The organism is Sphingomonas sp. EU05-FHT14C10, assembly GCF_058790595.1.
In genome coordinates, this window is the sequence record NZ_JBYTEN010000018.1 from 2696 (window position 1) to 60366 (window position 57671).

The following is a 57671-nucleotide window of genomic DNA, read 5'->3' on the forward strand; positions in this document are numbered from 1 at the left end:
GCCAGCAGCCAGCAGCCAGCAGCCAGCAGCCAGCAGCCAGCAGCCAGCAGCCAGCAGCCAGCAGCCAGCAGCCAGCAGCCAGCAGGTTTCGATCCACAGCGGGAGATCGGACGAGACACAGGTCATCTTCGCCTATCGCAACGGTCGCGACCTCGCGGCGCGGCCACGCGGCGCATTCGTCATCGATCTATTCGGTCTATCCGAAGCGCAGGTGCGGGAGCGTCATCCCGCTATCTACCAGCACCTTCTCGCGACGGTAAAACCGCATCGCGATCATAACAATCGTGCCAGCTATCGCGATAATTGGTGGCTGTTCGGCGAGCAACGTTCGGAACTACGCAAGGCGTTAAGAGGCCTTACCCGATATATCGCGACCATCGAGACGGCGAAGCACCGTGTGTTCCAGTTCTTGCCGATAGCGATCGTCCCGGACAACAAGCTAGCCTGTGTCGCCCTCGACGACGCCTATAGTCTCGGCGTGCTGTCCAGCCGCATCCACGTCACATGGGCAACCACGAGCGGGGGCAGGCTCGGCGTCGGTGATGATCCAGTTTATGTGAAATCCCGCTGTTTCGACCCTTTCCCCTTCCCTGCCGACATATCTGAACCGCTCAAGCATCGCCTCCATGCCGAGGCCGAAGAACTCGACGCCCTGCGCAAGCGTGTCCTCGCTGAGCACGACGACCTCACGCTCACCAAGCTCTACAACGTACTCGAAGCGCTGCGGTCCGGCCATGCGCTCACGGCACCCGAGCGGGACTTACACGATCGCGGGCTCGTCACCCTGCTGCGCGAGCGGCACGACACAATCGATGCGCTGGTCGCCGAGGCCTATGGTTGGCCCGTCGATCTGACAGAGGAAGAAATCCTGCTCCGTCTTGTAGCGCTCAACGAGGCGCGAGCAGCGGAAGAGACGCGAGGTCTCATCCGCTGGCTGCGACCGTCCTTCCAGGCGCCCGATTATCAGGCACCAATCGCCGAGAGGCTCGATCTGGGCGAGGCGCCGATTGCTCTACTGGACAATGTTATCCCCTGGCCCGGCTCGCTGCCCGAACAGGTCAGCGCAGTCCAGTCCGTTCTGGCCACCGCCGCCGCACCGCTTACACCGCAGGACGTCGCCCGATCTTTCCACGGCAAACGCGCCGCATCGGTGCGGCCGGTGCTGGAGGCGCTCGCCGGAATCGGCATGGCACGACGCTTGGGCAACGGCCGCTATGCTGCATAGCGATCGCGAGGCCAACAAAAATGCTGTTCCTTCCGATCGATTTCAGATGCGCTTCGTCAGTCCCCCGTCACGCCGCCTCGCATTCCAATATCCAGTTGTCCTGGATAGAAGCGGCCTCCCCTGCCCCGTCGTCTGCCTGCACCGCGACCATCGCATTGTAGCGGGCGATCAGGCGACGCACATCCGGCACTGGATCCTGAAACATCTCTCGCAGGTCGGCTGATGACCGATGAGCAGAATCCGCGCCGCCTCCGCGAAGCTGGCGGAGCCACCCGAGCATAAGCTCGAACGGCCGGTGAAACGCGACGCTCAACTCCCCATTGGCCCAATGACATTCCGAAAGGGTAAGGCTGAGCATCTGTTGCTTGTCTTCTGTCGGCAGGCCAGCCAGCGTGCGATGGGCACGCCGCCCCATGTCGAGATAGGCAATGGCATTGCGCATCAGCGCACCAGGCGCGGGGAACAGTTGCCCCTTTTTGCGATAGCGGCGATCATGCTCGTTGGGGTTCGTGGCAGGTTGCCCCGCAAGGATGGTCTGCCGCACCAAATCGAATTCCGCGTCGCTGCATTGTAGTCGGCTCAGCACCGAGATGAGTTTCTCTTCCAATACCTCCTCGCGGACATAGCGCTCGGGGCATTTCCCGCGATAGCCGCTGCAATGATAGTAGATGTAGCGCTCCTTCTTGATCTGCGCGACCACGGCGCAACCGCAATGCCCGCACCTGATCAATCCGCTGAAGGGAAATTCCCGGGAATTGGCACGAATGTTGGTCATCGCCCGGCCGTCGAGGATCTCCTGCACCGCCTCCCAAAGCTCGACCGACACCAGCGGCTCGTGGACGCCGGCATAGGTGACACCGGCCCAGTCGAAGGACCCGCTGTAGAAACGGTTGCGAAGGATATTGAGGATCGTCGAACTACCGATCGGCTTTCGGCTCCGCCGCCCACGAAAGCCGGCCAAACGTGCCTTCTCCGTTATTGTGCTCAGCGTATAGCGACCGCTCGCGAACCATTCATACAAGAGGGTGGCGAGCGGACCGACCTCGGGATCGACCACCACGATCTTGCGTCCGCCCGGATCGAGGACGTTCGCATAGCCAAAGGGTGCCCCCGACGGCCAGAGCCCCTGACGCGCCTTCTCCGCCATGCCCTTGGTCGCTTCCTCGGATAGATTGTCGATATAGCTCTTGGCCATCAGCACCTTGATGCCGTGCATGAACTTCTCGGAGGAGCGGCACTCGTCGGAGAGGATGAAATTCTCCTTCACGAAATGCACCTCGATGCCAAGGTCGTCGATGATCGCCCAGTCCTTGATGTTGAGATAGAGCCGGTCGGTCTTCTCGACGAGCAGGATGCGGACATCGGGATGGCGGCGTAGATAACGCAGCATCTCGCCGAACGCGGTGCGCCCCACCTTGCGCGCGGTCTCCACATCGACATGGCTACTGGCGACAATCAGCCCGTTGAGAACGGCATAGTCTTCGAGCAGCTTGACCTGAGCAGGGATCGAATAGCCTTCCCGCTCCTGATCCCGCGTCGATACCCGGGCGTAGAGCACCGCCTTGCGTAGTCCGGTCGCATTCGCCTTCACCCCCTTCGATCCACTCTCCTTCCGTCTCGGTCTTGCCAATGTGTGCTCCAGCTTACGCGTTGAAAGCGTGGGCCTATAAGCGGCAAAGTTGGTTCATGTCCGAAACATTCTACCAGGCTTCGCGGACGACCTTCGCAGAATGTACATGGCCCCCTCTCCCGGGTTTCAGAACCTAAAAAGGGCACCGACGCGCAGAAACCGGCCTATTTATGCTGATTTCCGCCCAATCGGCATTTTAGTGCCCTGCCGATTGTAGCTGCCCGAAGACCCATGATATCCGTTCGGGCAGCAACGGCCCTCGGAATCCGTCTGTCGCTGGACGAACCCGCGAGTTGTTGTCATCGAGACCGACGATCAATCCGCGTGCGATTGAACCTGCCATAGAGGCGCTACACGCCGGTGAGGCGATGAACCCTTTATCGGCAGTGCCACGAAAGCATGTCGAATTTCGAAGGGCTCAACGTCCGCCTCAGGCTGCATTTTGGAATGCGGCCCGGTAGCGCTCGACCAATTTCCGGGATTTGACCGAAGAAAGCAGGAAAAAGTTCGAAACGCCGAGAAAGAGGGTCACCACCGTTTCCGGGATTAGCGCCGCCCATGATCCGGCACATCGCTCTCATCGCATCGCTGATCGCCGCCTCGTCCAACGGTGTCGCCGCGCCGCCGCAGGCTGTGCCCGCTTTCCTGCTGCCTGATTCCAACCAGCTCAGCGCGGAAGCCGTGCAGGTCCTCGATCGGATGAAGGCTGCGACCGCGCCCGCCGAAATCGGCGGCGACGTCCAGCGACAGCGTGCCTTTTACGGCCGGTGGAACGATGATCGGCTGGCCGAGATGCGCCGCCGCTTCCGCACCACCGCGCGCCGCGAGACGATCGGCGGCGTCCCCGTCGACATCGTCGATCCCGCCGCCGGCATCGCGCCGCAGGACCGCGCACGCGTGCTGATCAACGTCCATGGCGGCGCCTTCATGTGGGGGTCGGGCAGCGGCGCTCTCGTGGAGGCGATCCCCGTCGCCGCGACGATGGGCATCCGCGTCGTCACCGTCGACTATCGGCTGGCGCCCGAGCATCGCTATCCAGCAGCCTCGGAAGACGTGACCGCCGTCTATCGCGATCTGCTCAAGCGCTATCCCGCCGCCAATATCGGCATCTACGGTTGCTCGGCGGGCGGCATCATCACGGCGCAGGCGACGGCGTGGATCGCGCATCAGCACCTCCCCCGCCCCGGCGCGATCGGCACATTCTGCGGCACGGGGGCGCCCTATAGCGGCGACAGCCCCTATCTTGCGGCGGTCACGACCGGCGGGGCGCCGCTGATCGCACCCTCGCTGCCCGCCACGCTCCCCAGCGCCTATATGGCGGGCGTATCTGCGGCTGATCCCCTCGCCTATCCGCTGAACGATCCGGCGACGATCAAGTCGATGCCGCCCACCCTGCTTCTCGCCGGCAGCCGCGATTTCGCGGCGAGCACGCTGACCCTCGCCCACAGGAAGCTCGCCGCCGCCGGCGTCTCGAGCGAATTGCAGCTCTTCGACGGCCTGCCCCATGCCTTCTTCATGTGGCCCGACATGCCCGAATCGCAGGAAGCGTTCGATATCGTCGCGCGCTTCTTCGACCGACATCTCGGCCGCAAGCCGCGCTAGCCTTCGTCCGCAGCGCCGCCTTCCACCAGCCGCTTGAGCGGTCGCGGCAAGGCCTCCACCATCGGAATATCCTCGACGGACTTGGCGCCTCCCGCCACCTCCAGCGCCTCGAAGCGCCGCGCCTGCGACATCACCTGCGATTCGAGACTGCCGACAAAGGCGTTATATGCCCCCGTCGCCAGCTCCAGATTGCGCCCCAGCCGGCCAACATGCGCGCCCATCGTCGCAAGGCGGGCGTGCAGTTCCTTGCCCAGCGCCGCAATCGTCGCGGCTTCCTCGGCCAGCTTTTCCTGCCGCCACACTGCCGAGACGGTGCGCGCGATCGCAATCAGATTGGTCGGCGTCGCGAGCAGCACCCGGCGATCGAATGCCCATTGCCACAGCTCATTGTCCTGCTCGAGCGCGGCCGACAGGAAATGCTCGCCGGGGATGAACATCACCACATAGTCGGCCGCATCGCCGAACTGGCTCCAATAGGCTTTCTGCCCCAATTGGTTGGCATGGTTGCGCAGCGCCGTAGCGTGCATCGTCAGCAGCCGCGTCCGCTCACCCTCGTCGACCGTCTCCGACGCATCGAGATAAGCGTTGAGCGAACATTTGGCGTCGATGATCAACTGCTTGCCGCCGGGCAGGCGCACGATCACGTCGGGGCGCAGCCGCCCGTCGTCAGTGTTGACCGAGACTTCGGACTGGAAATCGGCATGTTCGGACAGCCCCGCCATCTCGAGCACGTTGCGCAGCTGCTGCTCGCCCCAGCGCCCGCGCGCCTTGGGGCTCGATCGCAGCGCATTGACCAGTCGCGCCGCCTCGTCCTTCACCGCCGTCTGCCCGAGACGGACCTGCTCGACTGCCTCGCGCAGCCCGGCATAGCTGTCCACCCGATCCTTCTCGACCTTGGCCAGCCCTTCCTCATAGCGCTTGAGCGTCGCCTCGACCGGCTGGAGCAGCGCCTTCAGATGCGCCTCGCTCTTTTCGCCCGCCTGATGGAAGCGTTCGTCGGCACGCTTCAGGAAATGCGCCTGCGCCTCGTTGAGCAGCTTGCCCGCCGTCTCGCTGAACTGGGCGGCGAGCTGATCCTTGGCTTCGCGCAGCTCGGTCAACCGCGCCTCGAATGCACGATCGCGCTCGATCCTTTCGGCCTCCAGCCGCGCCAGCGCCTGCTTCGCCTCGCCCTGCCCCTTTTCCGCCTCCGCCAGCGCCACGCGCAGCTCGCCCGCTGCCTTCGCGCGCTCCTCGGCACCGGCCAGATCGGTGATCGCGACGCGGAAATTCTCCAGATATTTGTCGCGCTCGCGTCGCAGCGTCACCGCGCTCCGCCCGAAGGCCAGCCAGCCGACGACGAGCCCGATCGCCAGGGCGACAATCAGCAACAGGGGAATCAGCGGGTCCATCAGGCGGCTTTCGGAAAGAACATTCAGGCAACATTGGCGGTTCGGCCGCCGCTTGGCAACAGCCGCTTGCAAGCCGCGCCGTGCTCGGCTCTAGAAACGCCATGAGAAGCGATATCGAGATTTCGCGCGCGGCGCGCCTTCAACCCATTGGCCAGGTCGCGGCAAAGCTCGACATCCCCGACGAAGCGATCGAGCCTTATGGCCGCCACAAGGCCAAGATCGATCTGGGCTGGATCGAAAGCCAGGGCAAGGGCCGCGAAGGCAAGCTGATCCTCGTCACCGCGATCAACCCGACGCCGGCCGGCGAAGGCAAGAGCACGACGTCGGTCGGACTGGCCGATGCCCTCAATCGCATCGGGCAGCGCACGGCGCTGTGCCTGCGCGAACCCTCGCTCGGTCCCTGCTTCGGCACCAAGGGCGGCGCGACCGGGGGCGGCATGGCGCAGGTCGTGCCGATGGAGGATATCAACCTCCACTTCACCGGCGATTTCCACGCCATCACCGCTGCGCACAATCTGCTCGCCGCGATGGTCGACAATCACGTCCATTGGGGCAACGAGCTGGGCATCGACGTGCGCCGCATCGTCTGGCGCCGGGTGCTCGACATGAACGACCGCGCGCTGCGCGACATCGTCCAGTCGATCGGCGGCGTCGCCAACGGATTCCCGCGCGAATCGGGCTTCGACATCACCGTCGCGTCGGAGGTCATGGCGATCCTCTGCCTCGCCGACGGGACGGAGGATCTGGAACGCCGCCTGGGCGACATCATCGTCGCCTACACGCGCGATCGGAAGCCGGTGACCGCGCGCGACCTGAAGGCAGACGGCGCAATGGCCGTGCTGCTCGCCGAAGCGATCAAGCCCAACCTCGTCCAGACGCTCGAAGGCAATCCGGCGATCATCCACGGCGGCCCCTTCGCCAATATCGCGCATGGCTGCAATTCGGTGATCGCCACGCGCGCCGGGCTCGCACTCGCCGATTATATCGTGACCGAGGCAGGTTTCGGCGCAGATCTGGGCGCTGAAAAATTCTTCGATATCAAGTGCCGTCAGGCCGGTCTCCGCCCCGATGCGGTGGTGCTGGTCGCGACCGTGCGCGCGCTCAAGATGAATGGCGGCGTCGCCAAGGCGGATCTGGGGGCGGAAAATGTCGCGGCGGTCCATGCCGGCGGCGTCAACCTTGCCCGGCATATCGAGAATATCCGTCAATATGGCCTGCCCGTCGTCGTCGCGATCAACCATTTCGCGAGCGATACCGATGCCGAGGTCGCCGAAGTCGAGCGCATCGCGACCAGCCACGGCGCGACGGCCATCCTCTGCCGCCACTGGGCCGAGGGCAGCGCTGGCGCCGAGGCGCTGGCGCATGAGGTTGTGCGCCTCACCAGCGGCCTCCCCGCACAGTTCGCGCCGCTCTATGATGATGAGCTATCGCTGTTCGACAAGATCAATACGGTGGCGACGCGCGTCTACCGGGCGGAGGAAGCGATCGCCGATCCAAGCGTCCACGCCCAGCTGAAGCGCTGGGAGGAAGCGGGCTTCGCCCACCTGCCCGTCTGCATGGCGAAGACGCAGTACAGCTTCTCGACCGATCCGACGCTGCTCGGTGCGCCGACCGGCCATGTCGTGCCGGTGCGTGAAGTCCGTCTGGCGGCTGGCGCGGGCTTCGTCGTCGCCATCTGCGGCGAAATCATGACCATGCCCGGCCTCCCCAGAAAGCCGGCGGCGGAGTCGATCCATATCGACTCCGCCGGGCACATCGAAGGTTTGTTCTAGGTCGCGTGCTCCGGCTTTCGCCGGAGCATCTCCACGAGCTCAGGCGTCGACGGCCTCGCGATAGCGCGGCGCGACCTCGCGCTTCGAAAGATGCGGCGCCAGCGCGATGCGGGCATTGTTCATCGTCTCGAACAAGCTCTCGTCGGCCAGCGGCGGGATGGTCACGTCCTCGCGGCGATCGAAGCCGAGCAGCGCGGCATCGACCAGATCGTCAACGTCCATCACCATTTCCTGCGGGAAGGCTTCGACATCCTTGCCCGAACGCTCCCAGATCTCGGTGCGCGTCGCGCCGGGGAGAACGGCCTGCGTATAGACGCCGGCGGCCTTGCCCTGCTGCGAGAGCGAGAGGCTGACGTTGAGCAGATAGGCCTTGGTGCCGCTATAGACGCCGTCGAACATCTCGGGTGCGAAAGCGAGGACCGACGCGATGTTGACGATCGCACCGGCCTTGCGCGCGACAAAGGCGCGGGCGGCCGCACCGGCCAGAACCGTCGGCGCCGTGATGTTGAGCGCGATGATCCGGCTGAGATTAGCGGCGTCGTTTTCGAGGATGCCGCCATTGAGGGACATGCCGGCATTGTTGACCAGCAGCGCGATCGCCGCGTCGCTGGCGAGGCGCGTCTCGACCTTGGTCAGATCGGCGCTGGCCGTCAGGTCGGCCTGCAGCACTTCGACGTTGCGTCCGGTTTCGGCCTTCAGCCGGTCGGCGAGCGCCGAGAGGCGGGCGGCGTCGCGCGCCACGAGGATCAGGTCATAGCCGCGCTTGGCGAGGCGGTCGGCATAGACGGCGCCGATGCCGCTGGATGCACCGGTGACGACAGCGGTTCCGAGGGGGGCATTGCTCATTGTCAGTCTCCATTCGACTCGACCGATCGAGTCACTTGCATTTTGATAGTTACTCGCCTATTTTTTTGCAATGGAGCATATCAAAGATTGTGACGGCATCTGCGTCGTCGCCCGCGGCATCGCCCGTGTCGGCGATGCATGGAGCATGCTGATCCTGCGTGACATCGGGCTTGGTCTTGGTCGCTTCGACCAGATTCGCCAGAGCCTCGGCATCGCGCCCAATATCCTGACGCGCCGCCTCGCCGCGCTCGTCGAGGACGGGCTGCTGGAAAAGCGCCGCTATTCCGAACGCCCCCCGCGCGACGAATATGTGCTGACCGAGGCCGGGCGCGACTTCCTGCCCGTCCTGCAGGCGATCGGTGCGTGGGGCCGCAAGCATCATGGCGGCGGCCCGACCAGCTATTTCGTCGATGAGGAGACGGGCGAGCAGATCCAGCCCGTGGTGGTCGACGCCGTTACCGGCGCGCCGATCGGCAGCAGGCCGCTGAGGTTCGTCTTGCCGGAATAGCCCGGGGCCGGACGGAGCCCGAAACGCTGTCCTACAGCCGCCGTGCGATGTTATGCTGATGCCGGCGCCGCGCGCGCCTGCTCTTTGACATCGCCCGAACCCGGAAGTTGAGAAGACCGCTCCAGCCTCTCAACTTTGTCAACTTCCGAAGACCAGAATCGCGCTTTTCCGCCATTCCCTACAGCGACCAGCGTGACGCTGCCTGCACCGTCATTGCGAGCGCAGCGAAGCAATCCAGTCCGGCACCGGCCCCACTGAATTGCTTCGCCATGCTCGCAATGACAGAAAAGCGGTCAGGCCGCCTTGGCACGTGCCTTGGCGAGCTTCTTCAGCAGCATGTCGCGCTTCAGCTTCGACAGATGGTCGATGAAGAGGATGCCCTCGAGATGATCCATCTCGTGCTGGAGGCAAACGGCGAGCAGCCCGTCGAGCGTTTCCTCATGCGCCTTGCCATGCTCGTCGAGCCACTTGGCACGGATCACCGCCGGGCGCAGTACCTCGGCATATTGATCGGGAACCGAGAGGCAACCCTCGCTATAGGGCTGGGTTTCCTCGGATTCCTCGAGAATCTCGGGATTGATGAAGACCATCGGCTTGCGGACGGCCTCGCCGCCTTCTTCCTCCGGCTCCTGCAGGTCGATGACCAGCAGCCGCTTGGGCACGCCGACCTGGATCGCCGCCAGACCGATGCCCGGCGCATCGTACATCGTCTCGAACATGTCGGCGACCAGCGCGCGCAGTTCGTCGTCGACCGTTTCGACGGGCTTGGAAATAACGCGCAGCCGCGGGTCCGGCGTCTCGATGATCGGAAGAATGGCCATGGCGTGAATGTAGGTTTCACGCCGATTTTGGTCAAGATCGGCGCCGGCTCAAACCACGGGCCGCCGCGCGCGCAGCGCCTGCGCCAACGTGCCTTCGTCGAGATAATCCAGCTCGCCGCCGACCGGCAAGCCATGGGCAAGCTGGGTCAGGCGCACCGGATAGGCCTCGATCCGCTCGGCGATATAGTGCGCCGTGGTCTGGCCCTCGAGCGTCGCGTTCATCGCCAGCACCACCTCGTCGATGCCCCCGGCGGCGATGCGCGAGACGAGGCTGTCGATCCGCAGATCCTCCGGCCGCACGCCTTCCAGCGCGGACAGCCGGCCGCCCAATACGTGGAAACGGCCCGGAAAAAGCCGGGAGCGCTCGAGCGCCCACAGGTCAGACACTTCCTCCACCACGCACAGCGCCCGCGCATCGCGGCGCGGATCGGCGCAGATCGCGCAAGGGTCGGTCGTATCGACATTGCCGCAGATGTGGCAGGTCGCCAGCCGGTCGCTTACCGCCTCGAGAGCGCGGAGCAGCGGATCGAGCGCGGTTTCGCGCTTCTTCATCAGATGCAGCACCGCGCGGCGCGCCGATCGCGGCCCCAATCCGGGCAGCCGGGCCAGCGCCTGCGTGAGCGCCTCTATTTCCTGTGAAGCCATGCGCGAACAAATAGGGGGTTGCGCTCGCCGCTGCCAAGCGTTTCAGCAAAATCATGCGTATCGCCTTCATGGGAACCCCGGCCTTCGCCGTGCCGACGCTCGACGCACTCGTCGCGGCCGGGCACGACATCGCCGCCGTCTACAGCCAGCCGCCGCGTCGCGCGGGGCGCGGCAAGGCGCTCACTCCCACCCCCGTCCACCAGCGCGCCGAGGCGCTGGGGATCGAGGTCCGCACCCCGCTCACGCTTCGCGACGGAGCCGAACAGGCGGCCTTCGCCGCACTCGGCCTCGATGTCGCGGTGGTCGCGGCCTATGGCCTGATCCTGCCGCGCCCGATCCTCGCCGCGCCGGTGCATGGCTGCCTCAACGTCCACGCCTCTCTCCTCCCCCGCTGGCGCGGCGCGGCGCCGATCCAGCGCGCGATCCTCGCGGGCGACGCGACGACCGGCGTCACCATCATGCAGATGGAGACCGGCCTCGATACCGGACCGATGCTCGCGACGGTCGAGACGCCTGTCGCCGCGAAGACCGCAGGCGAACTGACTGACGAACTGGCGACGAGCGGCGCGCGGCTGATGGCTGCGGTCCTGCGCGATCTGGCGGCATATCCGCCGGCGATCCAGCCCGGGGAGGGCGTGACCTATGCCTCCAAGATCGACAAGACCGAATCCCGCATCGACTGGAGCGCGGATGCCGCGCAGGTCGAACGGCATGTCCGCGCCTTCAATCCCGTGCCCGGCGCCTGGTTCGAACATGCGGGCGAGCGGATCAAGCTGCTACGCGCGTCGATCCTGAGCGGTCTTCACAATGCCGAACCCGGCACCGTCCTCGACGACCAGCTGGCGATCGCATGCGGCGAAGGCGCGATCAGGCCCGAAATCGTCCAGCGCGCCGGGCGCGGATCGATGACGGTTGCCGATCTGCTCCGCGGTTTCCCGATAGCCGCAGGAACCCGGCTTTGACCCGCTTCGCACTGACGATCGAATATGACGGGCGGCCGTTCATGGGCTGGCAGCGCCAGGACCATGGCCCGAGCGCGCAGGAAGCGATCGAAAGCGCCGCCTTTCGCATGCTGGGCGAAGAGGTTGCCGTGCACGCCGCAGGCCGCACCGATGCCGGCGTCCACGCAACCGCCATGCGTGCGCATCTCGATGTCGCGAAGTCCGTCACGCCCTTCCGGCTGATCGAAGGGCTGAACGCGCTGCTCCGCCCCGATCCCGTCGCGATACTCGACTGCGAGATCGTTGCGGACGACTGGCATGCCCGCTTCTCCTGCCTCGGCCGCGCCTATCAATATCGTATCGCCAATCGTCGCGCCCCGCTGACCTTCGAGGCCGGGCTCGCCTGGCGCATCCCCAAACCCCTCGACGCCGAAGCCATGCACGCAGCCGCGCAGTTGCTCGTCGGCCGCCACGATTTCACGACCTTCCGTTCGGCCCACTGCCAGGCCGACAGCCCGGTCCGCACGCTCGATCGACTCGACGTGACGCGCGCGGGCGACCGGATCACCGTCTTCGCCGAGGCACGGTCCTTCCTCCATCATCAGGTCCGATCGATGGTCGGCTGCCTCGGACTTGTCGGCGAAGGAAAATGGGAAGCGGCGGACCTGAAAGCCGCGCTCGACGCGCGCGACCGCGAGGCGCTGGGCTTCAACGCGCCGCCGGACGGGCTCTATTTCGTGGGCGCTCGTTACTGACGCCGAGCAGCCGCCCCAGCGCGCGTTCGAGCATTACGAGCTGCCAGAGCAGCCGGCCATGATCGCGCCGCCCCGAGAGATGCTCGGCAACCACCGCATCGATCGCCGCCGGATCGAACCAGCCGCCGCCGCCGAGCAACGGCGCACGTGCCAGCGCCCCGGCCTCGTCGGCTAGAGCGCCCCGGAACCATGCGCTCACGGGCGTGACGAACCCCATCTTTCGCCGGTAGAGGATGTCGCGCGGCAAAAAGGATTCCATTGCCTTCTTCATCAGCCACTTGCCTTCGCTTCTCCGTAATCTCAGCGAAGGCGAGAGACTGGCCTCGAACGCAACGAGCTGGTGATCGAGCAACGGCTCTCGCGCCTCGAGCCCCACCGCCATGCTTGTCCGGTCCACCTTGGTCAGGATGTCGCCGGGCAGCCAGATCTTGAGGTCGGCATATTGAGCACGATCGAGCGCGCTGTCTGCCGGCGCATAGCGCATGGCGCTGACATAACGATGCTCGGCGCGGTGCCCCTGAAGCTCGCGACGGAAGACGGGACTGAACAGCTTTGCGCGCAGTTCCGGCGACGTGATCCCGACCGCGCGGGCATAGGCCTCGCCTTCATCCATCCCGAGCGCGAGCAGGGTAGCCTTCGCGCGCAACGGACGCGGCAGGCCGTCGGCCTTCGGATAAAGATTGCCGAGCCCCCCGAACAGCGGGCGACGCAGCCGACCTGGCAGCAGCGCACGAACGCGCTCCTCGGCGACGTGGAAGCGGTAGCGACGATAACCCGCCATGGCCTCATCCGCGCCATCGCCCGAAAGCGCGACCTTCACATGATCACGTGCCAGCTGGCACAGGCGATAGGTGGCAAGCGCGGAAGCATCGGCGAAAGGCTCGTCGAACGTGGCGGCGAGCGTATCGATCAGCGCGAAATCGTCGGCCGCGACGATGCGGCTGTGGTGATCGGTGGCAAAACGCTCGGCGACCCGCGCGGCATAGGCGCTTTCGTCATGCCCGGCCTCGCCGAAGCCGATCGAGAAGCTATTGACCGCACGCGGGCTTGCCTCCGCCATCAGCGCGACGACCGAACTGCTGTCGACGCCGCCCGATAGAAATGCGCCGAGCGGCACATCGGCGACCATACGGGAACGAACGGCGCGGCGCATATGATCGCGCAGCTGATCGCCGAGCTTCGCCGCCGATCCGCCGGCACGCGCAGTGAAATCGACATCCCACCAGCGCGAAGGTTCGGGCAGGCCGCGCTTGCGCTCGACCAGCAGATGATGCCCGGCCGCAAGTTTACGCACGCCAGCAACGATGCAGGCGTCGTCGGGCACATAACCGAAGGCGAGATAATCCTCGATCGCGCGCGGATCGATTTCGCGACGTATAAGAGGATGCGCCAGCAACCCTTTTAACTCGGAAGAAAATATCAAACTTCCGTCGCCCAAAAGGGCATAATGCAGCGGCTTCACGCCCAGCCGGTCGCGTGCGAGGAACAGGCATTGCCGGCCGGCGTCGAACAGCGCGAAAGCGAACATGCCATCGAAGCGTTCGAGGCAATCAGGTCCCCATTCGCGCCAGCCGTGCACGACCACCTCGGTATCGCTGGCGGTCCGGAAAATATGGCCGCGCGCCTGCAGATCGGCGCGAACCTCGGCGAAATTATAGATCTCGCCATTATAGGTCACGACGATGCGATCATCCTCGCTGACCATCGGCTGCGCGCCGCCCTCAATATCGATGATCGACAGGCGGCGATGGCCGAGCCCGACACCGGACGCGGTCCAAACGCCCGAACCATCGGGGCCGCGATGCGCCTGCGCGTCGGCCATCGCCCGGACCCGCTCAGGATCGACGGGCTTGGCCGTCTGGATATGGAAGATTCCGGCGATGCCGCACATGGTGGGCTGCCTATTCCAGCCCGGCGGCTCTGTCGGCAAGAGCCGAGATGGGGCCGAGCGCGACGATGAACCGTTCCACCGCTGCGCGCGCGCCATCGCCTTCGGCCGACACGACGATCGCAACTGCACGCTGAGGGCCACCGAGAAGGCGCACCCTCATGGTTTCCAGCTTGGCCTCACCTTCGCTGCCGGTGACGAGATTGCCAACGCGGTAGAAGGTGACGACCTCGCGCTCAGCCCCGCCCGGTGCCGCGATGCGCTGGGACTTGCCGCCCGAGACCGGGGTGCCGTCGGCCAGCCATTGCCATTCGCCGTCAGGGTCGATCGCCCCCTGACCATATCCGATCATCTCCCGCCACCGCTGATCGGCGTAGACGGCGATCGCGAGATCGACGCTAACGGCGCTGGCGTCGCGATAGCGCGCCATGACAAGATGATCGGCACCGGCAAAGCGTGGACGCCACGGCGTGGCAGGCGGCGCCCCGACGCGCGTCCAGCCCGGAACGGCGGGTGATGCGGGGCGTGATGCCGGTGCAGCCGCGCCTGCTCCACTCCACAACAAGGGCGCGACGGCAAGCGCGAGACAGGCAAGCGCAACCGCAAGCGAGCTCGCGGAGCGGAAGCGGAGCCGCGCGAGGCGATCGACGTCGAACCAGGGATCGCCGGGACGACGATCGAAAAATGGCCACGCGCAGCCCATGACGAGCGCGATCACGAAGGCGAAGAAAAACCAGCCATAGATGACATGATCGACCCCGACGGCGAAATCGCTGCTGGTCCGATGGGCGATCCAGATCGTACCGAACGCGCGGACGCCGTTGGCGAGGATCGGCACGATGATACACGCAGCCATGAAGCCAAGACGCCGCGACCACGACCGGAAGCAGAGATTGGCGGCCAGCGCCCCGAGGGCAATCATCGCGACGAGGAACTTCACGCCCGAGCAGGCTTCGGCCACGCGGAATGCGCCGTTGGGAATGGTGATATACACCCCCTCGATCGCCGCAGGCACTCCGCTGATATGCAGCAGCGCCATGCACATGCGCGCCGTGAGCGTCTGGAGCGGCGGCACCAGCTCATCACCGAAGGGGACGAGAAAGAGCGCGTAGAAAATCGGGAAAGCGAGCGCACGCGACACTGCAGGGCCAAGCAACGCGATCGCGGTGCCCTGTATCATCAGGACGAGGCCGAGCTGACAGGCAAAATCGACGCCGGCCGCACCGCCCATCAGCCATCCGGCCGCGCCGGCCGCGACGAGAGTCAGCCCCGGCCACCATGCAGCAGGCGTGAGATGCCGCAGCGCCTGTGACCTGAGCCCGACAAGCCAGGCGACAATGAAGGGCACGAACAGGATATGGTTGAAGGTCGAGCTGTTCCACCAGATGTCCGCCATCGCGGCGGCATCGCGGTGGAAAAGGACAAGAAGCGCGAGCCAGATCGCGCCGAGCAAGGCCAGCTGGGTGCGCCAGCCCGTCGCGAGACGCGGCGAAGCGAGTGTAAGCGCCGGGTTCATGCAGGCACCACATCAAGGCCAAGCAAGGCCGGCAGCACTGCGAGCCGCGCCGGCCAACCATAGTCGCTGACCATTCGCGCGCGGGCCGCCACTCCGATCGCCTCGGCACGCATGGGATCGGCGAGGAGCGTGAGAATGGCCCCGGCTTCGGCTGGCGCGCCGTCGGCGATAAGGAGTTCACGGTCCGCGATGACGTCGAGCCCCTCGGCCGCAGCGGACGACGCCACCACCGGGCGCGCCATCGCCATCGCCTCGAGCAGCTTGTTCTGCACCCCGCGTGCCACCGCGAGCGGAGCGACGACGATGTCGGCGGCGGCGAGCCAGGGCCGGATATCCGGGACTTCACCGGTGACGATGACGCCGGCCTGGCGGGTCAGCGCCCTGACCTCGGCAGCGGGCGCGCGGCCGACGATAGCGAAGCGGGCGTCGCGCCGCCGCGCGCGGATCAACGGCAGCGTGTCACGAGCGAAACGGACGACGGCCTCGACATTGGGCCGATAGTCCATCTGGCCGGTGAAGGCGATGAGCGGCCCATGCTCTTTTGCCATCTCGGAGGGCGTCGAGGGATCGTAGCGATCGGGATCGATACCGTTGGCGAGCGTCCCGATGCGATCATCTTGCCCGCTGCGGGCACGGAACAGCGCGGCTTCGGCGTCGCTGACGAACAGGCTGCGATCAGCGCGCGCCGCAACTTCGGCTTCCCAGCGGGCGAGCAAGCGCGCTTCGCGGCGGTAGATACAGCCAAAGGGGCTGCGGCCATAGGCTTCGAACTTTGCCGAATCGACATCGACGAAATCCATGACGAAGCCTCGGTCGGCAGGAACGAACTGCGCCATCTGGCTGGAGAAGGCGTAGATGTGCGCGATGTCGCGCTCCGCCAGGAGGCCCTCGACATAGGCGGCGAGCACCGGGCTTTCGAAGGCGGCAAGCGAAACCGGACGTCTGCCGACAATCGCGCGGAGCGCCATCATGGCGCCGACTGGCGCGCGTGGTTCGACGCGATGGCTGGCGAGCAGCGGAAGGATCGGACCAAGCGCGTCCGCCTCGGCCTGTCTCTCGGCGAAACAGACGAGATGCGTGGGTGCCAGTTCGGCGAGCGTGCGAAGGATTGGCCAGGCCCGCATCCGATCGCCCCGATCGGGCGGGAAAGGCGCGCGATGCGCGAGAAAGAGTATCTCGCCCGCCATCAGCCGAGGCCGCGCGCGATCACCGGGCCGATACGATTGGCGATCGCAAGCGGCAATCGCTTCCAGAGTGCGATCTGGAGGCGGTAGCGCGGATCTAGCGGGTTGATCGCGCGCGCCGGACCCAGCGTGGCATAACGAAGCGGGGCGGGCTCGAAGCCCCAATTTTTCTTGAAGGCATAGGCGCCTGTCCCGACCTTCGATCGACCGAAGTCGAAGCGCGTGCAGCCGCGCTCGCGCGCATTGCGCATCAGCGCGAAATAGAGGAGGTCGTTGGCGCGCCATTCCCGCGCCTCGCGCGTGCCGCCACCCCAATAGGGCATGATGCTGTCGCGATGGTAGAGGCTGAGGACGCTGGCGACGGGACGACCATCTCTCCTAATTGTCGATATATCAGCATGTTCCACGAATTCATTCAGGACATATTGGAAGAGTGTCTGGGGAAAAACGGGGGTACCGAGATTGCGGACGCTCTCGGCATAGACCGCATAGTGTGCGGCGCGATCGCGGGGGGTGCCCCCGGTTTCGATGCTCAAGTCGAAGCCGAGCGCGCGACGCACCTCGGCGCGCTGCTTGCGTGGGATGGCCTTGAGTTCGGCGTCATCGTCGGCAGCGAGCGGACGCGCGAAGCCGGCATAGGTCGCATCGTCGACTATCCAGCCTTCGCCGGGCGCGGAGCCGCCGCGCAGTTCGAGCGCGCAACCGAGTGTTTCGGCGAGTCGTCGCGCTGCATGCGCAAGCACGACCTCCGCCGCAGGCGTCGTAGCGAGGATGCCGCCGGCTACCGCGAACCCCGCCGAGACGAGCGCGCGGCCGAACAGGGGCGACGCTATTTCGGTCAGCGGCAACACACCTTCGATCCGCGCGCCCTGCCCAGCGACCAGGAAATGCGCGCGTTGACGGCAGCCCGCGACGACCGCCCGGCTCCAGCCGGTCAGATGGAACGGCGTGCTTTCGGGATGTTCGCGGACGAAGGCATCGATCGCAGCCGCCTCGCGCGTGTCACCGAGCGAGGCTTCGCGAAGCTCTAGGAAGGAACGAGGCGCGGCGACATTCACGCCAGCCTCCGCGCCTGATCGGCAGCGACGGCATCGACGCGACCCCACGCAAATTCGGAAAGGAGACGATCGAGCTTACCCGCCATCGCATCGAGTCGACTATAATGACGCAAACGCGAACGCAGCGGCGCGCCGGTTACGCGTGGCTGGCCGGGATCCATTTCCCAGGGATGGAAATAGAAGATGGCGGGGCGGCCTTCGCGGTGATTCACACGGCTGATCGCCCATGCCGAGAAGCAATAAGGCAGCAGTCGGAAAAAGCCCCCGCCGCCGGCAGCGAGCGTGCGCCCTGCGAAACGCGCGGTGGTGACGGGCAGTTCGACCAGCGGGCTCCCGGCTACGGGACGAAAGGCGAAGCGCGGTGCTTCGGGCCAGCCATAATGATCGTGGACCACCGGCGCGACGCTCGAGGAATAGGCGTAACCCGCTTCGGCCAGCGCCTCATGCGCCCAGGGCGTACGTGCGTCGATCGAGAAGCTCGGTGCGCGATAGCCGGTGACTGCGATGCCCGCCGCATCCTCGATCACCTTGCGCGCGCGATCGATGTCGTCGCGGAACTGCTGGACGCTGAAGGTGAAGACGCGGGCGTGATCGACGCCATGGCTGGCGACTTCATGACCCCGTTCGACGATGCGGCGGATCAGCGCCGGATGACGTTCAGCAACCCAGCCAAGGATGAAGAATGTCGCTTTCACGCCCGCACGGTCAAACAGATCGAGCACGGCATCGCTGTTACGTTCGACGCGTGATTCGAGGGCCGGCCAATCTTCGCGCGCGATCACCCGCTCGAACGCGCCGACCTGAAACCAGTCCTCGACGTCGACTGACAGCGCGTTGAGCATGGGCTTGCCCCCCGAAGCGACTTCAGGCCGCGCTGTCGCGCATATAGCCGGTCGGGATCGGCGGATATTGCTCGGTCTCGACCCAGTCGAGGAGCAGCGCGAGCACGCGGCGGATGACCGCATCCTGCGCCGCGACCTGCGCCTCGAGTGCTTCGACCCGCGCGACGAGCGCAGGATCGGGCGTGGACGACGCCACGACGGCGGCGGCTATCGCCTCATGCTCCACGACCGCGTCCGGAGCCTCGGTCATGGCGGCGTAAACCGCGGCGACCGGCGCGGTTGCGTCGTGCTCGAAATCGGCGATGACACGATCCACGGTCGCGCCGTCGATCAGCGCCAGCTTTTCGATCGCGCCGAGCAGCAGCACCCGCGATACGAGCGCGTTGATCCGGCGCGGTATGCCGCCGCTGAAGCGATGGATGGCGACGAATGCATCGGGGGTGAATTCGGGGTTTCCTGTCCAGCCGGCAAGGCCCAGTCGATGCACGACATAAGGCTCGACTTCCTCGGCCAGCATCGGTTCGAGATGATGGGTGGCGATGACCCGCTGGCGAAGCTGCTCGAGACCGGCCAGGCGATCGCGGAACTCGGGCTGCCCGAGCAGGAAGATCTGGAGCAGCGCATGGCCATGCGCCTGAAGGTTGGAAAGCATGCGCAGCTCTTCGAGCGTCTCGAACGGCAGGTTCTGCGCTTCGTCAACGATCAGAAGGCTGCGCTTACCGATCCGAGATTGATCGATAAGAAACTCTTCCATTTTCTTGATAATGCTTGCCTTATCTGCACCATCTATATCGATGCCGAAGCCTTGCGCGGCGAGGCGGAGCATGTCGTCACCATCGACCTGAGTCGTCGTGATCTGCGCCGCCGTCAGCCGCGCAGGATCGACGGTCTGCATCATGTGCCCCGTCAGCGTCGTCTTGCCCGATCCGATCTCACCCGTGATGACGATGAAACCCTCTCCCTGCGCGAGACCATAGCCGAGATAGGCCATCGCCTTCCGGTGCGTCGCGCTCTCGAAATAGAAGCGCGGATCCGGGGTGAGCTGAAAGGGCCGATCGGTCAGGCCGTAAAAGCTGTTGTACACCTTACTAACCCCCTAGAAACTATACCGCAGGCCAAGCAGCCCGGATGCTACCACATCACTGGCGAAGCCGTCCTGATCGGAAGTGAAGAGCCCGATCGAGGCTGTGGCGCTCAGCCGGCGGCCGATGAGGCGATAATAGCTGACCGTCGTTCCCGTCGAGGTCACGGCGGGCGCGAAGGCGATGCCGCTTTCGTAGCGATTGGCGTAAAGGCTCGCTTCAACGCTCGATCGCTCGCTCAGCCGGCGACCGATCTGGGCCTGCCCGAACCAGCTCTGATCGACCACGCCATCGAGCGAAAAGAAAAGACTGTCCTCAGGCGCGATATATTTCCGCCGCGCATAACCGACGCCGACACCCCCGCTCCACGGCCCGCGATTGATCGACAGCAACGCCGTGACGCCGCGTGCGCGATATTGGGTGGTCGCGATCGACTGGAAGGCGTCGTCGAGGCAATTGCCCGCGGCGCTCGTACCGTAGACGCATCCGCCCATGGTCCGGGCGAGCGGATTGCTGAAAGTCGCGAATTGCGTAGGCAGGCCGACCAGTCCATCGGTCAATTGCCGGCCGAAACTCTGCAGGCCGTCATAGGCAGTGATCTGCATCGCGATACCCTGTTTAATTTCGTGCGTAAGAGAACCGGTATAAATCGTTGATCCATAACGACGACCAACGCGAAACTCGGCCATGGTCCGCTGGCTGGGGCGCCAGGACAGGCCGGCATCCCAGATCAGACCATCGGTTTCATATGCCAGTTGGCGCGGTGCGCTTTTGTCGGTGACGAAGCGCCCCTTCGCATCGATCATCGGCGTGCCGTTGGCATCGCGCAACGGCGGGCGTTGGCTGATCTCGATCTTTTCGTATCCAACCGAACCAACGAGCGCGAGCGTGCGACCGAGCGGGCGCGTAAGATCGAGCTTTACCGCCTTGTCGTCGAAACGTTGATCGAGCTGGCCGGCCGTCTCGCGCTGCCACAGCCCAGAGAGTCTCCAGCCGAACAGCGGAAATATGCGGGCAGGCATCCCCACGCTTGCGGTCGCATAATGGCTAAGCGAATGATCATATTGATCGAGCCGTGGCTGGCCCGCCGGCAGCGCAATGTCAGCGGGATCAACCTTGGTATAGCCCAGCCGATAAACGGCTGCGATGTCGAGATCGCCCGTGCGCGTGATGAGCGTCGGCCCGGCATAGAGCGCATAGACGTTGGAAACATTGTCGACGTCGAGATCGCCATAGCCGGGCGCGGCCCCGCGGATATCGCTGCGCGCGCGCGTGGCGATGCCGCCCACCTCAAGGCTCAACCCATCGGCGACGGTCAGTCGGCCCCGCGCGAGGCCGTAATGAACATCTTCGTCACCCGCGCGGCGGCCCCAGCCGAAACGATGTTCATAGCGATAGCTGACCTGCCCCTCGGCATTGCGGCCGGCGATGCTGGCGTCAACGCCGGCCGCAAGCGTGGTATAGGTCAGGACGTCGCTCGCCCCCTTGAGATCGGCGAGAACGACCTGATCGACCTCGATATAAGGCGTGATCTGCGCGTTCGGGCGTGCCTGGGCTGCGCCTGCGAGGCCCAGTACCGCAAGCAGCGGCGCCGCGGCGCGGAGCAGCCGTACGATCACGGCCGGTTGCCATAATAGTCGCCGAAGCGCTGGCCGGAGACCATGCGGCTGACGCCATTGAGCAGCAGCTTCACCTCCACGCACGGATCGAGCATCGCAACGGCAGCACGCAGATCGGCCTCACTCGTCACATCGGCACGGACGATGAGCAGCGCCTGCCCGGCATGCAGCGCAAGCGCCGAAGCGGGCGACGCGTCGAGCAGCGGAGGCGAATCAAGGATTACGACCCGGCGCGGATTATTTTCGACGAGCGTCGCGAAAAACGATGCCGTGTGCTCCGAGGCGAGCAGTTCGGTATCGTTGTGGGTCGGGCGACCGGCGGGAAGCAGCGACAGGCCGGCAACATCCGTCTCGATGATGCAATCGTCGATCGCGATCGCCGGGTCAGCGAGCGCGTCGATCAGGCCGGGGCCGTCCACGACGCCGAGCATCGAAAGGATCGAGGGCTTGGCCACGTCACCGTCGACCAGCAGCACGTCCAGATCGCGTTCGGAGGCCAGCGAAAGGGCGAGATTGACCGCGCAGAAGCTTTTGCCCTCGCCGGCGCGCGCCGAGCCGATCAGGATCACCCGATCCCTGGCCGACGCCATGCCGCCAAGCAGCAACTGGCGCTTGGCGATGCGAAACTCCTCGGCGATCGGGCTGACCGGCTCGCCGGGGACGATGAAGCCGGCGGCACGGAGGAGATCGCGATCGATGGCTTGGATACCCTGCGGCGCGGCGACTGCAGGCAGTTCCGGTTCGGACGGTTCGACCGCCGCCGGTTCGGATTCCGGTTGCGGTGCTGGCGTCGCAGGACGCTGAAAGCGCGCAAAATCGTATATCTCGGCGGCGCGCTCGATCAGCGATCCGGGGCGGATGGGGCCGTGCTCGGTCATCGCCGCCTCACGCCACCATGCCGCGCTGGACGAGCTCGACGAGGAGCAGCAACGCCCAGGCGCCCGCAAGCGCGGCGCCTCCTCCCACCAGCCAGCGCAGCTGCTTCGCCTTCAGGGCACGGACAGCTTCCGTCGAAGCTTCGCCGATCGCGCCGATCACGCTCATTCCACTCGCCCGTTCGAGGCGACGGGCCGTGGGATAGGTCGTCCTGATGCGTCCGAGCGCGTAAGCCACGCCAACGCCGCCCGCGATACCGAGCAGCAGCACCGCTGTCAGCAGCATCGGGCGATTGGGCGCTGCTGGCAGGCGCGGGGCGCTGGGGGGGTCGATCAGCGCGATGCGGACCGGGCTGGCCTTGGTTTCGGCCTGGCCGCGCAGCGCCGCCTGTTCGCGCTCTGCGAGCAGCTTGTCATATTGATCCTTTAGCACGGCATAGTCCTGGCTGACGCGCCCCGCCTCGGCCGCGACCGCCGGATCGGCGGAGGTGCGCGCAAGATACTGGTCGATGTCATGCCGGATCTGCGTCTTGCGTGCCGACAGCGCGGCGACTGCAGCCTGCCGGTCGGCCTGCATCGAACGCAGCGAAAGATAGAGCGGATTGGCGCTTGCCGCACCGTTGCCAGCCGGCGCCGCGACAAGATGTTCGCCGCCCGCAGCGGCGCGCGCCTGCGCAAGCTGCGCGTTCAGCGCAACCATATCAGGATGCTGATCGGTCCAGCCCCTCGACCGGCCATCGGCGATCTGCCCTTCGAGCGAAGCGACACGCGCACGCGCAGGGCCGGCCGTGGCCGGCGCGACGGCGCCCCCTGCCCCGGCCACCGTCGGCGCAGTGCCTGCCATCTGCGCGTTGACGGCGGCAAGCGCGCTGCCCGTCGCCGCGAGATCGGAATCGATGCGCGACATTTCGGCGCGCGCGGCGTCGAGCCGGTCGGTGACCGAACCAGTGCCGGGAAGCGAGCCGAGATACTGCGCCTCGAACGTGGCGCGCTTGGCCTCCGCCTCGCTCAGCTGCTTCGAGCGTTCGGCGAGCTGGGCGTCGAGGAAAGCAAGCGTCCGGCTACTCTCTTCCCGCCCGTCGGCCAGATTTTGCTCGATGAAAAGATCGGCGAGGCGCTGGACGATGGCGCGCGCCAGCTTTGCATTGGCGGCGTCGGAGAGCCCCGGACCGCCCCAGCGCGCGCTGATCTCGACCAGATTATCCTGTTGCGCGACGATGCTGATCGCCTGACGCAGGCTTTCGACGCGCGACGCCATATCGCGGTCGCTGGCGACCGTCAGGTTGAGATCGGTCGACTTGACGACTTTCTGCAGATTGACCGTCGAGACGAGCGTCTGGCGGATCTGGTCGAGATCGCGCTGGCGACGGGCATCATCGATCCCGACGCTGCCGCCGAGCAGCGATTGCGCCTGGATCGAGAGGCGCGCGCGGCTCTCATAGCGATTGGGGATGAGCGCGACGACCAGCCAGCCCGCAAGGCAGATGGCCCACGCCACGCCAAGCGCGATCCAGCGCCGGCGCCACACCAGATGGAGCGCGATCAGCAGTTCGTCGTAGAGCGCGCCCATCGGCTCAGAACAGGCTTTCGGGAATGATGATGACGTCGCCCGGCTCCAGCCCGACATTGGCCTTGATGTCGCCCTTGCGGAGCAGACTGGTGATCTTCAGGCGAAATTCGGTCTGCCTGCCCGACGCACGATCGTAACGGATCAGCCGCGCCCGGTTGCCGGCGGCGTATTCGGAGAGGCCGCCGACCGCGATCATCGCGTCGAGCAGCGTCATGTTCGCGCGATAGGGAATGGCGGCGGGCTTGTCTGTCGCGCCGACGATACGGACCTGCTGCGAGAAGGTGCCCGAGAAATTCTCGACGATCACCGAAACGCGCGGGGCGGTGATATATTTTGAGAGTGCCTCGGTCAGGTCGTCGGAGAGCTGCTTGGGCGTCTTGCCCACGGCCTGCATATCTTCGATCAGCGGCGTGGTGATCCGGCCGTCGGGGCGAACCTGAACCTTGCCGCCCAGTTCCGGGTTGCGCCACACGAAGACGGTCAGCGTGTCGAGCGGACCGATGACATAGGTTTCCGAAGGCTTGTCCTCGACCGCGACGAAATTCGCGGTGGGCAGCCTGGGCGCGTCCTTGGTCTCGGCCAGCGCCGAAGCCGCAAAAGGCAGCAGCGCGATAGCGACCGGAACGGAAGGAAGAGGCACACGGAAACGCATCGTCATCACCCTGTTCCCGCACGGATTTGAGGCGCGCGGGTTCAGGATGCGCTATGCGCCGGAAGAGTGAAGATAGCGTTAGTCAGCCCTCGACGAGCAGTTCGGCTGCAGGCGTATGGCCAAGGAAAGCCGCCGGACTGGCGCTGGCACCATAGGCCCCGGCCATGAAGATCGCGACCAGATCGCCTACCCCTGCACGCGGGAGTGCGACCTTGTCGGCCAGCCGGTCGAGCGGGGTGCAGAGGCAGCCGACGATGCTTGCCTCCTCGACCGCAGGCTCTCCGAAACGCGTGGCGATTGCAGCAGGATAGTTGCGGCGGACGACCGTACCGAAATTGCCGCTGGCGGCGAGTTGGTGATGCAGACCGCCGTCGACCACGAGGAAGACCTCGCCATGGCTCAGCTTGCGATCGACGACGCGCGTCACATAGACGCCGCTTTCGGCGACCAGCCAGCGACCGAGCTCGATCGCGAACCGGCTGTCCGCCAGGATCGTCCGTCGCGCATCAAGCGTTTCGGCAAGCGCGCTGCCGATCGTTTCGACATCCAGCGCTTCGTCGCCCGCGAAATAGGGCACGCCGAAACCGCCGCCGAGATTGACCAGCGGCGGCGACATGCCTGCGGCTTCGGCCAGCTCTGCCGCAAGCGCCACGGTCGCGGCCTGCGCCTCGATGATCGCCTGCGGATCCAGCGCCTGCGATCCAGCGAAAATGTGGAAACCGCGCCAGTCCGCACCGGCAGCGATCAGATTTTTGACCAAAGCGGGCACGCGCTCGGCATCAACGCCGAAGGGCTTGGCGCCACCGCCCATCCGCATTCCCGAGCCGCGCAGGTCGAAATCCGGGTTCACGCGGACGGCAAGTCGCGGCCGCAGCCCGAGCTGATCGGCGACCGCCAGCGCACGATCGGCCTCGCCTTCGGATTCGAGGTTGAGCGTCGCGCCCGCGCGGATCGCCGCCACAAGCTCGCGGTCGCGCTTCCCCGGGCCGGCAAAGGAAATCTCGTGCCCGCCCGATGCAAGCGCGAGCGCCAACTCGCCTTCCGATGCGACGTCGAGCCCGTCGACCATTCCTGCCATCGCCGCCACCAGCGGCGCGAAGGGGTTTGCCTTGATGGCATAATGGATCGAGACCGATGCTGGCAGGGCCGCGCGCAATCGCGCGACATGCGCGCGGACAACCCCAAGGTCATAGACGAAGAAGGGCGTATCGCCGGCTGCGTCTGCCAATGCCGCAACGCTTTGCCCGCCGATCGCGAGAACGCCGTGCTGGCCCCGAAAATCGGGCGGGATCGGCCCCATTGGCTTCATGACGCCAGTTCCTTCCTCAGCCCCGCCCGATCGAGCTTGCCATTGGGATTGCGCGGCAATTCGGCGCGCCAGACGATCTCGCGCGGCTGCATATAGGCCGGCAACTCGCGCTTCAGCCAGCTTTTCAGGGCATCCTCGGCGCTACCGTCTCCCCGAGCGACGAGAAGCACCGCCTGCCCCAGCCGGTCGTCCTTGACGCCGATCGCGACAGCCTCCCCCGTCGCCCCGCTCGCTACCGCCGCGCCCTCGATCTCGGCGGGGCTGATGCGGTTGCCCGACGATTTGATCATCTCGTCATCGCGACCGACGAAACGGATCAGCCCGTCCGCGCCGCGTAGCGCGGTATCGCCCGACCAGACCGCCACCCCACCATAATGCGATACGGATGGCGCCGAACGGAAACGGAGCGCGGTACGTTCGGGATCACGCCAATAACCCTGCGCCACCAATGGCCCTGCATGGACCAGTTCGCCCGACTCATCCGGATCGGCAAGGCTGCCGTCGGCTCGCACGATCATCACTTCGGCAAAGGGAATCGCGTCCCCCACAGAATCGGGATGAGTGTCGATCAAGGCGGGGTCGAGATAGGTCGACCGAAATGCCTCGGTCAGACCGTACATCGCATAGATGTCGGCCGCCGGGAAAGTCGCGCGCAGCGAGCGGACCAGCGGCGGGGTGAGAGCGCCGCCCGAATTGGTCAATCTCTTCAGTCTCGCCGCAGTCTCCGCCGGCCATTCGGCCTCGACAAGCTGGAGCCAGAGCGGAGGCACGCCCGCAAGCGTCGTGATCGCTTCGCGCTCGACCGCGCGGACGACGTCGCGCGGCGCCAGATAGTCCAGCGGGACGGCGCAACCACCCGCCGCCCAGGTGGAAAACAGCTGGTTCTGGCCATAGTCGAAGCTGAGCGGCAGGACGCACAGCACACGATCGGCAGACAACAGTTTCAGATAGGTCGCGACCGAGATCGCGCCGAGCCAGAGATTGGCGTGACTAAGCATCACGCCCTTGGGCAGGCCGGTCGACCCCGAAGTATAGAGGATCGCGGCAAGCGTCGAAGGATCGGCGTCGGATGGCGGCAGGCCTTCCGGCGGCAACGCGATCTCCGTATCGATCGCCAGCGCGCAATCTGCCGGCACATCATCCGGTTCGAGCGTTCCGGCCCGGCCGCCGCCGGTCAGCAGCAGCTTCGCGCCGCTATCGGAAAGAATATGCGCGACCTGCGCGCGCTTGAGCAGCGGATTGATCGGGACATGAATCGCCCCGGCGCGCGGCGCGGCCAACGGCATCAGGCAGGCCTCCATGCTCTTGGGCAGCCAGCCGGCCACGCGGTCCCCGGGTGCTATCCCCTGCCCGCGCAACCACGCCGCAAGCCGCGCGACGCGATCTTCAAGCCCGGCATAGTCGAGCACCAGATCGCGCATCGCCAGCGCCGGTGCGTCGGGGGCGCCCGACAGCGCAATGCGATCGATCGGTGCCGGTTCGGGCATTGTTGTGGGATCCGGGGCTTGCACCCGCGCCTCATCCTCTGCTTAACGTCCAACAGTCGGGAGGAGCGATAGCGCCTTGTTGGTCAAGGGGGAATGTTTCGACGATCTCGACGCCGTCACCAGGGTGGCGCGCGGCACGCTGGATCGTAACGGCCAGCCAGTGCCCTTCGATCGGCTCGGCTGGTTTAGCCGCACATGGAAACTGATCCCGCCGGGAATAGCACCACTGATGATCCGCGCGCGCTCCGACGGCGCGGACGCCTGGCTGTTTCTTGCGCGTGAGCGACGCGACCGTCTGGTGCCGCTCTCGAGCTGGTACACGCTGGCCTTCTCGCCGGTTTATTCCGCGACGCCCGATGCGCTGCTCAAGCGCCGGCTGCTCCGCGCGATCGCGCGACGCCTGCGCGCGCCTGCGCTCGGCATTGCCAGCGTCTCGCTGAGTCCCGTTCCGGAAGAGGAAGCGCAGGCGCTCGCCCGCGCTTTCCGGCGCGGGGGCTGGCTCAGCATCGTCCGCCCGGCGACGGCCAATTGGCGGCTGGATGTGAACGGACGGATCTTCAGCGAATATTGGGGCGCCCGCCCCGGCCAGCTTCGCGCGACCGTCGAGCGCAAGCGCGACGACTTCAGCATCGAGATTTTCGACCATTTCGATCCCGCAGCGTGGCAATCCTATGAGCAGGTCTATGGGGAAAGCTGGAAGCCCGCTGAGGGATCGCCCGCCTTCCTGCGCGAGTTCGCCGAGGAGGAAGGTGCTGCAGGCACGTTGAGGATCGGCATCGCCCGGCTCGGCGAACGGCCCGTGGCCGCGCAGCTGTGGACCGTCGAGAACGGCGTCGCCATCATTCACAAGCTCGCCCATGTCGAGGACGCGCGCGAACATTCGCCAGGTACCGTGCTGAGCGCCGCGATGTTCGAGCGCGCGATCGATGGGGACGGTGTGCAGACTATCGACTTCGGCACGGGCGACGACGCCTACAAGGCCGACTGGATGGAGGAGAAACGCGCCCTTCAGCGCGTCGAACTGTTCAACCTTGCCCGTCCCGCCGCTTGGCCGCGCGCGGCGAAGGCCTGGCTTTCCGCCCTTGTCCGCTGACGCCACGTCGACTAACCGGCGCGTGGAAATGACGGAGAGTATGAGTGACTGACGAGCGTGAACGGATCGAGGCTGGAGTGCGCGGCGCATTGCGCGACGTGCTGGCGCTGTCCGACGCGCGCGCCGACGCGCTGGAACCCGCAACGCCGCTGTTCGGCGCGATGCCAGAACTCGACTCGATGGCTGTCGCGGGGCTGCTTACGGAAATCGAGGACCGGCTGGGCATCATCATTGAGGATGATGAGGTGGACGGCGAAATGCTCGAGAGCTTCGGCGCGCTGGTCGCCTTCGTCACCCGCAAAGTGCTCGCGTGACGCGCTTCGCCGGACCGGATGGGTTCGGCGATCTGGAACTGTCATTCGGCCTCGACCGCCGCGTCCAGGCAATTGTCATACCGCCGCTATTCGACGAGCATAATCGTATGCGGCGGGTAATCGCGCAGGTCATGCGCACGCTCGCCGCGAACGGGATCGGCACGCGCCTCCCGGTGCTCGCCGGGCTGGGCGAGAGCCTGAGCGATCTTGCCGATGTGCGATTAGACGATTGGCGGGCGGCGATCGCGATCCCGCCCGCGCCCAATTTCACCATCGCCTTTCGGGGCGGCGCGCTGATCGACGATGCAGCCGGCGATCTGCCGCATTGGCGACTATCCCCGGTCGCCGGCGCGACGCTGATACGCGATCTTGATCGGGCACAGCTCGTCGGTGGTGGCGTGGATGGCGTCGATGTCCCCTATCTGCTCCGCGCCGGGCATCGATTGAGCCGCAATCTTCATGCCGAACTGATGGCGGCCATAGCGTTGGAATCGGACAAGGTACGGACCGTCCGCGGCGTAGACGATTCGGCACCCGCCCATGCGCATATCGACTTCGCACCGCTCTGGCGGCGCTCGGAGCCGGGTGACGATACCGATCTTACCACGTGGATCGCGCAGGATATAATCGATTGGACAGTATCTTGCGGCATATTTTAAATTTTTTATGTGAAGATGAGAGCTGCGTCGCAACGCTGGACACGGCGCCGGGAGAGACGGGACTGCTCATCGTTTCGGGGGGCAACGAGATTCGCGTTGGCGCGCATGGCGGGATGGCAAGACTGGCCGCACATCTCGCGCTTCGCCGCATCCCGACTTTTCGTTTCGACCGTCGCGGCGTGGGCGACAGCTGCGGCGAGAATGACGGCTATACCGCCAGCGCCGCAGACATCGCCGCCGCAGCGGCCGCTTTCCGCGCCGCTTGCCCGCATGTCACGCGCCTGATCGGCCTCGGCAATTGCGATGCGGCGACCGCGCTTGCGCTCTTCCACGACGAAGCGCGGCTCGACGCTCTCATCCTGACCAATCCTTGGGCTGTCGAAAGTGATAGTGCATTGCCGCCGCCCGGCGCGATCCGACGACATTATGCGCGGCGGCTACGCGACCCGGCGGCTTGGCGGGCCTTTCGGCGTGGGGGGATCGATCTCGGCAAGCTCGCGCGGGGCCTGTCCCGCGCCGCGCGCCCTGCCCCACCGCAGCCATTGGCTATGCAGCTTGCCGCCGCGCTCGCCGACACCCCACCGGCACGCATCATCCTTGCCGAGCGCGACATGACGGCGATGGCCTTCGCTGACCAGTGGCGAAAGCCGCTCTTCGCTGCCGCCCGGGCGCGGATCGACGTCGCGACGATCCCGACGGCCTCGCACGGCTTTGCCGGGCATGGCGACGAAGACCGCCTGTTCGCGATCATTCTGGAAGCGATCGGCGAGCTTTCCGCGTGGGAAAGCCCGCCCATCGATTAACGAGAGGCTATGCCCGTTGTGCGGCTCATCGCCTTGCGCGCCAGAGCGTGCGACCAGACCTGTTCCCCCTTGCCGGAGATCATCAGCACGTCGTCGCTGGCGAGAATCTGGTTGTAGAGTGCCGTGGCTTCGTCAGCCCGGCCCGTACGGCCGTAGATATAGGCCAGATTGAGCAGCACCGACGGCTCATTGGGCTCTTCGGCGCGCTGGGCGATCAGGCGCGCTTCGGCGGCGTTCAGGTCGCCGCGCGCGATCGCATTGAAGCCATAGGTCTGCGCCTGGCTGGGGGCGGTTTGCGCAGCCGCGCCCGTCGCGACGACGGACGCGGCACCGACAAGGGCGAGAACGGTCTTGATCATCATCTCTCTCCTTCTTTGCATAGAGATGATGATTGTGTGACACGAGTGTTACATTACTGCAAACGCTTTCAGATCATTTGCGCCGCACGCCTTTCGCGCGCACATTGGCCGGACGGCCACGCCGCTTGATGACGCGCGGCCCGTTACGCCGGAACCCCGGATTTCCGCCGCCTTCGGGCAGTTCGAAGCGAAGCGCGCCGCTTACAGGATCGGCCTGCGCAAGCCGAAGCTTCAGGCGCTGGCCAAGCGTGAAATGTGTCTCGCTGTCTTCGCCGGTCAGGCTGTGGGTCGCTTCGTCATACCGGAAATATTCCTGGCCGAGCGTCGATGCCGGCACGAGCCCGTCGCCGCCCAGCCCCTCGACCGTCGCGAAAAAGCCGAAAGGCTGGACCCCGGTGATCCGCGTATCGACGATCTCTCCAACCTTGCCCGCCAGATAGGCGGCGACATAACGATCGATCGTGTCGCGCTCCGCCTCCATGGCGCGGCGCTCGAGCTGGCTGATCGATTCGCCGACCTTCTCCATCGATGTCGCCTCGTCTGATGTGAGCGCACCCGCGCCCAGACGATAGGCACCGACGAGCGCGCGGTGGACGAGCAGATCGGCATAGCGGCGGATCGGGCTGGTGAAATGCGCGTAGCTGCCCAGCGCCAACCCGAAATGGCCGGTGTTCGCAGGGGCATAATAGGCCTGCGTCTGGGTGCGCAGGATCTGCTCCATCACCTGTGGACGGAAATCGGCCTCCCCTACCCGCTCGATCACGCGGTTGAACGTTGCAGGACGAATGACCTGGCCCAGTGCGAATTCGACGCCGAAGGTTTCGAGATAATCCTTGAGCGCCACCAGCTTCTCGCGCGCCGGCGGCTCGTGATCGCGGTACATGACCGGTGCCTTCTTCGCCTCGAGCGCCTTCGCGGCCGCGACATTCGCCGCGATCATATAATCCTCGATCAGCTTGTGCGCATCGAGGCGCTCGCGCGGCGCGACAGAAAGGATACGCCCTTTCTCATCAAGCATGATCCGCCGTTCGGGCAGGTCGAGATCGAGCGGCGCGCGATCGGCGCGCGCCTTCGACAAGGCCTGCCAGCATCCCCAGAGTGGGCGCAGCGCGGCCTCGACCAGTTCTGCGGGCACGGGGCTGGGCGCGCCGTCGATCGCGGCCTGCGCATCCTCATAGGCGATATTGGCCGCAAGCCGGACGACCGCGCGCGTGAAGCGCCAGGCCGTCACCTTGCCCTTGTCGGAAATGGTCAGGTGGCAGGCAAGCGCCGCGCGCTCCACGCCTTGCTTCAGCGAACAGATATCGGCGCTCAATTCCTCGGGGAGCATCGGCACGACACGATCGGGAAAATAGACGCTGTTCCCCCGCTTGCGCGCCTCGCGATCAAGCGCCGACCCGGGGCGGACGTAGAAGCTGACGTCGGCGATGACCACAATGGCATGCCAGTCCCCATCCTCCAGCGGCTCGGCCCAGACCGCATCGTCATGGTCGCGGGCATCTGCGGGATCGATCGCGACGATGGGCAAATGGCGCAGATCCTCGCGCTCGTCGCTATCGGCATGCTCCGTCGTCGCGATGGCGCCCAGCGACTGGCGCGCGACTTTCTTCGCCTCATCGATCGCGGCCTCCGGGAAGACATCGGGGATGCCGAGCTTGTGGATGGCAATCAGCGAGAAGCTGCGCGGCTCGAAGGGGTCGCCTAAACGCTCGGTGACGCGCGCGGTGATCCGCGGCGGCCGCCCCGTCTTCTCTGCAAGCACGAGATCGCCAGCTTTCGCCTCGCCCGCATCGGAGACCGGAAAATCCCGCCGCTCCTTCTTCTCGACGCCCTGCAGCCAGAGCTTGCCCCCCTCTTCGCGCAGCACGCCGAGCATCAGCTCGCTGCCGCGCACCAGCTTCTTCATCGGGTGGGCGATCCAGCCGCGTCCCGCTTCCTCGGTACGCGCAAGGATGCGATCGCCGGGGCCGAGCGCGCCCTTGCGCGACTTCTCCTTCACGCGCAGGCGCGGCTCGGGGCCTTCGGCTTCCCAGCGCTCGGGCACCGCCCAGGCCTGGCCATCCTCGTCGACATCGGTAACCCGCAGCACTGTGACCTTTGGGATGCCGCCCATTTTGTGGAACGAGCGCCCCGGTGCGCTGTCGATCAGCCCTTCGTCAGCCATATCCTTCAACAGCGCCTTGAGCGCGATCTTCTCCGCCCCGTGCAGCCCGAAGGCGCGCGCGATCTCGCGCTTGCCCGCCGGGGTATCGGACTCAGTGATGAAACGGATGATCTGCTCGCGCGAAGGCAGGCCGGCGGGTTTCGGTTTTCTCATCGGCGGAGTCTAGGGGCTGGCGGCGGATCGCGCCATGGTTGTTGGCGTGATCCAATGTCGCGTAAGTTCGGAGGATCGGTCCTTGCGGGATTGGATGGACTTGGAGCCGCTTTTCGAAATCGCGTTCGATTCCCTCGTCATCCACTGGCGCGGGCCTTCGCCCTTCTTTTTCGCGATCGTGCCGGACGAGCATGTCGGACAGGTCCGCGATGCGGCGCGGGACGCGAGCTACGGATGGGGTGTGGTGCCGGTCGAGGTGGAGATTGGCGATGTCAGCTTCACCACTTCGCTTTTCCCGCGCGACGGCGGCTATCTTCTACCGCTGAAGGACAAGGTTCGCCGCGCAGTCGACGTCGCACTTGGGGATATGCTCCATGTTGTAATGCGCGTTCGGGCGCGAAAAATGTGACAGCGATGTCAGCGGACTGGCGCCGCGCGCCAATTGCCTCTAGCCAAGGCGCGTGACCTACGACCTTCTGATCATCGGCGGCGGGATCAACGGCGCCGCCATCGCGCGCGAAGCCGTGCTCAATGGCCTGTCAGTGCTGCTCGTCGAGAAGGATGATCTGGCTTCGGCCACCTCGTCCTCGTCGACCAAGCTGATCCATGGCGGTCTGCGCTACCTTGAATATTATGACTTCAAGCTGGTGCGCGAAGCGCTGATCGAGCGTGAGCGGCTGTTGAAAGCCGCGCCGCACCTGATCCATCCCCTCACCTTCATATTGCCGCACGAGAATACACTGCGTCCCTGGCTGATGGTCCGCGCCGGGCTGTTCCTCTACGATCATCTCGGCGGCCGCATGTCGCTGGCGAAGTCGCGCGGACTGCGGGCAAACGACACGCTCTACCGGGCGCCGCTCAAAGGGCGCGGCAAGGGCTTCGTCTATTCGGACGCGTGGGTCGACGATTCGCGCCTCGTCATCCTCAATGCGCGCGACGCAGCGGACAATGGCGCGGAGATCGTGACGCGCACCGCCGTCACCGCCGCCGAGCGCGGCCCCCAGGGGTGGCGCGCAACGTTGAGCGACGGCCGTACCGTCCAGGCGCGGATGATCGTCAACGCCACGGGGCCATGGGTGCCCGAGGTCAACAGGCTGCTCGGCGCGCATGCCAGTGCCGGCGCGCGGCTGATCAAGGGCAGTCATATCATCACGCACAAGCTGTTCGAGGGCGACCAGGCCTATATCCTCCAGCAGCCCGACCGACGTATCGTCTTCGCCATTCCCTATCGCGAACATTTCACGCTGATCGGCACCACCGACATCCCGGTCGAGCGGCCGCAGGATGCGGTGATCGACGAGACCGAGATCGATTATCTGCTGCAGTCCGTGAACAGCCACTTCACCCGGCAGGCGAGCCATGCCGATATCGTCTCAAGCTATTCCGGCGTCCGGTCGCTCTATGACGACGGCGCGAGCGAGGCGCGGCAGGTGACGCGCGACTACGTGCTCGAGCTCGAGGAGAGCGCCGCGCCGCTGCTCGGCATATTCGGCGGCAAGATCACCACCGCGCGTCAGCTGGGCGAGGATGCGCTGGCCAAGATCGGCCCGGCGCTGGGTAGATCGGTGGCGCCGGTCACACGCGCGCGCATCTTCCCCGGCGGCGAGATCGCGCATTTCGGCGATTTCGTCGCCAAGGTGCAGGCGCGCTGGCCTTTCCTGGGGGCCGCGCGCGCGCTGCGCATGGCCCGCGCCTATGGCACGATGCTGGAAGCGATGATCGGCGACGTGCGCTATGCCGAAGGGCTGGGCGAGGATTTCGGCGGCGGGCTGACCGAACGCGAAGTCGCATGGCTCGTCGCGCGCGAATGGGCAGTCACCGCCGAGGATATTCTCTGGCGGCGCACTCGCCTCGGGCTGGAAACCGGCCCGGAGACGGCAGCGCGCCTCCAGGCCTGGCTCGATCAGTAAGCGCGGGCGACGAGAACGCGCTCGACTGCCGGCGCGCCCGTAAAGATGCAGGCGCCGTCGGCCACCGCCGCGTCGCGCGGAGTATTGCGCAGCGTCAGCTTCAAGCCCTTCAACGTCTCGACCACCTTGTCGAGCGCCGCGCCGGTCGGCTTGGACCATTGCACCTCGACCCAGCCGGGGTAGCGATTGCCCTCGGCGAAATGATCGGCGAGCGCGGCCATGTCGATCACGTCGCGGCGGATATTGGCGTCCATCCGCGCTTTGGCTTCGGCGAACAGCGCCTTCTCGATCGCGGCCAGCGTTTTCGCCGCGCCATCGACAAAGGCGTTGCGCGTGACGATCGCGCTGTCGAGCTTGCCGTCCTCGCGATAGAGGCGATCGCGGCGGATGACCGAGACGTTGCCGCCGGCCATGTCGCGCCCGCCCACTTCGACGACGATCGGCGCGCCCTTCTTGACCCAGCCCCAGCGCTTGGTCGCGGCCTTGGTCGCCTTCAGGTCGAGGAGGGCGCGGATCGGCTCGCCGAACGCCTGCAGGGCGGTGAGCGCTTCCTTCACCTCGCGGCAATAGGCGATCAGCGCCTCGTCCTCGTCATTGTCGCGCAGCATCGGCACGATGACGACCTGCCAGGGCGCGACCTGCGGCGGCACGCGCAGCCCGTCATCATCGCCATGCACCATGATCAGTCCGCCGACCATACGCGTCGACATGCCCCAGCTGATCGTATGCGCCGGTTCGAACTGACCTTCCTGGTTCTGGAAGCGGATATTCTGCGCCTCGGCGAAATGGGTGCCGAGATAGTGCGACGTGCCCGCCTGCAGCGCCTTGCCGTCCTGCATCATCGCCTCGATCGACCAGGTCTCGACCGCGCCGGGGAAGCGCTCATTCTCCGGCTTTTCGCCTGCGACCACGGGCATCGCCACGCAATCCTCTGCAAAGCTGCGATAGAGTTCCAGTCCCTTTGCGGTTTCGATCCTTGCCTGTTCGCCGGTCGCGTAGGCGGCGTGGCCTTCCTGCCACAGGAATTCGGCGGTACGCAGGAACATGCGCGTACGCATTTCCCAGCGCACGACGTTCGCCCACTGGTTGATCTGCACCGGCAGGTCGCGCCACGACTGGATCCAGCGCGAGAAGCCCGCGCCGATCACCGTCTCGCTCGTCGGGCGGACGATCAGCGGCTCCTCTAGCTTGGCGGCGGGATCTGGGACGAGCCCGCCCTTGCCGTCGGGGATCAGCCGGTGATGCGTGACGACCGCCATTTCCTTGGCGAAGCCCTCGACATGCTCGGCTTCCTTCTCGAAATAGGAAAGCGGGATGAAGAGCGGGAAATAGGTATTGTCATAGCCGAGGTTACGGATGCGCGCGTCAAGCAGGCGCTGGATCCGTTCCCAGATGCCATAGCCCCACGGCAGCATGACCATGCAGCCGCGCACCCCCGAATCCTCTGCCATGTCGGCTTCGGCGATGACCGCCTGGTACCAGGCGGCGAAATCCTGTTCGCGGGTGACGGAAAGCGCGTGTTTCAATGCTCGAACCTCAATCAATCCTGTGCCGCCCGCCAAAGCGGCAATGGCGGGGAAGGTTCAAGCGAAAAGTGACGGCGTGGCTTCGGCATGTTCGCCATTGCGAGCGCAGCGAAGCAATCCAGAACAATGTCGGGCCTCAGACTGGATTGCTTCGCTGCGCTCGCAATGACGGGGCAGGTTTGAGCGAAAGCGGGCTATGGCTTGCCCGCCTCGCCCCCCAGCATGCGGATGATGCCTGAGAAATCGAGCCCGCCATGCCCGGCATTGGCGAAAGCCTGATAGAGCGCCAGCGCGTTGGCCCCCATGGGCACGCTCGCGTCGGCGCCGCTCGCCGCCTCCACGGCCAGCTTCAGATCCTTGAGCATCAGCGCGCTCGCGAAACCACCATGATAATCGCGATCAGCAGGGCTTTCCGGGCCAACCCCGGGAACCGGGCAATAGCTGGTCATCGACCAGCTCTGCCCCGAGGCCCTGGACGAGATGTCGAAGAAGGTCTGCGCATCGAGGCCCAGCTTCTGCGCCAGCAGAAAAGCTTCGCAGGTCGCGACCATCGTCGCACCAAGGAGCATGTTGTTGGCGATCTTCGCCGCCTGCCCTGCACCGGGGCCGCCGGCATGGATCACTGCCTTGCCCATCAGCGCGAGGATCGGCTCGGCACGGCGGAAGGCCTCGGCCGAGCCGCCGACCATGAAGGTCAGCGTTCCGCCATTGGCTGCCGCAATACCGCCAGAAACAGGGGCATCGACCGCAGCATAGCCTTTTGCCTCCGCCTCAGTGGCAACCTTGCGCGCGGTCGCCACGTCGATCGTCGAGCAATCGATCAGCAAGGTGCCGGGGGTCGCGGTGCCGACGAGGGATTCCGCATAGACCTGCGCGACGTGCTTGCCGGCGGGAAGCATGGTGACGATCGCCTCAGCGCCCTCGGCCGCCGCGCGCGCGCTTTCGACCGGCAGGCAACCCGCCTGCTTCGCGCGATCGAGCGCCTCGGCCGAAAGATCGAAGGCGCGCACGTCATGCCCGCCCTTCGCCAGATTGGCAGCCATGCCGCCGCCCATATTGCCCAGCCCGATGAAGCCGATGCGCGCCATGTCAGATCCTCTCAATCGCTTATTTTCCGGTCCAGTTACCCGGACGCTTCTCGATGAAGGCAGCCATGCCTTCCTTCTGATCGGCGGTGGAGAACAAGGCGTGGAACAGCCGGCGCTCGAAAAGGATGCCCTGCTGAAGCGTCGTCTCGAACGCCGTGTTGACCATTTCCTTGTTCGCCTTGACCGCAAGCGGCGGCATGCCGGCAATCGCCGTCGCGGTCTTGACCGCTTCCTCGACCAGATCGGCAGCGGGGATGATGCGCGAAACCAGCCCGGCGCGCTCGGCCTCGACCGCGTCCATCATCCGGCCGGTCAGGCACATTTCCATCGCCTTGGCCTTGCCGACCGCGCGCGTCAGCCGCTGCGACCCGCCCATGCCGGGGGAAACGCCGAGCTTGATCTCGGGCTGGCCGAACTTTGCGGTATCCGCCGCGAGGATGAAATCGCACATCATCGCCAGCTCGCAGCCGCCGCCAAGCGCATAGCCCGCCACCGCCGCGATCACCGGCTTGCGCGTCGCCGTGACGCGATCATAGCCCGCGAAGAAATTGACGCCGAACATGTCGGCGAAACCCTGATCGGACATTTCCTTGATGTCCGCACCGGCGGCAAACGCCTTTTCGCTGCCGGTGATGACCGCGCAGCCCTGCGTCTCGTCCGCATCGAAGGCGCCGAGCGCGGCGATCAGTTCGCCCAGCACCACCGAGTTCAGCGCGTTGAGCGCCTGCGGACGGTTGAGCGCGATCAGCGTGACCGGGCCGCGCTGTTCGACCAGAAGCGTTTCGTAACTCGCCATGTCGGTATCTCCTTGGGTTCAGGCGCGGGCAGTCAGGCTGGCGTCCATGCTTCCCCGGCAGGCAGCGGCGCGAATATCTCGTCGATCAGCGTATCGCTGACAGCTTCGGGCGTCGCCGGATTCCATTTGGGCGCATTGTCCTTGTCGATGATCACCGCACGCACGCCTTCGATGAAGTCGTGCCGCATCACGACGCGGCTGCCCACCGCATATTCCTGCGCCATCTCGTCGGCGAAGCTCTTCATCGCGGCGCCTTCCGCGAGCAGACGGAGCGCGACCTTCATCGTCTGGGGCGATTTGGTGTCGAGCGTCGCCAGCTCCTTCACCGCCCAGTCCGAACCGTCGGCACGGAGCGCGGCATAGATGTCCTCCAGCCGGTCCGAAGCGAAAAGCTCTGCGATGGCGTCGAGATTATCCTCGATCCGCGCCGCCGGCGGCTCTTCCGAAAAAGCTTCGAGAATGGCTTCGACGGCAGAAGGATCGGCGACGATCTTCGCCTTCACCTCGTCGAGCGACGCGGCGGGGATATAGTGGGTCGCAATGCCGAGATAGAGGCACTCCGCCCCGTCAAGCCGCGCACCGGTAAGCGCAAGGAACTGCCCCACGCGCCCGGGCAGGCGCGACAGATACCAGCCGCCGCCGACATCGGGGAAAAGGCCGATCCCCGTTTCGGGCATGGCGAACTTGCTATTCTCGGTCGCCACGCGGAAGCGACAGGGCAGCGATATGCCGACACCCCCGCCCATGGTGATCCCGTCCATGAAGGCGACCGTCGGCTTGGCGTATGTGAATAGCCGGTTGTTGAGGCGATATTCGGTGTGGAAGAAGGCGCGTGCCTCCACACCGTCCTTCGCGCCGCTCTCGGCCAGCATCCGGATGTCGCCGCCGGCGCAGAAGCCCCTGCCCTCGGCATGATCGATGATCAGCAGATCGATCGCGGGATCGTTCCGCCACGCTTCCAGCGCCGCCAACATCGCCTCGCACATCGACAGGTTGAGCGCGTGGATGGCCTTGGGGCGATTGAGCCGGATACGGCCAGCCTTGCCCTCGATACCGGTCAGCAAATCGCTCATTGGCGCGTCAGCTCCCGCCCGACGATCATCCGCATCACCTGATTGGTGCCCTCGAGGATCGAATGGACGCGCAGGTCGCGCCAGAAGCGCTCGACCGGATAGTCGCGCAGATAGCCGTAGCCGCCGTGGAGCTGAAGCGCGCGATCCACGATAGAGCTGCCATTATCGGTCGCCAGCCGCTTCGCCATCGCCGAGAAGCGCGACTTGTCGGGCGCGTTGGCATTGACCTTGGCCGCCGCGAGATAAAGCAACGCTCGCGCCGCCTCCAGATCGGTCGCCATGTCCGCGAGCGTGAACTGCGTATTCTGGAATTCAGCGACAGGCTGGCCGAATTGCTGACGTTCCTTGGTATATTTCACGGCTTCGTCAAGGCAGCGCTGCGCGCCCCCCAGCGAACAGGCGCCGATATTGAGCCGCCCGCCATCGAGCCCGGCCATCGCGAAGCGGAATCCGTCGCCTTCCACACCAACGCGGTTCTCTACCGGCACGCGGCAATCCTCGAAGATCACCTGCGCGGTCGGCGACGCGTTCCATCCCAGCTTCTTCTCGGGCGCGCCGAACGACAGGCCGGGCGTATCTTTCTCGATAACCAGGCAGGAAATGCCCTTCGATTTTTCCTCGCCGGTGCGCACCATGCAGACGTAAATGTCGTTGTAGCCTGCGCCCGAGATGAACTGCTTGGTGCCATTGAGCACATAATGATCGCCGTCGCGGCGTGCGCTCGTCTTGAGCGCGGCGGCATCCGAGCCCGATCCCGGCTCGGTCAGGCAATAGCTGGCGATCTTCTCCATGCTGACGAGATCGGGAAGGAAGCGATCCTTGATCGCCTGATCGCCGAAACGATCGATCATCCAGGTCGCCATATTGTGGATCGAAATATAAGCGCTGGTCGCGGGGCAGCCATAGGCCATCGCCTCCATGATCAGCGCCGCTTCCAGCCGGCCCAGCCCGATCCCGCCCGATTCCTCGGCGACGTAGATGGCGCCGAACCCCAGCTCGCCCGCCGCCTTCCACACATCGACCGGGTAATGGTGTTTCTCATCCCATTCGGCGGCGAAGGGCGTGATGCGATCGGCGGTGAAGCGGCGTGCAAGCTCCTGAATCTCGCGCTGGTCGTCGGTCAGGTCGAACTGGTTGGTCATTGTCTGTCCCGGCTTGAGTCGAACGTCCCTATCACCCCATCGTCGGAATGACGAAGGCGTTGCCGCCATCGGCGCTGCCGTCGGGCCAGCGCTGGGTCACGGTCTTGGTCTTGGTCCAGAAGCGGACGCCCTCCATGCCGTGCTGGTTGATGTCGCCGAAGGCCGACCGCTTCCAGCCGCCGAAGCTGTGGTAGGCGACGGGCACCGGGATCGGCACGTTGATGCCGACCATCCCGACATTGACGCGCGCGGCGAACTCGCGTGCGGCATGGCCGTTGCGCGTGAAGATCGCGACGCCGTTGCCATATTGATGGTCGCTCGGCAGCTTGAGCGCCGTCTCGAAATCGGGCGCACGGACGATCTGGAGGACAGGCCCGAAAATCTCTTCCTTATAGGCCTGCATGTCGGGCGTTACGCGATCGAAGAGCGACGGGCCGATGAAGAAGCCCTGCTCATGCCCTTGCAGCTTCAATCCGCGCCCATCGACGACCAGTTCCGCGCCTTCGTCGACGCCGGTCTGGATCCAGTTCTCGACGCGCGCCTTGTGCGCCGCGTTGACCACCGGGCCATAATGCGCCTCGGCATCGGTCGAGACGCCGACCCGCAGCGTCTCGATCGCGGAGATCAGCTTGGCGCGAAGCGCGTCGGCCGTCTTCTCGCCCACCGGCACCACGACGGGTAGCGCCATGCAGCGCTCGCCCGCCGATCCGAAGGCAGCACCCGACAGATCGTTCACCACCTGATCGAGATCGGCGTCGGGCATGACGATACCGTGATTCTTGGCGCCGCCCATCGCCTGCACGCGCTTGCCCGCGTCGACGCCGCGCCGATAGACATAGTGCGCAATGTCCGACGATCCGACAAAGCTCACCGCGCTGATCGCAGGATGATCGAGGATCGCATCGACCATCTCCTTGTCGCCATGGACGACCTGCAGGATACCCTCGGGCAGGCCGGCTTCGCGAAAAAGCTCGGCGAGGCGGACGGGAACCGAAGGATCGCGCTCCGAGGGTTTCAGGATGAAGGCATTGCCGCAGGCGATCGCGACGCCCGACATCCAGAGCGGGATCATCGCCGGAAAGTTGAACGGGGTGATGCCTGCGCCGATACCCAGCGGCTGACGCATAGAGTAGACGTCGATTCCGGGGCCGGCACCCTGCGTATATTCGCCCTTCAGGGCATGGGGGATGCCGCAGGCGAACTCGATGACCTCAAGCCCGCGCTGGATATCGCCCTTTGCGTCGGCAACGACCTTGCCATGTTCGGAGGCCAGCAGCCGCGCGAGGCTTTCCATATTGGCCTCGACCAGTTCCTTGAAGCGGAACATTACGCGGGCGCGGCGCTGCGGATTGGTGGCGGCCCATGCCGGCTGCGCGGCCTGCGCGGCGGCCACCGCCCTGTCGAGCAGCGCCTTGTCGCCCAGCGGCACGCGCGCCTGCACCTGTCCGCTATTGGGGTCGAACACGTCGCCGAAACGCGTCGCGCCGCCAGCCCCGCCCACGACGAAATGGTCGATATCGCGCATCTTCAGGCTCCTGCTGCAAATTTGTTTGGGCGATCCATATCAACCCCAAAATCGCAGACAAGCACGCATTATCGCATTTACCTGCTGCATTATCGCAGCAATAAGCGCGCATCATGAACTGGGACGATCTGCGCATCTTCCTCGCCGTGGCGCGTGCGGGCACATTGAGCGCGGCGGGCCAGCGGCTGGGTATCGACGCGACCACGGTGGCGCGGCGCGTCGCCCGGCTCGAAGCGCGTCTTGGGCGCACGCTGTTCGAGCTGACCCCCGCCGGGCATGCATTGACCCCACGCGGGGCGGAGCTGCTTGCCCATGCCGAGGCGATGGAAAGCGCCGCGCTCGCGCTCAGCGCCAGCGACGAGGACGGCGGGCATCCCGGCGGCACCATCCGGGTCAGCGTGTCGGAAGGGTTCGGCGGATCGATCATCGCGCCCCACCTCGCGCGCTTCGCTGCCGCCAACCCGGATCTTGCGGTCGAGCTCGTCGCCTCCACCGGCTTCCTCAATCCGTCTCGGCGTGAGGCCGATGTCGCGATCATGCTCGCACGCCCCAAGGCCGGCCCACTGCTGGTCCGCAAGATGACCGACTATCGGCTCGGGCTCTATGCCGCGCGCAACGCGGTGCCGGAAGGCATTGCCCGCATCGCCGATCTCGCCCGGCAGCGGCTCGTGGGCTATGTGCCCGACCTCATCTATTCGCCTGAGCTGCGCTATCTGGAGGATGTCGGCGACGGGCTGGCGGCATCGATCGCAAGCACTAGCGTCGCTGCACAGGCGACGATGATCGCAAGCGGGGCGGGCGTGGGCATCATCCCCTGCTTCATCGGCGACGCCGATCCGCGGCTGATGCGCCTGCTCGCCGACCGGATCGATATTCGCCGCACCTTCTGGCTGGTCGTCCACCGCGACCTGCGCGGCGTATCGCGCGTGGCGCGCTTCGTCGACTGGCTCGACGCGCTGGTGGCCGAGCTGCGTCCGCTGATCGAGGGGAGCGCGGGATGAGCGCGCATCAGGACCGCCGCCTGCTGGCGATCGGCGCGCGGCTCGCCTCGGTCATCTGCCTGTCGCTGATGTTCGCGCTGGTGAAACTCGTCGGCGCGCGCGGGGTCAATCTGGTCGAAAGCCTTTTCTATCGACAGGCGCTCGCCATTCCGCTCGTTCTCGGCTGGATCGCGGCCGGACCGGGCTTCGGCTCGCTCGCGACCAAGCGCTTCGGCGCGCACGTCTGGCGCTCGGCTGTCGGCATGACCGGCATGGCGCTCAACTTCACGACCTATATCTTGCTGCCGCTCGCCGAAGCGACGACGATCCTGTTCTCGGTCCCGATCTTCGCGACCATCCTGTCGGCACTGGTGCTGCGCGAGCCGACAGGATGGCATCGCTGGGGGGCAGTGGTCGTCGGCTTCATCGGCGTCGTCATCGTCGCGCAGCCCGGCGGGCATTATGCGGCGCCGCTGGGCGTGCTCGTCGGCATTACCGCTGCGGTCGTCGTCGCGGCGGTCAGCATCACGCTCCGTCAGATCGGCAAGACCGAAAGCGCGACAACGACGGTCTTCTGGTTCACCATCCTGTCGAGCGCGCCGCTGGGCGTAGCGATGTTCCATTTCGGGCGCTGGCACGATCCGGCGACCATGGCCATGCTGGTGGCGCTCGGGCTGCTCGGCGGCATCGCGCAGCTCATGTTGACCGTCTCGCTGCGGCTTGCCCCTGTCTCGGTCGTGCTGCCAATGGACTATTCGAACCTGCTTTGGGCAACGCTGCTCGGCCACGCGCTGTTCGGCACCTTCCCGACGGCAGCGACATGGATCGGGGCGCCGATCATCGGCGCGAGCGGCCTCTACATCGTCTATCGCGAGCATCGGTTGCACCGCGAGCGCACCGCCGTCGCGAGCGCTGGAGATTAGGCCTCCGCGTCCGCCTTGCCTGGCACGATCGCGAGCACGATCCACGTGATGCCCGAGAACATCACGCAGAGGATAAGCGTCAATTCGGGGCTCCATCCGATATCGCGGGCGCGCTTGGCGACGAGGTTGAGCGTGCCGAAGATCACCAGCAGCGAGATCGCGATGATGATGGTGAATGCCGTCAGACCCAGCGCAGGGAGGATCGGGCCGGTGGCGGTCAGCGTCCGATAAGGATCGAGGCGTTCAAATACGCCAGCGAACAGCCCGAACATCAGCCCTACCGCTATGAGCGCAGCATCGAGGAGCAGCGTGAGGCCGATGAAGCGCAGCCGCCCGATCCGTCCCGACGAGAAGCTACCGAACATGTCCGTCAACACTATGCGTCCCCCTTCCCCCTATTTGCGCCCGAACAGCTTCTCTATGTCGCCATGCGCCAGTTTTACCCAGGTCGGACGGCCGTGGTTGCACTGGCCGCTATGCGGCGTGACTTCCATCTCGCGGAGCAGCGCATTCATTTCGGTGACCGAGAGCACACGCCCTGCACGCACCGACCCGTGGCAGGCCATCGTCGCGGCGACCAGATCAAGACGCTCCTTGAGCGACAGCGCCTGATCGAACGCGGTGAGTTCATCGGCAAGATCGGTGACGAGGCCTTTGATGTCGCCCGCGCCCAGCATTGCCGGCGTCGCGCGCACCAGCATCGCCGAAGGACCGAAGCGTTCGAGTTCGAGCCCGAGGTCGGACAGCTCGGCGATGCGTGCCTCGAGCCGGTCGCACGCCGGCTCGTCGAGCTCGACGACTTCGGGGAGGAGCAGCGCCTGCCGCGCGACGCCGCCATTGGCAGTCGCCTTGCGCATCCGTTCGAGCACCAGCCGTTCGTGCGCGGCATGTTGATCGACGATGACCAGACCATCCTCCGCCTCTGCGACGATATAAGTCTTGGCGACCTGTCCGCGCGCGACGCCGAGGGGATAGGAAACGGGTTCAGGCGGCTGCGCATAAGCCGGCTCGCTGCGCGCCATCGGCGGCGCGGAGAAGCCTGCCGTGCGATCCCAGACGGCATGCTGCGTTTGCTGGCGCGGCATCGGCGCCCAATCGGGCGCGAGCGGCTCGGCCTGCCAGGCTCCAAGCGCAGCAGCCGCAGGTCGCTGGACGCTGCGATGGCCCGCCGCATCGAGCGCGTGACGCAGCCCGCTGACGATCATGCCCCGAATGAGGCCGGGATCGCGGAAGCGGACTTCGGTCTTGGCGGGGTGGACGTTCACGTCGACGGCGTCGGTGGGCACGTCGAGGAACAACGCGACTACCGGATGCCGGTCGCGCGCCAGCACGTCGGCATAGGCGCCGCGCACGCTGCCGACGAGCAGCCGGTCCTTCACCGGACGGCCATTGACGAAGAGATATTGATGATCCGCGACGCCGCGATTGAAGGTCGGCAGACCGGCAACGCCGCCAAGCCGGACGCCTTCGCGCAGCAGATCGACTGCGACGCTGTTGTCGGCGAGCGCGCGATCGGTGAGCGCCGCGACCCGGGTCGGGCGGTCCTCGCCCGGCGGGACCGAGAAGGCAGTACGTCCGTCATGCTCGACCGAGAAACCGATTTCGGGTCGCGCCATGGCGAGCCGGCGCATCACGTCGAGGCAAGCTGCATATTCGGAACGGGCCGAGCGCATGAACTTGCGGCGCGCCGGCACCTTCTCGAACAACGCCTCGACGCGGACGCGCGTGCCCGGCGGAAGCGCTGCCGGCCCCTCGCCCACCAGTTCGCCATTATCGACGATGCGGCTCCATCCGTCGGCGCCGCGCACGCGCGATTCGAGGGCAAGGCGCGCGACGCTCGCGATCGAGGGCAGCGCCTCGCCCCGGAAACCAAGGGTCGTGACCGCTTCGATCGCGTCGTCGGGCAGCTTCGACGTGGCGTGACGTTCGAGCGCGAGAGCCATGTCTGCGGGCGTCATGCCGCAGCCGTCATCGGTCACTTCGACGAGATCGGTGCCGCCCGAAACGAGCTTCACGGCAATGCGAGTCGCGCCCGCATCGATGGCGTTCTCAACCAGTTCCTTAAGCGCGCTGGCCGGCCTTTCGACCACTTCACCGGCGGCTATGCGATTGACGAGATGTGAAGGCAGGCGGCGTATTGACATGGGCTGGTGTCTAGCCCAAGCGGCCTCATCCCGCATCCCGGCGTTTACCTAAATTTTTTGGCGCGGCGCCGGACGGGGGCGACGGGACGGGCAAGGCCGCGAGAGTGGTCAGGGCGAGACACAGACAGGACGTAAATGGCTTTCACCCGCTTTTTCAAGTTCATGTCCCACGACATGGCGATCGACCTCGGCACGGCTAACACGGTCGTCTATGTGCGCGGGCGCGGCATCGTGCTCAACGAGCCGTCGGTCGTCGCGATCGAGACGATAAACGGCATCCGCAAGGTGAAGGCCGTCGGCGACGACGCCAAGCTGATGATGGGCAAGACCCCTGATTCGATCCAGGCGATCCGCCCCTTGCGCGACGGCGTAATCGCAGACATCGACGTCGCCGAGGAAATGATCAAGGAATTCATCCGCAAGGTGCATGGCGGCCGCAAGTCGACCTTCATGCGCTGGCCGGAGATCGTGATCTGCGTGCCTTCGGGCTCCACCACGGTCGAGCGCCGCGCAATCCGCGACGCCGCTTCCAACGCCGGCGCCAGCCAGGTATTCCTGATAGAGGAGCCGATGGCGGCCGCGATCGGCGCCGACATGCCGGTGACCGAACCGATCGGCTCGATGGTTGTCGACATCGGCGGCGGCACCACCGAAGTCGCGGTGCTCTCGCTCCGCGGCCTCGCCTACACCACTTCGGTCCGCGTCGGCGGCGACAAGATGGACGAAGCCATCGTCTCCTATGTCCGCCGCAACCATAACCTGCTGATCGGCGAAGCCACGGCCGAACGTATCAAGAAGGAAGTCGGCATCGCCAAGCCGCCCGCCGACGGCGTTGGCCTGACCATCCAGATCAAGGGCCGCGACCTCGTCAACGGCGTCCCCAAGGAAATCGAGATCAACCAGGGCCAGATCGCCGAGGCGCTCAGCGAGCCGGTGGGCACGATCATCGAGGGCGTCCGCATCGCGCTGGAGAATACCGCGCCGGAGCTCGCCGCCGACATCGTAGATCAGGGCATCGTCATCACCGGGGGCGGCGCGCTGCTCCAGGGCCTCGACGAAGTGCTGCGCGACGAGACTGGCCTGCCCGTCACCGTCGCCGACGATCCGCTGACTTGCGTTGCGCTCGGTACCGGGCGCGCGCTCGAGGATCCGGTCTATCGCGGCGTCCTGCAAAGCGCGTGAGGGCGCGCGTGCCTGCCTTCTCCGACCGCTCATCCCCGCGCCGGCCGGTTCGCGACGATCGCGTCCGGCCCGCGCGGGCGTGATCGCGCGCTAGGGAGACGGCAATGGCGCCGCCCAGCAACCGGCGGCCGGGTTATTCGCGCAAGGCCCAGTACGGCCTGTTCATCGGCTATGTCGCGACGGTCGCGGGGGCTGTCTTCGCGCTGTTGCTGATCGCCGCCGCGATCTTCGACCCGACCGGCTTCGGCGCAATCCGCGCCATGATGAGCGACCTGACCGCGCCGATCTCCGGCATCGGGCGCAGCGCCGCGCGTGGCGGCGAGCGCGTGGTCGACGAGGTCGCCGCCTATATCAGCGCCGGCTCCAAGAATCGCGCCCTCACCGCCGAGCTTGAGCAGCACCGGATCGAGCTGGCCCGCGCGCGCGCGATCGAGGCGGAGAATATCCGCCTGAAGGCCGTGCTGCGCGTCACCGACAAGACGCCCGAACGTGTCGCGATCGCGCGCCTCGTCAGTTCCTCGCTGACCAGCAGCCGGCGCTTCGCGGTCATGGATGCGGGCTATGCCGACGGGGTGCGCACCGGAATGCCGGTGCGCGCCGCCGCAGGGCTGATCGGGCGCGTGGTCGCTGTTGGCCATATGACCGCGCAGATCGCCCTGCTCACTGACGGCGGAACAGTCGTGCCCGTCCGCCGCGCCAAGGACGGGCTGCCCGCGATCGCTACCGGCAGCGGCGAAGGCGCGATCGACCTGCGCGCGCTCGGCGCCGGCGACAATCCCTTCAAGGCCGGCGACGTGTTCGTCACTTCGGGAGTCGGCGGCGTCTACGCGCCCGACATTCCCGTCGCCGTCGTCGTCCGCGTCGCAGGCGACCAGACCGTCGCACGCCCGCTCGCCGACCCTGCCCAAACCGATTTCGCGATCATAGAGCCGCTGTTCCAGCCGGCGATCGAAAAGCCGCTGGCGCCACCGCCAGCCCCCCCGGCCCGCCAATGACGCGCCTTGTCGGCATGGAAACGAGCCAGCTGACGCTGAGCCTGCGTGCGCGCGCCGTGCCGATCGCGTCGACGATGGCCGCCGCCTTCGCCAGCCTCCTCCCGCTCGTGGCGCAGGCGCCGATCCTGCCACCGCTCAGCTTCCTCGTCCTGCTCGCCTGGCGCCTGCTCCGCCCCGAATTCTGGCGCATCTGGGCGCCGCTTCCGCTGGGACTGTGGGACGACCTGTTCAGCGGCCAGCCGCTAGGCAGTGCGATGCTCAGCTGGACGCTGGCCTTCCTGATCATCGAGACCATCGACAAGCGGCTGCGCTGGCGCGATTACTGGCAGGACTGGCTGGTCGCCGCCGGGATCATCAGCTTCGTGATCGTCGCGAACTTCATGATCGCCGTCATGACCGGTGGTGGAGGTCCCGTTCGCGTCGTCGTGCCACAGATCATTGCTTCGATCCTGCTTTTCCCCCTCGTCGTCCGCTTTTGCGCGGCGCTTGATCGATGGCGGCTGCTGCGATGAAGCTGTTTGGCAGCCGGCAAGTCTCCGAAGGCGGCCAGGGTTTCATCTTCACGCGGCGCGCGCTGTTCCTCGGCGCAGCGCAGGCAGGTGTCGGTGCGATGCTTGTTGGCCGCATGGCCTGGCTCTCGGTGGTCGAGAACGACCACTACAAGCTGCTGTCGGAAAGCAACCGCGTCAACATGACGCTGGTCCCGCCACGGCGGGGCTGGATTATCGATCGCCACGGCAAGCCGATCGCGATCAACCGCACCGACTTCCGCGTCGACCTGATCCCCGAGCGGCTCGCCGACGCTGATCGCACGCTTGCCTCGCTTCGCCAGATCCTCAGCCTCAGCGACGACGAAATCGAGCGCATACGCGAGGATCTGGACAAGAGCGCTGGCTTCCAGCCGGTGCAGGTCGCGGAGAATCTCGACTGGGATCATTATGCCGCCGTCAGCGTCCGCCTCAACGAGATGCCCGGCGTTGCGCCCGCGCGCGGCTATTCACGTTTCTATCCTGATGGCGCCGCGGTCGCGCATCTGATCGGCTATGTCGGCAGCGCGTCGGCGGACGATTACAAGAAGACCCACGATCCGCTGCTCATCACTCCCGGCTTCAAGGTCGGCAAGGACGGGCTTGAACGCACGCTGGAGCCCGTCCTGCGCGGCAAGCCCGGCGCCAAGCGCGTCGAGGTCACCGCGCGCGGCAAGGTCGTTCGCGAACTGACCACCCAGCCCGATACGCCCGGCAAATCGGTGCGGCTGACGATCGATGCCGGGCTGCAACTCTATGCCGCGCGTCGGCTGGGCACCAATTCGGGATCGGTGGTGGTGTTCGACTGCCATACGGGCGAGATGCTGACGATGGTCTCCATGCCCGCCTACAACCCGAGCAGCTTCTCCGACGGGATCAGCCATCTCGAATGGGACATGCTGTCGAGCAACGATCATGTCCCCCTTATGAACAAGGTGACGCAAGGCCTTTATCCGCCTGGATCGACGGTCAAGCCGATGAACGGGCTGGCGCTGATGCGCGCGGGCGTCAGCCCCGAAGAACGCATCGTCTGCACCGGCGCGCTGCGCGTCGGCAACGGCGTGTTTCATTGCCACAAGCGCGGCGGGCACGGCGCGCTCGATCTCAAGCATGCGATCATGCAGAGCTGCGACATCTATTTCTACGAGATGGTCCGCCGGCTGGGCTACGACCGCGTCGCCGAAGTCGCGCGGATGACGGGGCTCGGGCAGAAGTTCGATCTGCCCTTCGCCAGCCAGCGCTATGGCACCGTGCCTGACAGCCAGTGGAAGGAACGGCGATACAAGACGAGCTGGACGGTCGCGGATTCTCTCAATGCCTCGATCGGCCAGGGCTATGTGCTCGCCAATCCACTCCAGCTCGCCGTCATGGCCTCGCGCATCGCATCGGGACGCGCGCTCGATCCGGTGCTGTTCATGAAGCAACAGCGGCATGAAGCACCCGCCCTCGATATCGATCCGGAGCATCTGGCGATCGTCCGCGACGCAATGTCTGGCGTGGTCAATGGCGGCGGCACCGGCGGCGCTGCGCGCCTGCAGGTGCCCGGCGTGATGCTTGCGGCCAAGACAGGCACTGCGCAGGTCCGGCGCATCACCATGGCCGAGCGGCGCGCGGGCGTGCTCAAAAACGCCGCCCTGCCCTTCAAACTCCGCGACCACGCGCTGTTCGTCTGCTTCGCCCCGGCGGACAATCCGCGCTATGCTGCAGCGGTCGTGCTCGAGCATAACGGCCATACCGTCCGCAATCTGGATACACCGCTGATCGGCCGCGACATCATGACCTACCTCTTCGATCAGGAACGCGCGATGGCGAGCCTTGCCGAGGTCGAACCGACCTGGGGCGGCGATTTCATCACGCGCATGGCGGCCGAGGAAGCCGCGTTCAAGGCGGCACGCGACGGGACGGCGGCAGCCGAGGCAGCCGCGAACGTGGCGTCAGGCAACAACATGGCCGCGCGCTTGCCTGCCGCGTCGCCTGCGCCCGCCGACACTGACGATCAGCAATGAGCCGCCTCGGCCGCCCAGGCATCATCCCCGCGCCGCTCCGCCAGCTGCCATGGCAGCTGCTGTTCCTGATCCTCGCCATCACCGGCTTCGGCCTGACGGTGCTCTATTCGGCGGCTGGCGGCAGCTTCACGCCCTGGGCGGCTTCGCAGGGCTTCAAGTTCGTCGTCTTCCTCGGCGGCGCGATCCTGTTGTCGCGCGTACGGGAGGAGGTTTGGCAGCAGCTTGCCTTCCCGGCTTATGCCGTGATCGTACTCATGCTCGCCGCTGTCGAATTGATGGGCAAGGTGAGCGGGGGCAGCCAGCGCTGGATCGACCTCGGCTTCATCCGGCTCCAGCCCTCCGAATTCATGAAGCCGGCGATCGTGCTCGCGCTCGCCCGCTTCTATTCGCTGCTTCCCGCAGCGCAGCTCCGCTCGCTCAACGCCGTGTGGCCGGCCGCCGCGCTGCTTGCGGTGCCGGCGGGGCTGGTCATGCTCCAGCCCGACCTCGGCACGGCGATGATGATCGTCTTCGGCGCCGTGACCGTGATGTTCCTCGCCGGCATCCCGCTTCGCCTCTTCATCGGCGCCGGTGCGCTACTTGCGGCTGCGGCGCCGATCGCCTTCTCGATGCTCCACGACTATCAGCGCAACCGCGTGCTGATCTTTCTCGATCCGGAATCCGATCCGCTCGGCACCGGCTATCATATCAGCCAGTCCAAGATCGCGATCGGATCGGGGGGCATATTCGGCAAGGGCTTTCTCAACGGAACGCAAAGCCATCTCGACTATCTGCCCGAGGGGCATACCGACTTCGTCTTCGCAACGATGGCGGAAGAATGGGGTCTTGCCGGCGGACTGTTCCTGATCGTCGCCTTCATCCTCGTCGTGCGCTGGGGCCTCAATGTCGGGATCCGGGCCGAATCGCGCTTCGCCAAGCTGACGGCGGCAGGACTGGCGACCTCGATCTTCTTCTACATGGCGATCAACCTGATGATGGTGATGGGGCTAGCGCCAGTGGTGGGCATCCCCTTGCCGCTCGTCTCTTTTGGCGGATCGGCGATGATGACCGTGATGATCTGCCTCGGCATATTGATGTCGCTCGACCGCCAGCCTCGCCGCAGCGGCCTGCGTTGAGGCAGCAAGGGCGCTGCAAAGCGCCGATCGCGGCGCACGACAAAAAATTTCGCCGATATGGGTTGACTGCGCGGCCCCGATCGACCATTTCGCCGCCTCCCGAGTGGACGCATAGCTCAGTTGGTAGAGCAGCTGACTCTTAATCAGCGGGTCCTAGGTTCGAGCCCTAGTGCGTCCACCACTTTCCCCCATAAAATCAAGCACTTATGAGAATGGCGGCAGGCCCTAATCTGGCTCATTTCAAATTTGCGCTACAGTTTGCGCTACAGATTTGAGGTGATGCGAGGTTCCGCCAGGTTCGACAATTTTCCATCGGCACGCCGCTAGAAGCACGCCGCAGAAAGATGGCCGGCGTGTGTTCAAACCCCAAACCGAATCGCTTTGCTCGTCATGGAAACGCGGTCCGTCACGCCAGCCGCGAAATAAGGCCCGGCCAGACGTTCAGCTTGGCCGCGACCCCTCTGCCGAAAGGCGAGAGGCACGTTCCATCGCACGCTCGGCCAGCCATTGGTCGATCTCGTCCTCGATCCAACGGTTCGTTCCCACACCGAGCTTGAGTGGAGGCGGGAAGCGCCCTCGCTTGATCAGTCGATGCAGATGTTGCCGGGTGAAGGGAATGCCCTTCGCCTTGAGGTCGGGAAAGGCCAATAGACTAGCCATGGACGTGTCCGTGCGGTTTGGTGACTGAAATCGGGGATGCCGCGCGGCTAATCGGTCGCATTGCTCGCACCCTTTCCCGATACGAAGACGCCTGCTCCGAAGCGTACCCGGAGTTTCGTTGCGACCGAAGAGGCATAGCGACGTTGTCGCCAGCCAGTGGGACTGTGATACACGCCAATGGCCTGCCAATAGTCCCGGGTGACGGCGAGCCCAGACAGAAATATCCATCGTGCCGCCTGCACGTTGAAGCAGGCATCATGGGTCAGCCACCATCGGACATCCGCCGACTTGCGGCCCGTCAGTTTGGAGATGCGCCCAACCCACCAGCTGTTAACCTGAAGCGGGCCCAGATCGTGGCTTCCATCGCTGTTGGCGATCTCCGCGCCGATCCATCCGCCTTCCTGGTCGCGAAGCCCCCAAAGGGTCTTCTCAAGCCAACCTCGACCTCCCGCTGCATGACGGATGCATTCGCCAACGACATGCTCCTGCGCGGCGCGTTCGGGCACGCGCGACGCGCCCGATGCCTCGAAGGGCAGTGCGACGAGGAGCAAGCAAGGCGCAGCCAGCCGGAGCGATGCCGGCAGACCTTTGGGCGGATCACCGGTCATGGCCGGCTCCATGATCCTGAGCGTGGCCGCCGGGCTGCAATACCTGCCGCTCGGCCGTTCGCTGGCTTGGGTCGGACCCAGCTCTCTCGTTCCCTCCCCGATCCAGGAGAGAGACCAGCCATCGATCGATCACTTCTGCCGCCGATTGCGCCCGCCCGGCGAGGAAGGCGGCAAGTCCATCCGGTTCCTGTCCGCGCCGTTCCCGCTGCGCCGCCATAAGCGCTTTGCGGGTCTCGCGATTCGTCCGTTGTTGATCTCTCAGCCGGTCCCAGCGTTCGCCGTGCCGCGCGCTTCTCCCACGAACCGTATCGCGATCGAGACGGCCGAGCCCTTCGAGCGCGGAGGTCTTCTCGCCCGAGTGGCGTTCGAGCTTGTCGACCAGGCGCATTTCGTCCTCGGTCCAGAGCTTCACGCCGAAGCGCGCGCGGGTGATGGCGGTGTAGTAGTTCTGCCCGGTGACGAGCGCTGAACCCACTGGCGCGAGCACATAGACCCGGTCGTAGGTTTTTGACTGCGCGGAATAGACCGTCTCGGCATAGCCATGGTCCCAGTTCTTGTGCCGGGACAGATCGATGTCCTGAACTTTCCCGTCACGATCCCAGCGGACTGTCGCTGTCGTCCCCTCCAGGCGCTCGACCGTGCCGCGCTGCGCATTCTTGATGTCGAGATCATGGCTGACGAGCCGCCACTGGATACGGTCACCCTGGGCGAGGCTGCGCTCCTCGCTGCGGAATATGTTGACTTGCGAGGCCTTGCCGAGACGAGGATCCCAGCTGATCGTCCGGCCGTGCTCGTCGGCGAGCTTGACCACCTGCCGGCCGCGACCGTCCCGTGCTGTGCCGAGCACCCGATATTCGGCATCACGGGCGATGCCGAGGCCGGCATTGTCGCGCGAGAAGATGACCACCTGCCCGCCCGAATAGAAACGGGCAAGCTGCTTCTCCTGGTCGGTCATGCCCGCCGGCGCCAGGATGGACAATCGCGCGTCCTCGGCGGCGATCGCGCCCTCGGTCTTGAGCGCTTCGCGAACTTTGGTGTTGACGATCAGCCGCGTCGCGTTTTCCAGTACGAGGATGTTGGTGTTGGCGCGGCTCTCCGGTTTGAGACGAGTCCATTCCCCGACAAGGCTCTCGGCGAGCCCCTCGGCATTGTCGCCGCTCACCACCTTGTCGAGGTTGGCGAGAGAGCCGGCGTAGTTCTTGAGGCGTGCCTGGGTGACGGCCGACTTCATCGCACGCGTCTCCTGCCGGACGGATTCGGTCAACTCTGCTTTGGGAAGCCCAAGGCGCTGCATGAGCCAGAAGGCCTTGCCCTGCTCGATCGCGCCGGTCTGCCTGTTATCGCCCAGCAGGATGAGCCGTGCCCCGGTCAGGCGGCTGATCTCCAGCACGCGCAGCGCCTGGCGGTTGCCGAGTTGCCCTGCCTCGTCGAGCACCAGTATATGACGGTCGTCGAGATTGCGCCCACCGCCCGCAATCAGGCTTGCCACGGTCCGCGATTCGATCCCGGCCGTGGCGCCGAGATTGGCGGCGGCGGAGGAAGTCGGCGCCAGCGCGATCAGCGCCGTGCCCGGCTCCGCCGCGTCATTCAGCGCCTTCACCAGAGTCGACTTGCCGGCCCCGGCAACGCCATGGACTCCCACCACCCGGTCGCCTGTTGTCCCGATATGCAGGAGCGCTGCTTCCTGGGCCGGATTGAGTCCGGCCTCGGTGCTGATCGCGCGCAACCGATCAGGCGAAGCGATGGGCGCAGCGTCGTTAAGCGCCAGCGCGAGATGATCGGCCAAGGCAAGTTCCAGACGCGCGGTGCGCCGCGAGGTGCGTCCCCGCGTGTGTACCCCGTCGCCGGTTTGATGGCGGGTTTCGAGGAGCTTGCGCCGACCCTCGTGGCTCTCGGCGAGCGGACGGATATCGTCCAACCGGACTTCACCCACATGCGACGCGAGCCCTAAACGTAGAAGCCGTCCCAGGTTATTGACGGCCTCCCTGCCCTCTGCCTGGCGGAGCCCGAACAGCATCGCCCGAGCCGACGTCGCCGGGTCAGCATTCTGGGATTGATCCCCCGCCTTGTCGGCTTCGGCCCTGGTCTGCGTGATCGCTTCACGATGGATGCCAAGACGGTTTTGCCAGCGCTCATGAAGAGCGTCGAGCGACACCTTCTCCTTGGGACCGCGGGTCTCGTAGAAGGATTTTCGCCGGGCCGCCTGACCGCTGAGACCATGTTCGCGCGCATGGGCGTCGATCTGTTCGGCGCGCTGCGACATGTCCAAGATCAGATCCCTGGGAACGCCCCTGATCTCGAACAGGCCCTTGCGCGGGTCGAACGCGACCTCATAGCCGAGCTCGCGCAGGTGATGGGCGAGTTCGTTGCGATAGACCTGCCCAGCGACCATCTGCTCGGCGAACATGGCGCGGGTTTCGAGGCTGGCCATCGGCGCGCCGTCCTCGCGGTTGGTCATGTTCATGACCACGACATGGGTGTGGAGATGGGGATCGAGCTCGCGCGAGGCATGCTCGGTGAACCGCGCGAAGATCAGCCGGCCGGTGGTTTCATGGACGATCTCGCCATCTTGGCGATGCCGCAGCGTCGCATGCTCTTCCAGATAAGAGAGCGCCACACCGACCGATTGTTCATGCGCCGCTATGATCCGCTGGTCGCCCGCGACCAGAGCCATGATCGACACCGATTTGGGCGCATTGACCGCAAAGTCCCATCCCGGATGATGCTGGATCTGCCCATTGGCGCGGTGCCGCCCGAGTTGCTGATCGCCGACCTTGCCCGCGAGAAGATCCTGGAAGGTAGCCGGATCGACCTTGCCCTCGAGCCCCAGCTCGGTGGCGATCCTGCCGCCCCATTCTGAATGCTCGTCGGCACCTTTCGTGTAATAGTCACCGACCGTATAATAGCGGGCGATATTCGCGGGTGTGCCCTTGAGGCGGCGCGGATGGATCATGCCGGCCTCGCTGCGTTGCGGGCACCGTCACGACGGCCGTGCTGGCTCAGGCGAAATCCGGCCGGTTTCCCGTAAAGGGCAAGCGGCGCGGTTGGAGGATCTGCAGCCGGCGGACCTCCACGGGTTCGTGTCTGTTCCCCAAGCGGCTCTCCGGAAGGACCCGCGGGCTTCTCCTGGACGGATGGCGGCGCGGTCAGCGGCAGTTCGGGAGCCGGCGGTGTCGGGCGCGCGCGGCGGCGCTTTGCCGGCAGCGGCTGAGGCTCGTCCTCCGCCGGTTCCTGTGGCGGCGCTTCGTCCATGCCGAGGCGTACTGCCAGGCGGATGGGCGGCGCGGTTCGCTCCTCGAACGCCACAGAGATGGACGGGAGCGTGTTGTAGCGATCCTCGAACCGGACCACGGGAAGATCGCGCCCGAACCTCAAATAGCCGACCAGATTGGGAAGATTGGTGACCTCGGTATGCATCACCAGCGGCCGGGTCACCTGCATGCGCGAGAGGTTGACGCCATCGCGCATGTCGTTGACGCCGTAGGACATGCCTTCATTGGCTTCGACCTGTTCGACCTGCCCCAGATTCTCACTGACATGCTTGGCGGTCGGGGTGTCGTTGGCGCGCAGTGCCACCCAGGTCGAGCAATAGCCGGTGATCGCGGCGGCATCCTGGATGCCATAGGTCGCCTCGAGCTGCGGGTAGCTCTGGAACCCCAATATGCCGCAGCCACCATATTTGCGCGCGCGGGCGAGGAAGTCCGAGAGCGAGGGCAGCTTCTGGAGCGACGGCAGCTCGTCGACGACGCAATAGAGCCGCCGGTTCCGGTCGGGGGCGAGGCTCATGATCGCGCTGATGGCGATGTCGAGCCAGACCGTGATCAGGGGCCGGAGCGAGGGGAGCTGGTCGGCCTTCACGGTGATGAAGAGCCAGCTGTCATCCTTCTCGTTCGCCACCCAGTCGCGGATGGAAAGCCCGTCGGCTGTGTCGTCCAGATAGGCGAAGCTGCGCATGACCGACGCGAGCTCGGCCTGGATGCCGGCGGAGGTCCGCTCGCCTTCTGTCGAGATGAACGCGGACGCATCGGTCCCTGCCGCGAACGCGGCGAGGTCCTTCAGCTTGGAACGCAGCAGAGTGTCGAGCAGGATCGAGACAAGGGTGCGTTCCTGCCGGGCGAGCTTGCGCATGACCGCGACCAGCGTGCCGCGGGCAGCCTTGGCCCAGAAAGGATCCCCGGTCTTGTCGGGAATCGTCGACTCCGCGATCTGGTCGTAATGATAGTCGCGGGGCACATCGACCCAGGGCGACCAGCCGTCGGACCGGGCATCGAGCGGGTTCAGGAGAACGTCGATGCCGGGACGGTAGAATTTTTCCACGAAGGTGCCGGCGGTGTCGTAGACGATGGCCCGACGCTTCCGCTTGCGGATGCCGCCGAGCATCTTGACGATGATGTTGGTCTTGCCCGTGCCGGGCGCGCCGCAGATCAGGATATGTTCGGGCTCGAACGCGTCGGGCACATTGACGCCGCCGATCTCGAAGCTCCCGCGCGCATGCCGCCAGAGGGTGCGCCGGACCTGCCGCACGGTCCCGAATCGGGCTCCGCGCAGGAACTGGTTGGAACCAAGACCCCTTCCCGTCCGGGTGAAGTAGAACCAGGCCCAGAACAGCATGGCGAGGGCGAACAGCCCGGAGAGCGCCGCCCCGTGAATGAGGTAGGTCTCGAAGGCTTCGAGCGTCCGGTGGGCGACGCCGGAGTCGAGCAAGGCC

The 57671-nt window shown here is 65.7% G+C and carries 50 protein-coding genes and 1 tRNA gene (1 of these 51 cut by a window edge); 20 read left to right on the forward strand and 31 right to left on the reverse strand.

Annotation, left to right across the window (positions count from 1 at the left end):
• Positions 1 to 1225, forward strand: a 1225-nt coding sequence (locus tag AC3WT0_RS15415) for a type IIL restriction-modification enzyme MmeI (protein WP_492754328.1), incomplete at its 5' end; no start/stop codon positions are given.
• 67 nt (positions 1226 to 1292) lie between these two features.
• Here the strand turns inward: AC3WT0_RS15415 and AC3WT0_RS15420 are convergent.
• A complete protein-coding gene (locus AC3WT0_RS15420) occupies positions 1293 to 2816 on the reverse strand; it encodes a recombinase family protein (RefSeq protein WP_492754329.1) in 1524 nt (507 codons plus the stop codon).
• 597 nt (positions 2817 to 3413) lie between these two features.
• Between AC3WT0_RS15420 and AC3WT0_RS15425 the strand changes: the two genes are divergently transcribed.
• Positions 3414 to 4457, forward strand: a complete 1044-nt coding sequence (locus AC3WT0_RS15425) for an alpha/beta hydrolase (RefSeq protein ID WP_492754330.1) — start codon at positions 3414 to 3416, stop codon at positions 4455 to 4457.
• On the opposite strand, the gene AC3WT0_RS15430 is transcribed toward AC3WT0_RS15425, so the two are convergent.
• Entirely contained in the window at positions 4454 to 5848 is a 1395-nt protein-coding gene (locus AC3WT0_RS15430) for a DNA recombination protein RmuC (RefSeq protein ID WP_492754331.1), read from the reverse strand. The genes AC3WT0_RS15425 and AC3WT0_RS15430 overlap by 4 nt on opposite strands.
• Positions 5849 to 5949: 101 nt before the next feature.
• Between AC3WT0_RS15430 and AC3WT0_RS15435 the strand changes: the two genes are divergently transcribed.
• Positions 5950 to 7620 (forward strand): formate--tetrahydrofolate ligase, encoded by a 1671-nt coding sequence (locus tag AC3WT0_RS15435; RefSeq protein ID WP_492754332.1) that lies wholly within the window; start codon positions 5950 to 5952, stop codon positions 7618 to 7620.
• A 39-nt stretch (positions 7621 to 7659) separates the two neighbouring features.
• Here AC3WT0_RS15435 and AC3WT0_RS15440 read toward each other — a convergent pair whose 3' ends face one another.
• On the reverse strand, positions 7660 to 8466 hold the full coding sequence (locus AC3WT0_RS15440; protein WP_492754333.1) for an SDR family NAD(P)-dependent oxidoreductase: 807 nt from the start codon (positions 8464 to 8466) through the stop codon (positions 7660 to 7662).
• Positions 8467 to 8536: 70 nt separating this feature from the next.
• Between AC3WT0_RS15440 and AC3WT0_RS15445 the strand changes: the two genes are divergently transcribed.
• The gene (locus AC3WT0_RS15445) at positions 8537 to 8974 is read left to right on the forward strand and encodes a winged helix-turn-helix transcriptional regulator (protein ID WP_492754334.1); all 438 of its coding nucleotides are present in this window, start codon (positions 8537 to 8539) and stop codon (positions 8972 to 8974) included.
• Between the two features lie 293 nt (positions 8975 to 9267).
• Here AC3WT0_RS15445 and def read toward each other — a convergent pair whose 3' ends face one another.
• Both def and recR read right to left on the reverse strand, forming a co-directional pair.
• The gene (gene def / locus AC3WT0_RS15450; protein ID WP_492754335.1) at positions 9268 to 9795 is read right to left on the reverse strand and encodes a peptide deformylase; all 528 of its coding nucleotides are present in this window, start codon (positions 9793 to 9795) and stop codon (positions 9268 to 9270) included.
• A 48-nt stretch (positions 9796 to 9843) separates the two neighbouring features.
• Entirely contained in the window at positions 9844 to 10440 is a 597-nt protein-coding gene (gene recR, locus AC3WT0_RS15455; protein ID WP_492754336.1) for a recombination mediator RecR, read from the reverse strand.
• 53 nt (positions 10441 to 10493) lie between these two features.
• On the opposite strand from recR, the gene fmt reads away from it, so the two are divergent.
• Positions 10494 to 11402: a methionyl-tRNA formyltransferase gene (gene fmt, locus AC3WT0_RS15460; RefSeq protein WP_492754337.1), complete on the forward strand. Its 909-nt coding sequence runs from the start codon at positions 10494 to 10496 to the stop codon at positions 11400 to 11402.
• The gene (gene truA / locus AC3WT0_RS15465) at positions 11399 to 12136 is read left to right on the forward strand and encodes a tRNA pseudouridine(38-40) synthase TruA (protein WP_492754338.1); all 738 of its coding nucleotides are present in this window, start codon (positions 11399 to 11401) and stop codon (positions 12134 to 12136) included. The genes fmt and truA overlap by 4 nt, the downstream gene beginning before the upstream one ends.
• Here truA and AC3WT0_RS15470 read toward each other — a convergent pair.
• The 12 genes from AC3WT0_RS15470 to AC3WT0_RS15525 all read right to left on the reverse strand — a co-directional run bounded on the left by AC3WT0_RS15470 (position 12090) and on the right by AC3WT0_RS15525 (position 27218).
• On the reverse strand, positions 12090 to 14027 hold the full coding sequence (locus tag AC3WT0_RS15470) for an XrtA/PEP-CTERM system amidotransferase (protein WP_492754339.1): 1938 nt from the start codon (positions 14025 to 14027) through the stop codon (positions 12090 to 12092). The two genes, truA and AC3WT0_RS15470, sit on opposite strands and share 47 nt — an antisense overlap.
• Before the next feature lie 10 nt (positions 14028 to 14037).
• Complete coding sequence (gene xrtA / locus AC3WT0_RS15475) at positions 14038 to 15540, reverse strand: exosortase A (RefSeq protein ID WP_492754340.1); 1503 nt, start codon at positions 15538 to 15540, stop codon at positions 14038 to 14040.
• Positions 15537 to 16727 (reverse strand): TIGR03087 family PEP-CTERM/XrtA system glycosyltransferase, encoded by a 1191-nt coding sequence (locus tag AC3WT0_RS15480; RefSeq protein ID WP_492754341.1) that lies wholly within the window; start codon positions 16725 to 16727, stop codon positions 15537 to 15539. Before AC3WT0_RS15480 ends, xrtA begins: the two co-directional genes overlap by 4 nt.
• A complete protein-coding gene (locus tag AC3WT0_RS15485) occupies positions 16727 to 17782 on the reverse strand; it encodes a FemAB family XrtA/PEP-CTERM system-associated protein (RefSeq protein WP_492754342.1) in 1056 nt (351 codons plus the stop codon). Before AC3WT0_RS15485 ends, AC3WT0_RS15480 begins: the two co-directional genes overlap by 1 nt.
• Positions 17779 to 18624 carry an XrtA system polysaccharide deacetylase gene (locus AC3WT0_RS15490; protein WP_492754343.1) on the reverse strand — a complete coding sequence of 282 codons (846 nt, stop codon included), beginning with the start codon at positions 18622 to 18624 and terminating at the stop codon, positions 17779 to 17781. Before AC3WT0_RS15490 ends, AC3WT0_RS15485 begins: the two co-directional genes overlap by 4 nt.
• A 22-nt stretch (positions 18625 to 18646) precedes the next feature.
• Positions 18647 to 19708 carry an XrtA/PEP-CTERM system-associated ATPase gene (locus AC3WT0_RS15495; RefSeq protein WP_492754344.1) on the reverse strand — a complete coding sequence of 354 codons (1062 nt, stop codon included), beginning with the start codon at positions 19706 to 19708 and terminating at the stop codon, positions 18647 to 18649.
• A 12-nt stretch (positions 19709 to 19720) separates the two neighbouring features.
• Positions 19721 to 21325, reverse strand: coding sequence for a hypothetical protein (locus tag AC3WT0_RS15500; RefSeq protein ID WP_492754345.1), 1605 nt, complete (start codon positions 21323 to 21325; stop codon positions 19721 to 19723).
• Entirely contained in the window at positions 21322 to 22203 is an 882-nt protein-coding gene (locus tag AC3WT0_RS15505) for a P-loop NTPase (RefSeq protein WP_492754346.1), read from the reverse strand. The genes AC3WT0_RS15500 and AC3WT0_RS15505 overlap by 4 nt, the downstream gene beginning before the upstream one ends.
• Before the next feature lie 7 nt (positions 22204 to 22210).
• Complete coding sequence (locus AC3WT0_RS15510; protein WP_492754347.1) at positions 22211 to 23770, reverse strand: XrtA system polysaccharide chain length determinant; 1560 nt, start codon at positions 23768 to 23770, stop codon at positions 22211 to 22213.
• 4 nt (positions 23771 to 23774) lie between these two features.
• Positions 23775 to 24422: an XrtA/PEP-CTERM system exopolysaccharide export protein gene (locus tag AC3WT0_RS15515; RefSeq protein ID WP_492754398.1), complete on the reverse strand. Its 648-nt coding sequence runs from the start codon at positions 24420 to 24422 to the stop codon at positions 23775 to 23777.
• Positions 24423 to 24504: 82 nt separating this feature from the next.
• Complete coding sequence (locus tag AC3WT0_RS15520; RefSeq protein WP_492754348.1) at positions 24505 to 25731, reverse strand: pyridoxal-dependent decarboxylase, exosortase A system-associated; 1227 nt, start codon at positions 25729 to 25731, stop codon at positions 24505 to 24507.
• Positions 25728 to 27218, reverse strand: coding sequence for an acyl-CoA ligase (AMP-forming), exosortase A system-associated (locus AC3WT0_RS15525; RefSeq protein WP_492754349.1), 1491 nt, complete (start codon positions 27216 to 27218; stop codon positions 25728 to 25730). Before AC3WT0_RS15525 ends, AC3WT0_RS15520 begins: the two co-directional genes overlap by 4 nt.
• Before the next feature lie 76 nt (positions 27219 to 27294).
• Between AC3WT0_RS15525 and AC3WT0_RS15530 the strand changes: the two genes are divergently transcribed.
• Genes AC3WT0_RS15530 through AC3WT0_RS15545 form a run of 4 tightly spaced genes read left to right on the forward strand, consistent with a single transcriptional unit; the run spans position 27295 to position 30087 of the window.
• A complete protein-coding gene (locus AC3WT0_RS15530) occupies positions 27295 to 28311 on the forward strand; it encodes a GNAT family N-acetyltransferase (protein WP_492754350.1) in 1017 nt (338 codons plus the stop codon).
• 44 nt (positions 28312 to 28355) lie between these two features.
• Positions 28356 to 28625, forward strand: coding sequence for an acyl carrier protein (locus tag AC3WT0_RS15535; protein ID WP_492754351.1), 270 nt, complete (start codon positions 28356 to 28358; stop codon positions 28623 to 28625).
• Positions 28622 to 29284 (forward strand): hypothetical protein, encoded by a 663-nt coding sequence (locus tag AC3WT0_RS15540; protein ID WP_492754352.1) that lies wholly within the window; start codon positions 28622 to 28624, stop codon positions 29282 to 29284. Before AC3WT0_RS15535 ends, AC3WT0_RS15540 begins: the two co-directional genes overlap by 4 nt.
• Entirely contained in the window at positions 29233 to 30087 is an 855-nt protein-coding gene (locus AC3WT0_RS15545) for a hydrolase 1, exosortase A system-associated (RefSeq protein ID WP_492754353.1), read from the forward strand. Before AC3WT0_RS15540 ends, AC3WT0_RS15545 begins: the two co-directional genes overlap by 52 nt.
• Here the strand turns inward: AC3WT0_RS15545 and AC3WT0_RS15550 are convergent.
• Entirely contained in the window at positions 30084 to 30446 is a 363-nt protein-coding gene (locus AC3WT0_RS15550; RefSeq protein ID WP_492754354.1) for a tetratricopeptide repeat protein, read from the reverse strand. The genes AC3WT0_RS15545 and AC3WT0_RS15550 overlap by 4 nt on opposite strands.
• A 73-nt stretch (positions 30447 to 30519) precedes the next feature.
• Positions 30520 to 32763, reverse strand: coding sequence for a ribonuclease R (rnr, locus tag AC3WT0_RS15555; RefSeq protein WP_492754355.1), 2244 nt, complete (start codon positions 32761 to 32763; stop codon positions 30520 to 30522).
• Between the two features lie 34 nt (positions 32764 to 32797).
• On the opposite strand from rnr, the gene AC3WT0_RS15560 reads away from it, so the two are divergent.
• The gene (locus AC3WT0_RS15560) at positions 32798 to 33172 is read left to right on the forward strand and encodes a DUF1905 domain-containing protein (protein WP_492754356.1); all 375 of its coding nucleotides are present in this window, start codon (positions 32798 to 32800) and stop codon (positions 33170 to 33172) included.
• A 52-nt stretch (positions 33173 to 33224) separates the two neighbouring features.
• Entirely contained in the window at positions 33225 to 34673 is a 1449-nt protein-coding gene (gene glpD, locus AC3WT0_RS15565) for a glycerol-3-phosphate dehydrogenase (RefSeq protein ID WP_492754357.1), read from the forward strand.
• On the opposite strand, the gene AC3WT0_RS15570 is transcribed toward glpD, so the two are convergent.
• The 6 genes from AC3WT0_RS15570 to AC3WT0_RS15595 all read right to left on the reverse strand — a co-directional run bounded on the left by AC3WT0_RS15570 (position 34667) and on the right by AC3WT0_RS15595 (position 41823).
• On the reverse strand, positions 34667 to 36199 hold the full coding sequence (locus AC3WT0_RS15570) for an aminoacyl--tRNA ligase-related protein (RefSeq protein WP_492754358.1): 1533 nt from the start codon (positions 36197 to 36199) through the stop codon (positions 34667 to 34669). The two genes, glpD and AC3WT0_RS15570, sit on opposite strands and share 7 nt — an antisense overlap.
• A 194-nt stretch (positions 36200 to 36393) precedes the next feature.
• Positions 36394 to 37287, reverse strand: a complete 894-nt coding sequence (mmsB, locus tag AC3WT0_RS15575; RefSeq protein ID WP_492754359.1) for a 3-hydroxyisobutyrate dehydrogenase — start codon at positions 37285 to 37287, stop codon at positions 36394 to 36396.
• A 19-nt stretch (positions 37288 to 37306) separates the two neighbouring features.
• Positions 37307 to 38083 carry an enoyl-CoA hydratase gene (locus tag AC3WT0_RS15580; RefSeq protein WP_492754360.1) on the reverse strand — a complete coding sequence of 259 codons (777 nt, stop codon included), beginning with the start codon at positions 38081 to 38083 and terminating at the stop codon, positions 37307 to 37309.
• Positions 38084 to 38115: 32 nt separating this feature from the next.
• Complete coding sequence (locus tag AC3WT0_RS15585) at positions 38116 to 39156, reverse strand: enoyl-CoA hydratase/isomerase family protein (RefSeq protein ID WP_492754361.1); 1041 nt, start codon at positions 39154 to 39156, stop codon at positions 38116 to 38118.
• Complete coding sequence (locus tag AC3WT0_RS15590) at positions 39153 to 40298, reverse strand: acyl-CoA dehydrogenase family protein (protein WP_492754362.1); 1146 nt, start codon at positions 40296 to 40298, stop codon at positions 39153 to 39155. The genes AC3WT0_RS15585 and AC3WT0_RS15590 overlap by 4 nt, the downstream gene beginning before the upstream one ends.
• Before the next feature lie 31 nt (positions 40299 to 40329).
• The gene (locus tag AC3WT0_RS15595; protein ID WP_492754364.1) at positions 40330 to 41823 is read right to left on the reverse strand and encodes a CoA-acylating methylmalonate-semialdehyde dehydrogenase; all 1494 of its coding nucleotides are present in this window, start codon (positions 41821 to 41823) and stop codon (positions 40330 to 40332) included.
• A 113-nt stretch (positions 41824 to 41936) separates the two neighbouring features.
• On the opposite strand from AC3WT0_RS15595, the gene AC3WT0_RS15600 reads away from it, so the two are divergent.
• Both AC3WT0_RS15600 and AC3WT0_RS15605 read left to right on the forward strand, forming a co-directional pair.
• Positions 41937 to 42824 carry a LysR family transcriptional regulator gene (locus tag AC3WT0_RS15600; protein WP_492754365.1) on the forward strand — a complete coding sequence of 296 codons (888 nt, stop codon included), beginning with the start codon at positions 41937 to 41939 and terminating at the stop codon, positions 42822 to 42824.
• Positions 42821 to 43726, forward strand: a complete 906-nt coding sequence (locus AC3WT0_RS15605; RefSeq protein WP_492754366.1) for a DMT family transporter — start codon at positions 42821 to 42823, stop codon at positions 43724 to 43726. Before AC3WT0_RS15600 ends, AC3WT0_RS15605 begins: the two co-directional genes overlap by 4 nt.
• Here the strand turns inward: AC3WT0_RS15605 and AC3WT0_RS15610 are convergent.
• Positions 43723 to 44103 carry a DUF805 domain-containing protein gene (locus tag AC3WT0_RS15610; RefSeq protein WP_492754367.1) on the reverse strand — a complete coding sequence of 127 codons (381 nt, stop codon included), beginning with the start codon at positions 44101 to 44103 and terminating at the stop codon, positions 43723 to 43725. The genes AC3WT0_RS15605 and AC3WT0_RS15610 overlap by 4 nt on opposite strands.
• A gap of 18 nt (positions 44104 to 44121) precedes the next feature.
• Complete coding sequence (gene mutL / locus AC3WT0_RS15615) at positions 44122 to 45870, reverse strand: DNA mismatch repair endonuclease MutL (protein ID WP_492754368.1); 1749 nt, start codon at positions 45868 to 45870, stop codon at positions 44122 to 44124.
• A gap of 135 nt (positions 45871 to 46005) precedes the next feature.
• Here mutL and AC3WT0_RS15620 point away from each other — a divergent pair, with 135 nt between their 5' ends.
• The 6 genes from AC3WT0_RS15620 (at position 46006) to AC3WT0_RS15645 (ending at position 51876) form a co-directional block, all read left to right on the forward strand.
• Entirely contained in the window at positions 46006 to 47052 is a 1047-nt protein-coding gene (locus tag AC3WT0_RS15620) for a rod shape-determining protein (RefSeq protein ID WP_492754369.1), read from the forward strand.
• Between the two features lie 104 nt (positions 47053 to 47156).
• Positions 47157 to 48047 carry a rod shape-determining protein MreC gene (locus AC3WT0_RS15625; RefSeq protein WP_492754370.1) on the forward strand — a complete coding sequence of 297 codons (891 nt, stop codon included), beginning with the start codon at positions 47157 to 47159 and terminating at the stop codon, positions 48045 to 48047.
• Entirely contained in the window at positions 48044 to 48559 is a 516-nt protein-coding gene (gene mreD, locus AC3WT0_RS15630; protein WP_492754371.1) for a rod shape-determining protein MreD, read from the forward strand. The genes AC3WT0_RS15625 and mreD overlap by 4 nt, the downstream gene beginning before the upstream one ends.
• On the forward strand, positions 48556 to 50580 hold the full coding sequence (gene mrdA, locus AC3WT0_RS15635) for a penicillin-binding protein 2 (protein WP_492754372.1): 2025 nt from the start codon (positions 48556 to 48558) through the stop codon (positions 50578 to 50580). Before mreD ends, mrdA begins: the two co-directional genes overlap by 4 nt.
• Complete coding sequence (rodA, locus tag AC3WT0_RS15640; protein WP_492754373.1) at positions 50577 to 51695, forward strand: rod shape-determining protein RodA; 1119 nt, start codon at positions 50577 to 50579, stop codon at positions 51693 to 51695. The genes mrdA and rodA overlap by 4 nt, the downstream gene beginning before the upstream one ends.
• A gap of 105 nt (positions 51696 to 51800) precedes the next feature.
• Positions 51801 to 51876 (forward strand) — tRNA-Lys (locus tag AC3WT0_RS15645).
• A 260-nt stretch (positions 51877 to 52136) separates the two neighbouring features.
• Here the strand turns inward: AC3WT0_RS15645 and AC3WT0_RS15650 are convergent.
• The 4 genes in view from AC3WT0_RS15650 to AC3WT0_RS15665 are tightly spaced (at most 47 nt apart) and all read right to left on the reverse strand, a layout consistent with a single transcriptional unit that may run on beyond the window.
• A complete protein-coding gene (locus AC3WT0_RS15650) occupies positions 52137 to 52355 on the reverse strand; it encodes a helix-turn-helix transcriptional regulator (protein WP_492754374.1) in 219 nt (72 codons plus the stop codon).
• A gap of 47 nt (positions 52356 to 52402) precedes the next feature.
• Complete coding sequence (locus AC3WT0_RS15655) at positions 52403 to 52963, reverse strand: lytic transglycosylase domain-containing protein (protein WP_492754375.1); 561 nt, start codon at positions 52961 to 52963, stop codon at positions 52403 to 52405.
• Positions 52953 to 55916: a MobF family relaxase gene (gene mobF / locus AC3WT0_RS15660; RefSeq protein WP_492754376.1), complete on the reverse strand. Its 2964-nt coding sequence runs from the start codon at positions 55914 to 55916 to the stop codon at positions 52953 to 52955. Before mobF ends, AC3WT0_RS15655 begins: the two co-directional genes overlap by 11 nt.
• Positions 55913 to 57671: the 3' portion of a type IV secretion system DNA-binding domain-containing protein gene (locus tag AC3WT0_RS15665; RefSeq protein ID WP_492754377.1), read on the reverse strand. It continues 287 nt past the right edge of the window; only the last 1759 of its 2046 coding nucleotides appear in the window; its start codon lies off the right edge, out of view; the stop codon is at positions 55913 to 55915. The genes mobF and AC3WT0_RS15665 overlap by 4 nt, the downstream gene beginning before the upstream one ends.

Bases quoted from the DNA above. Each gene is read 5' to 3' on its own strand.
- AC3WT0_RS15550 (WP_492754354.1), bottom strand. From the start codon at position 30,446: ATGATCAAGACCGTTCTCGCCCTTGTCGGTGCCGCGTCCGTCGTCGCG.
- xrtA (WP_492754340.1), bottom strand. From the start codon at position 15,540: ATGAACCCGGCGCTTACACTCGCTTCGCCGCGTCTCGCGACGGGCTGG.
- AC3WT0_RS15580 (WP_492754360.1), bottom strand. From the start codon at position 38,083: ATGGCGAGTTACGAAACGCTTCTGGTCGAACAGCGCGGCCCGGTCACG.
- mrdA (WP_492754372.1), top strand. From the start codon at position 48,556: ATGAAGCTGTTTGGCAGCCGGCAAGTCTCCGAAGGCGGCCAGGGTTTC.
- mutL (WP_492754368.1), bottom strand. From the start codon at position 45,870: ATGTCAATACGCCGCCTGCCTTCACATCTCGTCAATCGCATAGCCGCC.
- mreD (WP_492754371.1), top strand. From the start codon at position 48,044: ATGACGCGCCTTGTCGGCATGGAAACGAGCCAGCTGACGCTGAGCCTG.
- AC3WT0_RS15650 (WP_492754374.1), bottom strand. From the start codon at position 52,355: ATGGCTAGTCTATTGGCCTTTCCCGACCTCAAGGCGAAGGGCATTCCC.
- def (WP_492754335.1), bottom strand. From the start codon at position 9,795: ATGGCCATTCTTCCGATCATCGAGACGCCGGACCCGCGGCTGCGCGTT.
- AC3WT0_RS15595 (WP_492754364.1), bottom strand. From the start codon at position 41,823: ATGCGCGATATCGACCATTTCGTCGTGGGCGGGGCTGGCGGCGCGACG.
- AC3WT0_RS15440 (WP_492754333.1), bottom strand. From the start codon at position 8,466: ATGAGCAATGCCCCCCTCGGAACCGCTGTCGTCACCGGTGCATCCAGC.
- AC3WT0_RS15435 (WP_492754332.1), top strand. From the start codon at position 5,950: ATGAGAAGCGATATCGAGATTTCGCGCGCGGCGCGCCTTCAACCCATT.
- AC3WT0_RS15520 (WP_492754348.1), bottom strand. From the start codon at position 25,731: ATGAAGCCAATGGGGCCGATCCCGCCCGATTTTCGGGGCCAGCACGGC.
- AC3WT0_RS15655 (WP_492754375.1), bottom strand. From the start codon at position 52,963: ATGACCGGTGATCCGCCCAAAGGTCTGCCGGCATCGCTCCGGCTGGCT.
- AC3WT0_RS15525 (WP_492754349.1), bottom strand. From the start codon at position 27,218: ATGCCCGAACCGGCACCGATCGATCGCATTGCGCTGTCGGGCGCCCCC.
- recR (WP_492754336.1), bottom strand. From the start codon at position 10,440: ATGGCTTCACAGGAAATAGAGGCGCTCACGCAGGCGCTGGCCCGGCTG.
- AC3WT0_RS15620 (WP_492754369.1), top strand. From the start codon at position 46,006: ATGGCTTTCACCCGCTTTTTCAAGTTCATGTCCCACGACATGGCGATC.
- fmt (WP_492754337.1), top strand. From the start codon at position 10,494: ATGCGTATCGCCTTCATGGGAACCCCGGCCTTCGCCGTGCCGACGCTC.
- AC3WT0_RS15600 (WP_492754365.1), top strand. From the start codon at position 41,937: ATGAACTGGGACGATCTGCGCATCTTCCTCGCCGTGGCGCGTGCGGGC.
- AC3WT0_RS15425 (WP_492754330.1), top strand. From the start codon at position 3,414: ATGATCCGGCACATCGCTCTCATCGCATCGCTGATCGCCGCCTCGTCC.
- AC3WT0_RS15510 (WP_492754347.1), bottom strand. From the start codon at position 23,770: ATGGGCGCGCTCTACGACGAACTGCTGATCGCGCTCCATCTGGTGTGG.
- mobF (WP_492754376.1), bottom strand. From the start codon at position 55,916: ATGATCCATCCGCGCCGCCTCAAGGGCACACCCGCGAATATCGCCCGC.
- AC3WT0_RS15585 (WP_492754361.1), bottom strand. From the start codon at position 39,156: ATGAGCGATTTGCTGACCGGTATCGAGGGCAAGGCTGGCCGTATCCGG.
- AC3WT0_RS15480 (WP_492754341.1), bottom strand. From the start codon at position 16,727: ATGGCGGGCGAGATACTCTTTCTCGCGCATCGCGCGCCTTTCCCGCCC.
- AC3WT0_RS15515 (WP_492754398.1), bottom strand. From the start codon at position 24,422: ATGCGTTTCCGTGTGCCTCTTCCTTCCGTTCCGGTCGCTATCGCGCTG.
- AC3WT0_RS15470 (WP_492754339.1), bottom strand. From the start codon at position 14,027: ATGTGCGGCATCGCCGGAATCTTCCATATCCAGACGGCCAAGCCCGTC.
- mmsB (WP_492754359.1), bottom strand. From the start codon at position 37,287: ATGGCGCGCATCGGCTTCATCGGGCTGGGCAATATGGGCGGCGGCATG.
- AC3WT0_RS15430 (WP_492754331.1), bottom strand. From the start codon at position 5,848: ATGGACCCGCTGATTCCCCTGTTGCTGATTGTCGCCCTGGCGATCGGG.
- AC3WT0_RS15490 (WP_492754343.1), bottom strand. From the start codon at position 18,624: ATGCTCAACGCGCTGTCAGTCGACGTCGAGGACTGGTTTCAGGTCGGC.
- AC3WT0_RS15590 (WP_492754362.1), bottom strand. From the start codon at position 40,298: ATGACCAACCAGTTCGACCTGACCGACGACCAGCGCGAGATTCAGGAG.
- AC3WT0_RS15605 (WP_492754366.1), top strand. From the start codon at position 42,821: ATGAGCGCGCATCAGGACCGCCGCCTGCTGGCGATCGGCGCGCGGCTC.
- rnr (WP_492754355.1), bottom strand. From the start codon at position 32,763: ATGAGAAAACCGAAACCCGCCGGCCTGCCTTCGCGCGAGCAGATCATC.
- AC3WT0_RS15625 (WP_492754370.1), top strand. From the start codon at position 47,157: ATGGCGCCGCCCAGCAACCGGCGGCCGGGTTATTCGCGCAAGGCCCAG.
- AC3WT0_RS15445 (WP_492754334.1), top strand. From the start codon at position 8,537: ATGGAGCATATCAAAGATTGTGACGGCATCTGCGTCGTCGCCCGCGGC.
- rodA (WP_492754373.1), top strand. From the start codon at position 50,577: ATGAGCCGCCTCGGCCGCCCAGGCATCATCCCCGCGCCGCTCCGCCAG.
- AC3WT0_RS15505 (WP_492754346.1), bottom strand. From the start codon at position 22,203: ATGACCGAGCACGGCCCCATCCGCCCCGGATCGCTGATCGAGCGCGCC.
- AC3WT0_RS15560 (WP_492754356.1), top strand. From the start codon at position 32,798: ATGGTTGTTGGCGTGATCCAATGTCGCGTAAGTTCGGAGGATCGGTCC.